The sequence below is a fragment of the Arthrobacter oryzae genome (assembly GCF_031454875.1).
In the GTDB taxonomy this organism is placed as follows: Bacteria; Actinomycetota; Actinomycetes; order Actinomycetales; family Micrococcaceae; genus Arthrobacter; species Arthrobacter oryzae_D.
This window is the reverse complement of record NZ_JAVDRQ010000018.1, coordinates 1-55,862: the sequence shown is the minus strand read 5'-3', so window position 1 is coordinate 55,862 and position 55,862 is coordinate 1. Positions and strand designations below refer to the sequence as shown.

General features: G+C 62.2%; 60 protein-coding genes (1 of these 60 running past the window's edge). 35 read left to right on the top strand and 25 right to left on the bottom strand.

Features of this window, described 5'->3' with window-relative positions; translation table 11 throughout:
* From J2805_RS23100 to J2805_RS23080, 5 genes are all read right to left on the bottom strand, one after another.
* Positions 1-175, bottom strand: the beginning of a protein-coding gene (locus tag J2805_RS23100; protein WP_309980368.1) for a D-2-hydroxyacid dehydrogenase. 806 nt of this gene lie to the left of the window's left edge; only the first 175 of its 981 coding nucleotides appear in the window; it begins with the start codon at positions 173-175; its stop codon lies off the left edge, out of view.
* A complete protein-coding gene (locus tag J2805_RS23095) occupies positions 172-1,281 on the bottom strand; it encodes a tartrate dehydrogenase (RefSeq protein WP_309980367.1) in 1,110 nt (369 codons plus the stop codon). The genes J2805_RS23100 and J2805_RS23095 overlap by 4 nt, the downstream gene beginning before the upstream one ends.
* Complete coding sequence (locus tag J2805_RS23090) at positions 1,278-2,702, bottom strand: aldehyde dehydrogenase family protein (protein ID WP_309980366.1); 1,425 nt, start codon at positions 2,700-2,702, stop codon at positions 1,278-1,280. The genes J2805_RS23095 and J2805_RS23090 overlap by 4 nt, the downstream gene beginning before the upstream one ends.
* A 143-nt stretch (positions 2,703-2,845) precedes the next feature.
* A complete protein-coding gene (locus tag J2805_RS23085; RefSeq protein WP_309980365.1) occupies positions 2,846-4,123 on the bottom strand; it encodes an NAD(P)/FAD-dependent oxidoreductase in 1,278 nt (425 codons plus the stop codon).
* A 27-nt stretch (positions 4,124-4,150) separates the two neighbouring features.
* On the bottom strand, positions 4,151-4,822 hold the full coding sequence (locus tag J2805_RS23080) for a haloacid dehalogenase type II (protein ID WP_309980364.1): 672 nt from the start codon (positions 4,820-4,822) through the stop codon (positions 4,151-4,153).
* 406 nt (positions 4,823-5,228) lie between these two features.
* Here J2805_RS23080 and J2805_RS23075 point away from each other — a divergent pair, with 406 nt between their 5' ends.
* The 13 genes from J2805_RS23075 to J2805_RS23015 all read left to right on the top strand — a co-directional run bounded on the left by J2805_RS23075 (position 5,229) and on the right by J2805_RS23015 (position 18,034).
* Positions 5,229-6,149 carry an ABC transporter substrate-binding protein gene (locus J2805_RS23075; RefSeq protein ID WP_309980363.1) on the top strand — a complete coding sequence of 307 codons (921 nt, stop codon included), beginning with the start codon at positions 5,229-5,231 and terminating at the stop codon, positions 6,147-6,149.
* 46 nt (positions 6,150-6,195) lie between these two features.
* Positions 6,196-7,098 (top strand): amino acid ABC transporter permease, encoded by a 903-nt coding sequence (locus J2805_RS23070; RefSeq protein ID WP_309980362.1) that lies wholly within the window; start codon positions 6,196-6,198, stop codon positions 7,096-7,098.
* Entirely contained in the window at positions 7,095-7,862 is a 768-nt protein-coding gene (locus J2805_RS23065; RefSeq protein WP_309980361.1) for an amino acid ABC transporter ATP-binding protein, read from the top strand. Before J2805_RS23070 ends, J2805_RS23065 begins: the two co-directional genes overlap by 4 nt.
* Before the next feature lie 2 nt (positions 7,863-7,864).
* Positions 7,865-8,998, top strand: coding sequence for an FAD-dependent oxidoreductase (locus J2805_RS23060; protein ID WP_309980360.1), 1,134 nt, complete (start codon positions 7,865-7,867; stop codon positions 8,996-8,998).
* Positions 8,999-9,076: 78 nt separating this feature from the next.
* Positions 9,077-10,330, top strand: a complete 1,254-nt coding sequence (locus J2805_RS23055) for an aspartate aminotransferase family protein (RefSeq protein WP_309980359.1) — start codon at positions 9,077-9,079, stop codon at positions 10,328-10,330.
* A gap of 28 nt (positions 10,331-10,358) precedes the next feature.
* Positions 10,359-11,813, top strand: a complete 1,455-nt coding sequence (locus J2805_RS23050) for an NAD-dependent succinate-semialdehyde dehydrogenase (protein ID WP_309980358.1) — start codon at positions 10,359-10,361, stop codon at positions 11,811-11,813.
* 37 nt (positions 11,814-11,850) lie between these two features.
* Positions 11,851-12,543: a GntR family transcriptional regulator gene (locus tag J2805_RS23045; RefSeq protein WP_309980357.1), complete on the top strand. Its 693-nt coding sequence runs from the start codon at positions 11,851-11,853 to the stop codon at positions 12,541-12,543.
* 275 nt (positions 12,544-12,818) lie between these two features.
* Complete coding sequence (locus J2805_RS23040; protein ID WP_309980356.1) at positions 12,819-13,700, top strand: ABC transporter substrate-binding protein; 882 nt, start codon at positions 12,819-12,821, stop codon at positions 13,698-13,700.
* Positions 13,701-13,834: 134 nt separating this feature from the next.
* A complete protein-coding gene (locus J2805_RS23035; protein ID WP_309980355.1) occupies positions 13,835-14,641 on the top strand; it encodes an amino acid ABC transporter permease in 807 nt (268 codons plus the stop codon).
* A 67-nt stretch (positions 14,642-14,708) separates the two neighbouring features.
* Positions 14,709-15,383, top strand: a complete 675-nt coding sequence (locus J2805_RS23030; protein WP_309980354.1) for a GntR family transcriptional regulator — start codon at positions 14,709-14,711, stop codon at positions 15,381-15,383.
* Between the two features lie 311 nt (positions 15,384-15,694).
* Positions 15,695-15,892: a hypothetical protein gene (locus J2805_RS23025; protein ID WP_309980353.1), complete on the top strand. Its 198-nt coding sequence runs from the start codon at positions 15,695-15,697 to the stop codon at positions 15,890-15,892.
* Positions 15,889-17,139, top strand: coding sequence for a PLP-dependent aminotransferase family protein (locus J2805_RS23020; protein WP_396134468.1), 1,251 nt, complete (start codon positions 15,889-15,891; stop codon positions 17,137-17,139). Before J2805_RS23025 ends, J2805_RS23020 begins: the two co-directional genes overlap by 4 nt.
* A 202-nt stretch (positions 17,140-17,341) precedes the next feature.
* Positions 17,342-18,034, top strand: coding sequence for a GntR family transcriptional regulator (locus J2805_RS23015; protein WP_309980352.1), 693 nt, complete (start codon positions 17,342-17,344; stop codon positions 18,032-18,034).
* Positions 18,035-18,176: 142 nt separating this feature from the next.
* On the opposite strand, the gene J2805_RS23010 is transcribed toward J2805_RS23015, so the two are convergent.
* The gene (locus J2805_RS23010; protein ID WP_309980351.1) at positions 18,177-18,299 is read right to left on the bottom strand and encodes a hypothetical protein; all 123 of its coding nucleotides are present in this window, start codon (positions 18,297-18,299) and stop codon (positions 18,177-18,179) included.
* A gap of 329 nt (positions 18,300-18,628) precedes the next feature.
* Between J2805_RS23010 and J2805_RS23005 the strand changes: the two genes are divergently transcribed.
* Positions 18,629-18,907 carry a DUF3040 domain-containing protein gene (locus J2805_RS23005; RefSeq protein WP_309980350.1) on the top strand — a complete coding sequence of 93 codons (279 nt, stop codon included), beginning with the start codon at positions 18,629-18,631 and terminating at the stop codon, positions 18,905-18,907.
* 24 nt (positions 18,908-18,931) lie between these two features.
* Here the strand turns inward: J2805_RS23005 and J2805_RS23000 are convergent, their stop codons facing one another.
* From J2805_RS23000 to J2805_RS22990, 3 genes are all read right to left on the bottom strand, one after another.
* Positions 18,932-19,144 carry a hypothetical protein gene (locus J2805_RS23000; protein ID WP_309980349.1) on the bottom strand — a complete coding sequence of 71 codons (213 nt, stop codon included), beginning with the start codon at positions 19,142-19,144 and terminating at the stop codon, positions 18,932-18,934.
* A 21-nt stretch (positions 19,145-19,165) separates the two neighbouring features.
* Positions 19,166-19,639 carry an SRPBCC family protein gene (locus J2805_RS22995; protein WP_309980348.1) on the bottom strand — a complete coding sequence of 158 codons (474 nt, stop codon included), beginning with the start codon at positions 19,637-19,639 and terminating at the stop codon, positions 19,166-19,168.
* A gap of 623 nt (positions 19,640-20,262) precedes the next feature.
* Positions 20,263-21,297 (bottom strand): NAD(P)-dependent alcohol dehydrogenase, encoded by a 1,035-nt coding sequence (locus tag J2805_RS22990; RefSeq protein WP_309980347.1) that lies wholly within the window; start codon positions 21,295-21,297, stop codon positions 20,263-20,265.
* Between the two features lie 105 nt (positions 21,298-21,402).
* Between J2805_RS22990 and J2805_RS22985 the strand changes: the two genes are divergently transcribed.
* The 4 genes from J2805_RS22985 (at position 21,403) to J2805_RS22970 (ending at position 25,208) form a co-directional block, all read left to right on the top strand.
* Positions 21,403-22,083: a TetR/AcrR family transcriptional regulator gene (locus tag J2805_RS22985; RefSeq protein ID WP_309980346.1), complete on the top strand. Its 681-nt coding sequence runs from the start codon at positions 21,403-21,405 to the stop codon at positions 22,081-22,083.
* A gap of 200 nt (positions 22,084-22,283) precedes the next feature.
* The gene (locus tag J2805_RS22980; RefSeq protein WP_309980345.1) at positions 22,284-23,282 is read left to right on the top strand and encodes an NADP-dependent oxidoreductase; all 999 of its coding nucleotides are present in this window, start codon (positions 22,284-22,286) and stop codon (positions 23,280-23,282) included.
* Positions 23,283-23,330: 48 nt separating this feature from the next.
* The gene (locus J2805_RS22975; protein WP_309980344.1) at positions 23,331-24,194 is read left to right on the top strand and encodes an alpha/beta fold hydrolase; all 864 of its coding nucleotides are present in this window, start codon (positions 23,331-23,333) and stop codon (positions 24,192-24,194) included.
* 210 nt (positions 24,195-24,404) lie between these two features.
* On the top strand, positions 24,405-25,208 hold the full coding sequence (locus J2805_RS22970; protein ID WP_309980343.1) for an aminoglycoside 6-adenylyltransferase: 804 nt from the start codon (positions 24,405-24,407) through the stop codon (positions 25,206-25,208).
* Between the two features lie 91 nt (positions 25,209-25,299).
* On the opposite strand, the gene J2805_RS22965 is transcribed toward J2805_RS22970, so the two are convergent.
* Positions 25,300-25,452, bottom strand: coding sequence for an IS3 family transposase (locus tag J2805_RS22965; RefSeq protein WP_309980342.1), 153 nt, complete (start codon positions 25,450-25,452; stop codon positions 25,300-25,302).
* Positions 25,453-25,878: 426 nt separating this feature from the next.
* Entirely contained in the window at positions 25,879-26,592 is a 714-nt protein-coding gene (locus J2805_RS22960; protein WP_309980341.1) for an SDR family oxidoreductase, read from the bottom strand.
* A 173-nt stretch (positions 26,593-26,765) separates the two neighbouring features.
* Between J2805_RS22960 and J2805_RS22955 the strand changes: the two genes are divergently transcribed.
* Positions 26,766-27,386: a TetR/AcrR family transcriptional regulator gene (locus J2805_RS22955; protein ID WP_309980340.1), complete on the top strand. Its 621-nt coding sequence runs from the start codon at positions 26,766-26,768 to the stop codon at positions 27,384-27,386.
* A gap of 105 nt (positions 27,387-27,491) precedes the next feature.
* Here the strand turns inward: J2805_RS22955 and ppsA are convergent, their stop codons facing one another.
* Entirely contained in the window at positions 27,492-29,909 is a 2,418-nt protein-coding gene (gene ppsA / locus J2805_RS22950) for a phosphoenolpyruvate synthase (protein WP_309980339.1), read from the bottom strand.
* Positions 29,910-30,060: 151 nt separating this feature from the next.
* Entirely contained in the window at positions 30,061-30,879 is an 819-nt protein-coding gene (locus J2805_RS22945; RefSeq protein ID WP_309980338.1) for a pyruvate, water dikinase regulatory protein, read from the bottom strand.
* Positions 30,880-31,029: 150 nt separating this feature from the next.
* On the opposite strand from J2805_RS22945, the gene J2805_RS22940 reads away from it, so the two are divergent.
* The 3 genes from J2805_RS22940 (at position 31,030) to J2805_RS22930 (ending at position 33,605) form a co-directional block, all read left to right on the top strand.
* Positions 31,030-32,283 (top strand): cation:proton antiporter, encoded by a 1,254-nt coding sequence (locus J2805_RS22940; protein WP_309980337.1) that lies wholly within the window; start codon positions 31,030-31,032, stop codon positions 32,281-32,283.
* A gap of 97 nt (positions 32,284-32,380) precedes the next feature.
* Positions 32,381-32,860: a GNAT family N-acetyltransferase gene (locus tag J2805_RS22935; protein WP_309980336.1), complete on the top strand. Its 480-nt coding sequence runs from the start codon at positions 32,381-32,383 to the stop codon at positions 32,858-32,860.
* Positions 32,861-32,990: 130 nt separating this feature from the next.
* A complete protein-coding gene (locus J2805_RS22930) occupies positions 32,991-33,605 on the top strand; it encodes a carbonic anhydrase (RefSeq protein ID WP_309980335.1) in 615 nt (204 codons plus the stop codon).
* 47 nt (positions 33,606-33,652) lie between these two features.
* On the opposite strand, the gene J2805_RS22925 is transcribed toward J2805_RS22930, so the two are convergent.
* Positions 33,653-34,237 (bottom strand): helix-turn-helix domain-containing protein, encoded by a 585-nt coding sequence (locus J2805_RS22925; protein ID WP_309980334.1) that lies wholly within the window; start codon positions 34,235-34,237, stop codon positions 33,653-33,655.
* Between the two features lie 122 nt (positions 34,238-34,359).
* Between J2805_RS22925 and J2805_RS22920 the strand changes: the two genes are divergently transcribed.
* The 3 genes from J2805_RS22920 (at position 34,360) to J2805_RS22910 (ending at position 37,135) form a co-directional block, all read left to right on the top strand.
* Positions 34,360-35,421, top strand: coding sequence for an NAD(P)/FAD-dependent oxidoreductase (locus J2805_RS22920; RefSeq protein WP_309980333.1), 1,062 nt, complete (start codon positions 34,360-34,362; stop codon positions 35,419-35,421).
* Between the two features lie 5 nt (positions 35,422-35,426).
* Entirely contained in the window at positions 35,427-36,260 is an 834-nt protein-coding gene (locus J2805_RS22915) for a class I SAM-dependent methyltransferase (RefSeq protein WP_309980332.1), read from the top strand.
* A gap of 62 nt (positions 36,261-36,322) precedes the next feature.
* The gene (locus J2805_RS22910; protein WP_309980331.1) at positions 36,323-37,135 is read left to right on the top strand and encodes an MBL fold metallo-hydrolase; all 813 of its coding nucleotides are present in this window, start codon (positions 36,323-36,325) and stop codon (positions 37,133-37,135) included.
* A 215-nt stretch (positions 37,136-37,350) separates the two neighbouring features.
* Here the strand turns inward: J2805_RS22910 and J2805_RS22905 are convergent, their stop codons facing one another.
* Positions 37,351-37,830 (bottom strand): hypothetical protein, encoded by a 480-nt coding sequence (locus J2805_RS22905; protein WP_309980330.1) that lies wholly within the window; start codon positions 37,828-37,830, stop codon positions 37,351-37,353.
* 450 nt (positions 37,831-38,280) lie between these two features.
* On the opposite strand from J2805_RS22905, the gene J2805_RS22900 reads away from it, so the two are divergent.
* Complete coding sequence (locus tag J2805_RS22900) at positions 38,281-38,532, top strand: hypothetical protein (protein WP_309980329.1); 252 nt, start codon at positions 38,281-38,283, stop codon at positions 38,530-38,532.
* A gap of 10 nt (positions 38,533-38,542) precedes the next feature.
* Here J2805_RS22900 and J2805_RS22895 read toward each other — a convergent pair whose 3' ends face one another.
* Complete coding sequence (locus tag J2805_RS22895; protein ID WP_309980328.1) at positions 38,543-39,268, bottom strand: AfsR/SARP family transcriptional regulator; 726 nt, start codon at positions 39,266-39,268, stop codon at positions 38,543-38,545.
* A 333-nt stretch (positions 39,269-39,601) separates the two neighbouring features.
* Between J2805_RS22895 and J2805_RS22890 the strand changes: the two genes are divergently transcribed.
* The 4 genes from J2805_RS22890 to J2805_RS22875 all read left to right on the top strand — a co-directional run bounded on the left by J2805_RS22890 (position 39,602) and on the right by J2805_RS22875 (position 43,181).
* Positions 39,602-40,828, top strand: coding sequence for a S8 family peptidase (locus J2805_RS22890; protein WP_309980327.1), 1,227 nt, complete (start codon positions 39,602-39,604; stop codon positions 40,826-40,828).
* Positions 40,829-41,014: 186 nt separating this feature from the next.
* The gene (locus tag J2805_RS22885) at positions 41,015-41,149 is read left to right on the top strand and encodes a hypothetical protein (protein WP_309980326.1); all 135 of its coding nucleotides are present in this window, start codon (positions 41,015-41,017) and stop codon (positions 41,147-41,149) included.
* Between the two features lie 64 nt (positions 41,150-41,213).
* On the top strand, positions 41,214-41,525 hold the full coding sequence (locus tag J2805_RS22880) for a hypothetical protein (RefSeq protein WP_309980325.1): 312 nt from the start codon (positions 41,214-41,216) through the stop codon (positions 41,523-41,525).
* Positions 41,526-41,780: 255 nt separating this feature from the next.
* Positions 41,781-43,181, top strand: a complete 1,401-nt coding sequence (locus tag J2805_RS22875) for an MFS transporter (protein ID WP_309980324.1) — start codon at positions 41,781-41,783, stop codon at positions 43,179-43,181.
* A gap of 26 nt (positions 43,182-43,207) precedes the next feature.
* Here the strand turns inward: J2805_RS22875 and J2805_RS22870 are convergent, their stop codons facing one another.
* From J2805_RS22870 to J2805_RS22860, 3 genes are all read right to left on the bottom strand, one after another.
* Entirely contained in the window at positions 43,208-43,624 is a 417-nt protein-coding gene (locus tag J2805_RS22870) for a hypothetical protein (RefSeq protein WP_309980323.1), read from the bottom strand.
* Between the two features lie 109 nt (positions 43,625-43,733).
* Positions 43,734-44,108 (bottom strand): response regulator transcription factor, encoded by a 375-nt coding sequence (locus J2805_RS22865; RefSeq protein WP_309980322.1) that lies wholly within the window; start codon positions 44,106-44,108, stop codon positions 43,734-43,736.
* A gap of 503 nt (positions 44,109-44,611) precedes the next feature.
* The gene (locus J2805_RS22860) at positions 44,612-45,448 is read right to left on the bottom strand and encodes an alpha/beta fold hydrolase (RefSeq protein WP_309980321.1); all 837 of its coding nucleotides are present in this window, start codon (positions 45,446-45,448) and stop codon (positions 44,612-44,614) included.
* Between the two features lie 665 nt (positions 45,449-46,113).
* Here J2805_RS22860 and J2805_RS22855 point away from each other — a divergent pair.
* Positions 46,114-46,932, top strand: a complete 819-nt coding sequence (locus J2805_RS22855; RefSeq protein WP_309980320.1) for a hypothetical protein — start codon at positions 46,114-46,116, stop codon at positions 46,930-46,932.
* 107 nt (positions 46,933-47,039) lie between these two features.
* Positions 47,040-47,426 carry a VOC family protein gene (locus J2805_RS22850; RefSeq protein WP_309980319.1) on the top strand — a complete coding sequence of 129 codons (387 nt, stop codon included), beginning with the start codon at positions 47,040-47,042 and terminating at the stop codon, positions 47,424-47,426.
* A 109-nt stretch (positions 47,427-47,535) separates the two neighbouring features.
* On the opposite strand, the gene otnC is transcribed toward J2805_RS22850, so the two are convergent.
* The 6 genes from otnC to J2805_RS22820 form a co-directional block, all read right to left on the bottom strand.
* Positions 47,536-48,165 (bottom strand): 3-oxo-tetronate 4-phosphate decarboxylase, encoded by a 630-nt coding sequence (otnC, locus tag J2805_RS22845; protein WP_309980318.1) that lies wholly within the window; start codon positions 48,163-48,165, stop codon positions 47,536-47,538.
* The gene (otnK, locus tag J2805_RS22840; RefSeq protein WP_309980317.1) at positions 48,162-49,448 is read right to left on the bottom strand and encodes a 3-oxo-tetronate kinase; all 1,287 of its coding nucleotides are present in this window, start codon (positions 49,446-49,448) and stop codon (positions 48,162-48,164) included. Before otnK ends, otnC begins: the two co-directional genes overlap by 4 nt.
* 30 nt (positions 49,449-49,478) lie before the next feature.
* The gene (locus J2805_RS22835) at positions 49,479-50,147 is read right to left on the bottom strand and encodes an aspartate/glutamate racemase family protein (RefSeq protein ID WP_309980316.1); all 669 of its coding nucleotides are present in this window, start codon (positions 50,145-50,147) and stop codon (positions 49,479-49,481) included.
* Positions 50,148-50,372: 225 nt separating this feature from the next.
* Positions 50,373-50,717, bottom strand: coding sequence for a cupin domain-containing protein (locus J2805_RS22830; protein ID WP_309980315.1), 345 nt, complete (start codon positions 50,715-50,717; stop codon positions 50,373-50,375).
* 666 nt (positions 50,718-51,383) lie between these two features.
* Positions 51,384-51,731 (bottom strand): cupin domain-containing protein, encoded by a 348-nt coding sequence (locus J2805_RS22825; protein WP_309980314.1) that lies wholly within the window; start codon positions 51,729-51,731, stop codon positions 51,384-51,386.
* A gap of 182 nt (positions 51,732-51,913) precedes the next feature.
* Positions 51,914-52,816 carry a LysR substrate-binding domain-containing protein gene (locus J2805_RS22820; protein WP_309980313.1) on the bottom strand — a complete coding sequence of 301 codons (903 nt, stop codon included), beginning with the start codon at positions 52,814-52,816 and terminating at the stop codon, positions 51,914-51,916.
* 168 nt (positions 52,817-52,984) lie between these two features.
* Between J2805_RS22820 and solA the strand changes: the two genes are divergently transcribed.
* From solA to J2805_RS22805, 3 genes are all read left to right on the top strand, one after another.
* Positions 52,985-54,169, top strand: coding sequence for an N-methyl-L-tryptophan oxidase (gene solA / locus J2805_RS22815; RefSeq protein WP_309980312.1), 1,185 nt, complete (start codon positions 52,985-52,987; stop codon positions 54,167-54,169).
* A 60-nt stretch (positions 54,170-54,229) separates the two neighbouring features.
* Positions 54,230-54,904 (top strand): haloacid dehalogenase type II, encoded by a 675-nt coding sequence (locus J2805_RS22810; protein WP_309980311.1) that lies wholly within the window; start codon positions 54,230-54,232, stop codon positions 54,902-54,904.
* A gap of 620 nt (positions 54,905-55,524) precedes the next feature.
* Positions 55,525-55,862 (top strand): transporter substrate-binding domain-containing protein (locus J2805_RS22805; RefSeq protein WP_309980310.1); only part of this gene is annotated, 338 nt, incomplete at its 3' end.

Sequence of the window (55,862 nt, the reverse complement as noted above, 5' to 3'; positions counted from 1 at the left end):
CCGGTGAGAAGGAGTGCCACTGGTAGAGCACGTCGGCGCCGTCCATGGCCGTCGCCAGACCGTCCGCCTTGGTCAGCCTGACCTCGGCGAGCTCCTCGACCTCTGCCAGGCGCGGCGGCAGCGCCTCCCGGTACAGGGCGGCAACGACGGGCCGCTTGCGTTCGGAGACTGTCATGCCGACGCCGGTGCCGCCGCCAGCTTGCCTGCCACGCCGGCGCCAACCGCATCAAGGACGTCGATCGCGGCGAGGACCGCGGCGGTGAACTCCGACGTTGACGACGGGCCACCGACGTCGCGGGTGCCCAGGCCCTCCCGGAGGACGCACTCGAACGCCAACTGGAGGTGCTCGGCAGCCTCCGGGTGGCCCAGGTGCTCCAGCATCATCGCGCCGGACCACATCTGGCCCACCGGGTTTGCCAGGCCCTTGCCCGCGATATCCGGCGCAGATCCGTGCACCGGCTCGAAGAGGGACGGGAAGTCACCTTCGGGATTCAGGTTGGCGCTGGGGGCAACGCCGATGGAACCGGTGACGGAGCTGCCCAGGTCCGAAAGTATGTCTCCGAACAGGTTGGAGGCAACGATGACATCGAAAGTCCAGGGCTTCAGGACCAGGTGCGCAGCCAACGCGTCCACCAGCTCGCTGGTGAGCGTCACATCAGGGTAAAGCCGCGTTGTTTCCTCGACCACTTCGTCCCAGAACGGCATGGTGTGGATGATGCCGTTGCTCTTGGTGGCCGAGGTCAGGCGGCCCTTGCGGGACGACGCGAGGGATGCCGCAAAGTGGGCCGCGCGTGAGACTCCCAGTCGGGTGAAGACTGTTTCCTGAACGGCGGTTTCGTGAGGCAGCCCGCGGTACATCCGTCCGCCCACCTCCGAGTATTCCCCTTCGTTGTTTTCACGCACGATGAGGATATCGATCGGTTCCTTGGACGCCAGGGGCGACTTCACGCCGTCGAGCGTCTTCACCGGACGGAGGTTGATGTACTGCTGGAATTCCCGGCGGATCGGGATCAGGAGCCCCCAAAGAGATTCGGCATCGGGGACGTCCGGAGAGCCCACGGCGCCGAGGAAAATGGCGTCGTGCTTGGCGAGCTGTTCCAGCCCGTCAGCCGGCATCATCCGGCCGTGCCGGCCGTAGTAGTCCGATCCCCAGTCAAAGTCGGTGAACTCCAGGTTCAGGGAATGGAGCTGGGCGATCCGTTCAAGGCATTCGAGGGCTGCGGGGACAACTTCCTTGCCGATGCCGTCGCCTGCGATCACCGCGATTTTATGGATGGTCATGATGCGTTCCATTCTGAGGTGCCCGTCAGCTGCTGCCAGCGGGTTGCTGGCCCGGCCAGTTTGATGATGGTGCTTTTGGGTTCGGTCATCTCGCGGACGGCGTGCTTGACACCTTCGCGCCCCACGCCGGACTTCTTGAACCCGCCAAAGGGCATCGAGTCGATCCGGACATCGCTGGTCTCGTTGATCACCACGGCGCCCACGTGCAGCTTGTCGGCTATGGCCAAGGCGAGGTCGATGGATTCAGTGAAGACACCGGCCTGGAGCCCGAACTCGGAGTCGTTGGCTGCGCGAATTGCGTCCTGGATTTCAATGAAGGGCAGGATGCTGACGACCGGCCCGAAGACTTCCTCCCGGATCACCCGGCAGTCCGAGGGCACATCGCTTAGCACCGTGGGTTCGTAGTAGGCGTTAGCGCGTTTGCCGCCTGCGTGGACTGTGGCTCCGGCAACCTTCGCCTCCTCCACCCACTCCTCGACCCGCCGGGCCTCAGCTTCGGAAATCAGCGGCCCGACGTCGGTGTTCCGGTCGAGCTTGGACCCGGTCCTGAGAGCTTTGGTGCCGGCGGTGACGTGTTCGAGGACCTGGTCGAAGAGCGAGATGTGAACGTACACGCGCTGCACGGACAGGCAGTTCTGGCCCGCAACACCGAACGCTCCGGCCACAATCGCTTCAGCTGCCTGGACGGCGTCAGCGTCCGGGCAGACAATCGTGGCATTGTTGCCGCCAAGTTCGGAGATGATCTTCTTGGCACCTGCCGCGGCGGCAATGCGGTCCGCGGTCTGCGGACCGCCGGTGAAGGAGATCAGATCCACCTGCGGATCCGTCACCAGCGCTTCGGAAACGCCCGGACCGGACACGATCGCCGCAATACGTCCCGACGGAACACCCGCCTCGACCAGCAGCTGGACCAGTGCCAGCCCGGACAGCGGGGTCCGGCCGGAAGGCTTAAGCACGACGCCGTTGCCTCCGATGAGGGCCGGACCCAGCTTGTGTGCCACGAGGTTCAGGGGATCATTGAATGGTGTGATGGCCGCGACGATCCCCACCGGCTTACGGCTGTACCAGCCGATCTTGTTTCCGCCGGCCATGCTGTCATCAAAGCCCAGCGTCTCGCCCGTGAGCTCGCTGGAAGCGGCGGCAGAAAGCCTCAGGGTTTCCCTGCAACGCCGCACCTCACGCTCCGCCTCGACGATCGTCTTGCTGCTTTCTGCCGCAATGATCTTTGAGAACCGCCCAGACTCTTCGCCCAGAAGTTGAACAGCTTTCTCCAGGGCTTCCCGTCGTGAACGGAGCGGCCATTCATCGACCTCGAGGTGGCGATGAATGTGCGCGATCGCGCGCCGCACGTCATGCGGTGTGGAGGTGCAGACCCGGCCAAGCAGGATGCCATCTTCAGGATCCCGTATTTCCAGGGTCATGTCAGTGGTTTGCCACTGGCCTTCAAAAAAGGCGCCGCCGGGAAGGTTGGCCACGTTTGCCCGGCCGTAACCCGTTTCTTCAGCTGTTTTCGGGCGCGCTTGATCCGCAGTCGTTGATGAAAGCATATGAACCCTTGTCCTGCCTATTTGACCCGGTCGATGATTTTTGCCGCTGCGCCGATGAAGGGCAGGAACCAGGGCGGACCGAAGTGGCCCGGGACCGGCGGATTCTTCAGGTCTTCCCAGACATTGGCGCTCTTGTCGCCGGCCATGTAGTGGGCCATCCGCTTGCCCATGTGCGCGGCCATCTGGACACCGTGTCCGCTGTAGCAGAGGGAGTAGAAGAGGCCATCATGCTGGCCCGCGTGGACCATCTGGTCCATCGAAAGGTCCACCAGCCCGCCCCAGATGTAGTCCACCTTGGCGTTGGAGAGGTACGGGAAGAGCTCGAGCATGGCCTTGCGCAGGATCTCGGCGCTCTTGACGTCCGAGTCCGGGCTGGACAGGGCAAAACGGGCCCTGCCGCCGAACAGCAGACGGTTGTCCGGCGTGATCCGGAAGTAGTAGGTCAGCATCTTGCTGTCCGAGGCCTGGCGGCGGTTGGGCAGGATCCGGTTGACCACGTCTTCGGGCAGCGGGTCAGTGACAATAATGAAACTTCCCACCGGGATGACCCTGCGCTGCAGCCACGGGGTGACGTTGCCGGTGTAGCCGCTGGTGGCGACCAGGACCTGCTTGGCCCTGGTGATGCCGCGGGTGGTGTGCACATCGTGCACCGTACCCGAAACCTTCTTCAGCTCGGTCACCGCAGCGTTCTCGCAGATATCGGCTCCGGCGGCAACAGCCACTCCGGCCAGGCCGTGGACGAACTTGCCCACGTGCAGCCCTGCTCCGAGAGGGTCAACCATTGCGCCCTGGTAGAAGTCCGTGCCGATTTCACTGTGGATCTCGGACTTGGGGATCACGGTGACATGGTGGTTGGCCAGTTTGGCCAGCTTCTCCTGCGACTTCAGGAAGCCCTCGTAGTGGGACTTGTGGAACGCCAGCGAGAGCTTCCCAAAACGGTTGTAGTCGCAGTCGATGCCATTCTCATGCACCAGTTTCTCGATGGTGTCGATGGCGTCGTTGTATTCCTGGAACATCTCCACCGCACGGGTGGCGCCGTAGCGCTTGACCGCGGTGCTGAAGCTGATGGCCAACCCGGTCGTCGCCATTCCCCCGTTACGGCCCGATGCGCCCCACCCCACGGTGTGGCGTTCGAAAACGGCAACGCTCGCGCCTTGCTTGGCAAATTCCAGGGCCGCTGACAGCCCGGTAAATCCGGCGCCGATGATGGCGACGTCGACGTTCTCCGGTACCGGTGTCTGCCGGTAGTCTCCGGATGCTTCGGCTGTATCCAGCCAGTAAGGAATGAGTTTCACGGTTTGACCTTTCGCCTCGACGTCGGTTTAGAGACCGAGGTGCTTGTTGATCTCGTCCAGGGACTTGGCAATGTTGAGGTCGTAGCCCGGGCCAATGGGGTCATAGCCACGGTCCAGCAGCCAGAGGTTGCGGAAGCCCATGTCGTGCATCGGGTGCACGTCGTAGCGGGTGTGCGAGGAGATGTGCAGGAAGTCCTCGGGCTTGGCGTTCAGGGTATCGAGCATGTACTCGAAGGCCTGGTAGCGGGGCTTGTAGGCCTGGGCCTGCTCAGCGGTAAGCACGGCGTGCCACTCTGCACCGAGCTTGGGAATGCTGATGTCCAGGAAGCTGTCGTCGGCGTTGGACAGGGCCACCAGCTTGTAGTTGTCGCCCATGAGCTTCAGCGGAGCCGGCACATCCTCGTGGGCAACCCAGCCGCGTACCGCGTCAGCGAACGCTGCACCGGCACCTTCGGTCGGCCCAATGCCCCACCGCTTGCACACCCGGTCAAAGGAATCCTGAAGGATAGCCTCGTAAGGCTTGTAGTCGCCAAGGACCTCGTCGAACCGGTACCCGCGGAACTGCTTCTTGAACGCAGGCCACTGCTCCTCAGAGATGCGGCCATCAAGCAGGCGACGCGTGGTGGGATCAATGTCGAAGTTGATCAGTGTGCCGTAGACATCAAAAGAGATGTACTTCGGCCGGGTGGAGTCTGCCATGATTCGTCCGTTTCTTGAAGTTGTGTCGAAGGCTCGGATACCGAGTCTCGTTGTGGTTCAAAGGCATCTGCAGAGCCGGTTGGATTCTTCCCCGTGGCAGGGGACTCTGCTGCCCGATACATCGACTCTAGAGCCGTAAATTGTAAATTGTCAACAGTTTGGGGACTTCCCCTCCCGGCATCATTCACCCATCATTTTTCTTTTCGTCAATTGTTGACAATCTGCTTCCGAGGGGGTTGCATTGGCTTAGATGCGGAGGAGATCCGGATCACAACCCGGCATGAAGCACAACACACAAATGCCAGGCCCCGGCCTCGAAGCAAGGGGATGCCGACCGGGCGTTCCTGCCAAATATGCACTCGTTTTGGCGGTCCAGTTCAGCCAAAACCACCCGAAGGGAAGCACCATGAAGACCATCAACAAGGTTCAGACCGCAGCCGCAGGCTTGGCAGTTCTCTTGGCGTTGAGCGCCTGCGGGGGCGCGGCGAGCAGCACGCCGGGATCTGAGTCAAAGACCAACAACACCACCGATATCTCGGAGGGCGTCCAGGCTGATCCGGCTGCTGTTGCACTGTTGCCGCAGTCCTTCAAGGACAAGGGCGAGCTCACGGTCGCGATGGACCTGCACTACCCGCCGACGACCTTCCTTGCGGAGGACAACCAGACCCCGATCGGGCTCAACCCGGACGTCGCCCGCCTCATTGCGAAGAAGCTGGACCTGAAGCTGAAGTTCGTGGACACGAAGTTCGACACGATCGTCCCGGGCCTGGACGGTGGCCGGTTCGACTTCACCGCCACGACCATGTCCAAGACCGAAGAGCGACTCAAGGTCCTGGACATGATCGACTACTTCAAGGCCGGCAACTCCGTGGCCGCGGTCGCCGGGAACCCGCAGAACCTCACCGTCGAGACCCTGTGCGGGAAGAACATCGCCGTCACCCAGGGCTCGACCGGCCAGCTCAAGCGCCTCCCGACCCTTAGCGAGCAGACCTGCACCTCCAAGGGACAGCCGGCCATCAACGGCGTCACGCTGCCCAACATCCAGGACGCCCTCACCCAGCTGCACTCCAAGCGGATCGACGGCATCCTCTACGACACAACCGCTCTCGGCTGGGCAGAGAAGCAGCAGCCGGGCTCCTTCACCATCCTGGGCCGGGTCGACGTCGGCTCGAGCGATTTGACCGCCGTCGGCCTGAAGAAGGGCTCGCCGCTGACACCCGCGTTCCAGAAAGCGCTCCAGTCCGTCCTGGAAACCCCGGAATACAAGAAGTCCCTTGAGACCTGGGGCCTCGACTCCGGGGCCATCACCGACGCCAAGCTGAACTAGGAGGCGCTCCATGGTCACAGCTACTAGCAAAGAAAGTAAAGCAACGATGGGTAGCATTGATGCAGCCCTCAAGCCGCGGCTTCGGCTTCGGACTCCCAAAGAGTACGCGGGATGGGTCCTCAGCATTCTCGTCGGAATCGGGATCCTCACCTCCGTTTTGACCAACCCCAACTTCAAATGGGGTGTGGTTGCCCAGTACTTCACACATGAATCCATCCTCCGTGGGCTGATGCTCACGATCTTCCTCACCGTTGCGAGCATGACCCTGGGAACGCTGCTGGGACTCGGCCTGGCAATCATGCGCTCCTCGCACGTGAAGCCGGTTTCCATCGCCGCAAATATCTACATCACCCTGTTCCGCGGCACCCCTGTCCTGGTCCAGCTGATCTTCTGGTTCAACATCTCCGCCCTCTACCCGAACCTGAGCATCGGGATCCCGTTCACGAACATCGGCACCGCGATCGACATGAACGCCCTGATGGCACCGATCACCGCGGCCCTGGTCGGGCTGACCCTGAACGAGGCCGCCTACATGGCCGAGATCATCCGCGGCGGGTTCTCCTCGGTCGGCAAGGGCCAGATCGAGGCCGCAGACTCCCTCGGGATGAGCTCCGGCACCAGGATGCGCAAGGTCATCATCCCCCAGGCGATGCCCTCGATCATCCCCGCGACCGGCAACCAGGTCATCGGCATGTTCAAAGGCACCTCCCTGGTCAGCGTCCTCGGTGTGGCCGAACTGCTCCAAAGCGCCCAGCTGATCTACGCCCGCACCTACGAGACCATCCCGCTGCTGCTCGTGGCCTGCCTCTGGTACCTGGTGATGACCCTGCTGCTGAGCTACCCGCAATCCAAGCTCGAACAGAAATACTCCCGCACCAGCTCACGGCTTCCCCGGAAAGCGAAAAAAGTTGTTGTGCTGACAGAACCGGAAGAAGGTAACCTCCGATGAGCAACGACGGCACGATCCTGGCCCAGAAAATCCGCAAGTCCTTCGGACCCAAAACAGTCCTCAAAGACATCAACCTCGAGATCGCCAGCGGCGAGATCTGCTGCATCATCGGACCGTCCGGCTCCGGCAAATCCACCATCCTGCGCTGCATCAACGGCCTGGAAACCGTGGACTCCGGAGTCCTGAAAGTCAACGGCGAAGACTTCGGCTACTACGAAACCGACACCGCCTACCACGCCCTGCCGCCCAAAAAACTCGCCCAGCAGCGCACCCGGGTCGGCATGGTCTTCCAGTCCTTCAACCTCTTCCCGAACATGACAGCACAGGAAAACATCATGTCCGGACCCGTCCTGGTCAAAGGCCAGGACAAAAAACAAGCCATGAAGCAGGCCCACGAACTGCTCGCCAGCGTCGGCCTGGCCGGGTTCGGGGACTACTACCCCGCCCAGCTCTCCGGCGGCCAGCAGCAACGCGTCGCGATCGCCCGGTCCCTGGCCATGGACCCCGAGATCATGCTCTTCGACGAACCAACCTCCGCCCTGGACCCCGAAAAAGTCGGTGAAGTCCTCGCCGTCATGAAACAGCTCGCCAAAAAAGGCATGACCATGGTCGTCGTCACCCACGAAATGGGCTTCGCCCGCGAAGTGGCCGACTCCCTGATCTTCATGGACGACGGCTACGTCATCGAACGCGGCGACGCCCGCGAAGTCCTCACCAACCCCAAAGAAGCCCGCACCCAGGCATTCCTCGAACAGGTCCTCTAACCATGGACGGAAAACTCGCCGTCATCGGCCTCGGCAGCATCGGATCCATGGCCCTCTGGCAGGCCTCCCACCTGACCGGTTCCGTCACCGGATTCGAAGCCCACGCACCCGCTCATGCCCGCAGTGCCGTGGGCGGGGACACCCGGCTTTTCCGCATGCTTTACCGTGGAGTGCCTGACTTCTATCCCATCCTGGAGCGTTCACGGGATCTCTGGGCCGAGCTCGAAGCCGAGACGGGCCAGAGCATCCTGACCCGCTGCGGCGGACTGTCGATCGGAACCAAAGACGGCCCCTACATTCCGGCCCTGCTGGAAACCACCCGGCTCAACGGCGCGGACCACGAAATCCTCAGCCGCGAAGAGATGGCCGAACGCTACCCGCAGCACAACCTCCGCCCCGACGACATCGCCGTCTACGACCCCCACGCCGGCGCCCTGCGCACCGACCGTGCGGTCACGGCGGCAGTCGCCGCAGCCCAGGCTAACGGCGCAACCATCCACACCAACACCCCGATCGACAGCATCACCGAAACCGCCGACGGCGTCCTCATCACCTCCGGGGAGAAGACCTGGACCTTCGAGAACGTCATCGTCGCCTCCGGCGGCTGGTCCCAGCGGCTGATGCCCGACTACCTCAGGGCAGCAACGCAGACCAAACGGGTCTTCCTGACCTGGTTCGTCGCCCGGGATGCAGCAGAGTTCTCGCCGGAGAAGTTTCCCGTCTTCATCCGAATCTCCGGGGACCGCTCCATGTACGGCGCACCGGCCGTCGACGGCGTGACGGTTAAGGCAACGCTTGACGGACGGGGAAGACCAACACCTCAGGCGGACTCAGTCCCCCGGGACCTGACATCCGCGGAAATCTCGGAAACCATGGAGACGGTCACCGAATTCTTCCCAGGGCTGTTCCCAAACATCGTCCGCTCGGATGCCTTCCCGGACCTCTTCACCTCGGATGGGAAACCCCTGCTCGGCCACGTGAACGAAGGAAGCAAAATCTACTTCGCCACGGGCTTCTCCGGCCAGGGCTTCAAAATGGCCACGGGCTACGGCGAAATCGCCGCACACGAAGCCTTGGGCAAACGTAACTTCGACGGCCTCGATTTTGCGCGACCCCGCCGCTTCAAGTCGAACTAACAGAAGCAGTCACATTTCCGATTCGCTCAACATCGCCTATTGTTGACAATCTACACTCTCTAAGAAAGTATGAAGCCCATGGCAACTCTCAGCCCCCTCCTCAAGCAGGCCACTCCGGTCGTCGTTGACCACGCCCTCGGCAGCTGGATCCACGCGACCGACGGCAAAAAGTACCTTGATTTCACCACCGGAATCGGTGTAACCAGCACAGGTCACTGCCACCCCGACGTCGTAGCGGCAGCACGCGAGCAGGTGGGCAAGATTGTCCATGCCCAGTACACCACTGTGATGCACAAGCCCCTGCTTGAGCTCACCGAGAAACTGGGAGAGTTCCTGCCCTCGGGGCTGGACAGCGTCTTCTACGCCACGTCCGGCTCCGAGGCAGTGGAGGCTTCGGTCCGCCTGGCCCGCATGGCCACCGGCCGGCCCAACATCATCTCCTTCCATGGCGGCTTCCACGGCCGGACCGTGGGCGCCGCATCGCTCACCACCGCCGGCACGAAGTTCCGCTCAGGCTTCTCCCCCCTCATGGGCGGGGTGCACATCGCCCCCTTCCCGCACACCTACCGGTACGGCTGGGATGAGGAAACCGCCGTCGCCTTCGCCCTGAAGGAACTGGACCACCTCCTCCTCACCATCAGCAGCCCAAGCGACACGGCCGGTTTCATCATCGAACCCGTCCTGGGCGACGGCGGGTATATTCCCACTCCCCCGGCCTTCCTGCAGGGCCTGCGGGAACGCGCTGACCGGCACGGCATCGTGCTGATCCTGGACGAGGTCCAGGCCGGCGTCGGCCGGACCGGCAAGTTCTGGGGTCACGACTGGGCAGGGATCACCCCTGATGTGGTGATCACTGCCAAGGGCCTGGCCAGCGGCTTCCCCATCTCTGCCATCGCCGCCTCCACCGAACTGATGGGCAAGGCATGGGCCGGTTCACAGGGCGGTACCTACGGCGGAAACGCCGTCGCAGCCGCTGCCGGCGTCGCGACCCTGGGCGTCATCGAAGGCGAGAACCTGGTCGAAAACGCCCTGCTCCGCGGCGATGAGCTGCGCGCAGGGCTGGACAAGCTCAAAACAGAATTCAGCGGCATCGGCAACGTCCGCGGCCGCGGCCTCATGCAGGGCGTCGAATTCACCACTGAGGACAACACCCCGGACGCCGGAACCGCATTGGCTGTCCAGCAGGCAGCGATCAAGGAAGAACTGCTCCTCCTCACCTGCGGCCCGCACGGCAACGTCATCCGCGTCATCCCGGCGCTCAACGTCAGCAGCGACGAGATCCAGGCCGGCCTGACCAGGCTCACCCAGGCGCTGAAGACAGCCACCTCCTAGTCTTTCCTACGATCCCTGAAAGCGTGACATGAGCTCTTCATTTGACCCAAGTACCCTCCACACTGACCTGTTCATCGACGGCGTCTGGCAGGAGGCTGCCAGCGGCGCTACTTTCCCGGTGGAAAATCCGGCCACCCATGAGATCATCGCCCAGGTGGCCGATGGCGGCCCCGAGGAAGCCCGCGCAGCCATCGAGGCCGCCGGTCGCGCCCAAGCAGCGTGGGGCAAGTCCACACCCCGCGAACGTGCCGACATCCTGCGACGCGCCTTTGACCTGGTCATTGCCAACACCGACCGGCTCGCCGCGATCATGACCGCCGAGATGGGCAAGCCCCTGGCCGAAGCAAAGGGTGAGGTGGCCTACGGCGCCGAAATGCTCCGCTGGTTCTCCGAAGAAGCCGTCCGCATCGGTGGAGACCACGCCACCTCCGTTGATGGCAACACCCGGATCATGATCACCAAGGAACCGATCGGTCCGTGCGTGCTGGTCACCCCGTGGAACTTCCCGCTGGCCATGGGCGCCCGCAAGATCGCCCCCGCCGTCGCCGCAGGCTGCACCATGGTCTTCAAGCCCGCGGAGCTGACACCGCTGACGTCCCTCGCCCTGGTGCAGATCTTCCGGGAGGCAGGCCTTCCTGACGGCGTCCTGAACGTCGTCACCACCGCCAACGCCGCCAGCGTCGTTGGAACCTGGACCAGCAGCGGCATTGCCCGGAAGATCAGCTTCACCGGCTCTACCGGGGTGGGCAAGATCCTGCTGCGCCAGGCGGCCGACAACGTCATGCGCTCCTCGATGGAACTGGGCGGAAACGCCCCCTTCATCGTTCTGGCCGACGCGGATATCGAAAAGGCAGTCGACGGGGCCATGAAGGCCAAAATGCGCAATATGGGCGAAGCCTGCACCGCGGCCAACCGCTTCTTCGTGCACCGCTCCGTCGTCGGGGAATTCAGCGAGAAGTTCGCCAAGAAGATCTCCGAACTGCGGGTAGGCAACGGCGCCCTGGAAGGAACCGAAGTCGGCCCCCTGATCGAACAGAAGGGCCTGGACAAGGTCGAAAGCCTCGTGGCCGACGCGGTGTCCAAGGGTGCACGGATCCTGACCGGCGGAAGCCGTCCCGAGGGTCCGGGCTACTTCTACACCCCCACTGTCCTGACGGACGTGCCCCTGGACGCGGACCTGATGAGCACCGAGATCTTCGGACCGGTCGCGGCCATCACCGCCTTCGACAGCGAGGACGAGGTGCTTCGCCTCGCCAATGACACCGAGTGGGGCCTGGTCGGATACGTCTTCACCGAAAGCATGGAGAAAGCTCTCCGCTTTTCCGCCGAACTGGAAGTGGGCATGGTCGGCCTGAACACCGGCCTTGTTTCCAATCCTGCAGCACCGTTCGGCGGCATCAAGCAGTCCGGCCTGGGACGCGAAGGCGGCAAGATCGGCATCGAAGAATTCCTTGAGACCAAGTACACCGCAATAGCGGTCTAGAGCGTGCAGTAAGCGAAGATGAAATGAGGGGATGTCAATGGCGGCACCAGAAGGACTCTTTGTCCTGGAGGGAAGGCCCACGGCGCAGCTGATCGCCGATCAGCTGCGGGAACAGATTGTCCAGGGAGCCTTCCGTCCGGGGCAGCAGATCAATGAGTCCGCGGTGGCCGGCCAGTTTCGTACGTCCAGGGGTCCCCTTCGGGAAGCACTGCAGCGCCTGTGCCAGGAGGGTCTCCTGGTCAGCCACCGCAACCGCGGAGTCTTTGTCACGGAACTTTCGACTGCCGACGTCAAGGAAATCTACGCCGTCCGTGAAGCCGTGGAGCTGGCCGCGTCCACGACCCTGATGGATGCCGGGCAGGATCTTATCCGTGACACCTGCCGGGTGCTAAAGGACATCATCCGGGATATGGCGAAGCACGTTGCCGTGTCGGACTGGCAGGCCATCGCACGGTTGGACATGCAATTCCACACCTCCTTCGTCGCCGGCACTGGGAATACGCGCCTCATCCGGATTTACGAGACACTCGCCGCAGAAACAAGGATGTGCATTCTCAGCCTGGAAGTTGCCTACCCCCGCCTGGACGTGCTCGTCCAGGAACACCAGAACCTGCTGGACCTGCTCGAGGCAGAAGACAGAAAGGGACTGCAGCAGGCAGTCAAACGCCACCTTCAAAAGGCTGTTGAGGATCTCACCGTTACGAGGCAGGACAACGGCATCTCCGCCTAGGCGTTTCCTGCAGGATCCAGAGTGAAGAGATGGCCAGGTCCCGTTGACCCGGCCATCTCTTTTCTTATGCCCTGATCACGGCGTGTGCGGAAAGGCCCACAGAAACACCGAAAAAACTTCTGTAAATTGTCGATGATCTGCGATCTGAGGTGGTTCCATTATTAGGTAAGAACATTAGGGCGGTGCGCCCAGGAGTCGGCTCCGGCACCGCCTCCGCCTAGGGAACACCGATGAAGACTGGAAGCAAAGCCCGGCGTGCACTTGCAGGAGTAGCCGTGCTGCTGGTACTCGGCGCATGCGGCGCCGGCAGTAGCGGTGATCCGGCACGGGAGGGCTCGAAGACATCAAATACGGCTGACATCTCGGAAGGCGTCCAGCCGGACGGGGCCGCGGTCAAGCTCTTGCCTCAGTCCTATAAGGACAGGGGGGAAATGACGGTGGCCATGGACCTGCATTACCCACCTACCACTTTCCTCGCCGATGACAACAGCACGCCGATCGGCCTCAACCCGGATATGGCACGGCTCATTGCCAAGAAGCTTGGACTGAAGCTGAGGTTCGAGAACACGGCTTTCGACACCATCATTCCCGGTCTTGACGGTGGCCGCTATGACTTCACTGCCACTACCATGGCCCCCAGCCCTGAGCGGCTGAAGGTGCTGGATATGATCGATTACTTCAATGGAGGGATTTCTGTTGCCGTGAGCGCAGGCAATCCCTTGAAGATCAGCAACGATGAAATGTGCGGCAGGAGCATTGCGGTCACGAAGGGGTCGAATGCCCAGCTCAAGCATCTGCCGAACGTCTCTGAATGGACCTGCGTCTCCAAAGGCAAGCCAGCCATCAACGGCGTCACGCTTCCCAATATCCAGGAGGCGCTCACGCAGTTGTCCTCCAAGAGGGTCGACGGCGTGTTCTATGACACTGTTTCGCTCGTCTGGGCAGACCAGCAGCAGCCGAACACTTTCACGATTCTGACTCCGCAGGTGGACACGCGCTCGGATCACATCGTTGCCATCGGCCTGAAGAAGGGCTCGCCGCTGACGCCGGCGCTCCAGAAGGCCGTCCAGTCCGTTCTTGACAGCCCCGAATACAGGAAGTCGCTCGCCAACTGGGGCCTTGAGGCCGGCGCCATCACCGAAGCAAAGCTCAACTAGGGGACGCCGTGCTGAATTTCAGTGGCAACAGACGTGAACACACCGTGAGCGGGATGGACCCAGCCCTCAAACCGAGGCTACGGCGCCGAAGTACGTTTGAATACGTCGCCTGGGTGGTATGTTGCCTGCTGGCCGTGGGCATTCTTATTTCCGTATCAACAAACCCCAACTTCAAGTGGCATGTGGTCGCCAGGTACTTCACCCACGAAACAATTCTCCGGGGCCTGATGCTGACCATCTTCCTCACGGTTGCGAGCATGTTCTTCGGAACGATTCTGGGCCTGGTGCTGGCGATCATGCGGTCCTCGAGCATCAAACCGATTGCGGCAGCAGCGGGCGTCTACATCACGCTGTTCCGCGGGACACCCGTTCTGGTGCAGCTCATTTTCTGGTTCAATATCGCCGCGCTGTACCCGAACCTCACCATCGGAATTCCGTTCACTGACATCAGCACAGCGGTGGACATCAATGCCCTGATGGCGCCCATCACGGCAGCCCTGATCGGTCTGACCCTCAACGAGGCCGCCTACATGGCCGAGATCATCCGCGGAGGCTTCTCCGCCGTGGGCAAGGGCCAGATAGAGGCCGCCGACTCGCTGGGAATGAGCGGGGCGATGAAGATGCGCAAGGTCATCATCCCCCAGGCCATGCCCTCCATCATTCCGGCCACCGGCAACCAGGTGATCGGCATGTTCAAGGAAACCTCCCTGGTCAGCGTGCTTGGCGTCGCGGAACTGCTCCAAAGCGCCCAGCTCATCTACGCCCGTACCTACGAGACCATCCCGTTGCTGATCGTCGCCAGCCTCTGGTACCTCGTGATGACACTCCTCCTGAGCTACCCGCAATCCCAGCTCGAGAAAAAATACTCGCGTGCATCCTCCAGGCTTCCCCGGAAAGCGAAACCGGTTCGGTTGACAGACCCGGAAGGCATTGCCCGATGAGAAGTACACGAGTCCTTTACTGTCTAGATAATGCGTAATTCGACCGAGAGTGAGACGAGGGAAATCAATGGCGGCAAGTGAAGGACTGTTTGTCCTGGAGGGACGGCCCACGGCGCAGCTGATTGCCGACCAGCTGCGGGAACAGATCATCCAAGGGACCTTCCGTCCGGGACAGCAGATCAACGAATCCGCCCTCGCCGGTCAGCTGCGTACGTCCAGGGGCCCGCTCCGGGAAGCATTGCAGCGCTTAAGCCAGGAGGGGATCCTGGTCAGCCATCGCAACCGCGGAGTGTTCGTCCTGGAGCTTTCCGCCGACGACATCAGGGAGATCTACGCCGTCCGTGAGGCGGTGGAATCAGCCGCCGCAAACATCCTGATGGATGCCGGGACAGAGAAGATCAACGACACCTGCGACGTGCTGAAGGGAATCATCAAAGACATGGCGAAGCAGGTTGCCGTGTCAGACTGGCAGGCCATTGCACGACTGGATATGCAGTTCCACTCCTCCTTCGTTGCCGGCACAGGAAATTCCCGCCTTATCCGGATCTACCAGACCCTGGCAGCCGAATCGAGAATGTGCATACTCAACCTTGAAGTTTCCTACCCCCGGCCGGATGTTCTGATCCAGGAGCATCAGAACCTCCTGGATCTGCTGGAAGCAGGCGACCGCAAGGGACTCCTGCACGCCATCAAACAGCACCTGCGGCAGGCCGTCGAGGATCTCACGGCCACAATGGCATGACAAAGCCAGCGCTGACCTGACTGCCGCGGTCCGGCGCGAACCAGCTTTCCCGGCACCTGCTGTCCAGGGCCTCCTGCTCGCTCGGCCTAGCAATTGTCAACAATCGACGATAGGCTGTGAAGGGGATTTTGCAGGTCATTGTGGACCGGGAAGGCAGGCAACATGCGACAACGCTGTCGTGTATCCATATGGACGTCGCTGCGGCGCGGAGACGTCATCACTCTTTGCCGGCAAGGCGTCGAATCCACTGAGGACATGGGGGTGCCCCGGAGCGAGAGCCCTGACGGAACATCGAACCTGGGGGCGGTGCAATGCTGAGCCTGATCGTACTGATCGCAGCTGGGCTCGTGACCAGCTCCAGCGCAGTCCTGCGTCTGCCGTGGCCCGCAACACGCGACTGCCGCCGGAGAAGGTTCGAAGACAACGTCCCGTTGCAGATCTGCGCCGGAATCCTGGCACTGGGTTCGGTCCTCCTTGCTGTTCATGTCCAGCTAGGCACGTTCCAGTGACTGAAGCAACGCCCATTGAATCCACCGATGCGATCGGGAACAGCCCGGCGTCGCCGCAGAGCCTCCCGTGGGCAGCCCGCACCAGGGGCCTCGTTGGTTCCATCATCGATTCAAGCACCTCTCTGCTGCAGCGGCAGACGCACGATATTGTCAGCTTCGCCATGGGGAGCCCGGCTGCAGAGGCGGTTCCCTTTGATGCTTTCCGCCAGATCTACGATTCCGTTCTCGCCGATGCCGGGGCCGCAGCTTACGCCTACGGCGCAACCGAAGGCGAAGTCGCGCTCCGCGACGAACTCCTTGCATACCTGGAATCGACTCCCGAGCGCACGTCGGCCGAACGGCTGCTCATCACGAGTGGAGGAATGCAGGGGTTGGACCTCGCGGGCAAGGTGTTTATTGACCCGGGCGACCTTGTAATCGTCGAGGCGCCGACCTACACCAACGGAAGCGCCACGCTCCTGACCTATGGTGCGGACATCATGGAAGCACCAACGGACGACGACGGCCTGATGGTTGAGGCATTGCCGGAATTGGTACAAAAAGCCGGGCGCCTGCCCAAGGCCATCTATGTCATTCCGAACTTTCAGAACCCTACCGGGACGGCAATGTCCCTGGAGCGCCGGCTGCTTCTGCTCGCCCTGGCCAAGGAATGGGGAAGCATCATTATCGATGACGACCCCTATGGCATGTTGCGTTTCGATGGCGGGCACATCCCGGGATTTCGCGAACTGGGCGGCGGGGATCCGCTCGTCTTTTCCGTCCGCACTTTTTCCAAGATCCTCGCTCCCGGGCTGCGCGTCGGCTGGGTCGACGCCGATCCCTCCATCGTGGCGAAACTCATTGATGCAAAACAGACGATGGACACCTGCACGAACGTTCCCAATCAACTTCTGTCGGCCGAGTTCCTCCGCCGCGGCAACCTTGAGCCGCACTTGGTGCGGCTCCGCAGCGAGTATCACACGCGGATGAGCGCGATGCAGACGTCGCTGGAGGCCCATTTCAGCGGACGGGCGACATGGACGAATCCAGAAGGCGGATTCTTCCTGTGGCTCACATTTGGTGAACACGTCGACACGTCGAAACTCTTTGACCTGGGTCTACAGAAGGGTGTGGCGTTCATCCCCGGACGCGCGTTTTCCGTGACTGGACAGTTCGGCAACGCCCTACGGCTGTGCTTTGCCTCGCAAACCCCTGAGCGGACGGAGCTGGGCATCTCTCGGCTCGCGGAAGCGCTCGACGCTCTCTGACTGCCCGACGGCGTGCAGAACGTGGTGCCGGCGGAAAGTTCTTCAAAATGATGTCAGAATTGCTGGAGGACAAGGGAGCATTGTCCGGCACTTGAGGGTCACGCTATTGCACTCCCCCACCGTTCCAACGGACGCGGCCATGGACTCCACATTGATGCCGGTCCAAAGATTCATTGCAGAAGCACGAAATGAGGGGATGTCAATGGCTGCACCGGAGGAAATGTTCGTACTGGAAGGCAGGCCCACGGCGCAGCTGATCGCTGACCAACTCCGGGAGCTCATCGTTCAAGGGGTTTTCCGCCCCGGGCAGCAGGTGAACGAATCTGCTTTGGCGAGCCAGCTCAACACGTCCAGGGGTCCCCTCCGGGAAGCTCTGCAGCGGCTGTGCCAGGAGGGCATCCTGGTGAGCAAGCGCAACCGCGGCGTTTTCGTGCTTGAGCTCTCACCGGAAGATGTCAAGGAGATCTACGCGGTGCGCGAGGCAGTGGAACTGGCTGCCGCCCATATTCTTCTGAATGCAGGCCAAGAGCAGGTTGCCGATACGTGCCGGGAGCTCAAGGGGATCATCAAGGACATGGCGAAGCAGGTTGCCGCGTCAGACTGGCAGGCGATCGCCAGGCTCGACATGCAATTTCACACCGCTTTCGTATCAGGCACTGAAAACACCCGCCTGATCCGGATATACGAGACACTCGCCGCCGAATCCAGAATGTGCATCCTCAGCCTTGAGGTCGCATACCCCCGCATTGATGCGTTGGTGCAGGAGCACCGGAACATCCTTGACCTCCTTGAAGCCGGCAATCGGAGCGGACTTCAGCAGGCCATCGAGCGCCATATGCAGAAAGCCGTCGAGGACCTCACTCCAACACCGGAGGCCACCGGAATCACGTCCTAGGAAATTCCCGATCGTTACGACAGGTGCCCCCGGCACAGCCCATGCTGTGCCGGGGGCGTTGTCACTTTCCTGCGGGGTCAACCCTAGCAATTGTCAACAATCGACGATAGACTGACATCGGAAATATTCGGATGGCCGCCCACTAGTCATTGATGCCAGCGCGGCAGGTCGTGAGGAGATCGGGCCGCATGAGAATGGTCTGGAATGACAGCTTTGACGGCACGACTGCCGTGTCGGGCAGCATGCGAAGCCGCAGGGTTTCCATTTGGAAATCTTTGGAGCCAGGAGATGCAGTCGCGTTAAGCCACGGAGGTTTTGTTTACCACAGGGGTACGGTGGACGATCGGACGGCTGATGGTCAAATGATCTGGGTGGTAGACCACATCGGGGACCGGCGACTGTTCCACATCGACGATGACTACGACCTTTCCGAGGCCGACCGTACCTGAGGCGACACCGTGGGCGCAGGACCTCCAACTCTTCGATAAGACCGGTCCAAGGCCGCCAGGACCTGCTTTGCTCCAGAAGGACATAAGGGCCCGGACCACCGTTGTCCCCCGGTAGTAGCATTGAAAATGTGGGCGAGGAGGTGCCGTGTCCCTCTCGGAGGAAGAACGCAAACGCTTGGCCGCGCTGGAGCAGGAACTTGCCAGGAACGATCCTGAGCTGGCGCAGGAACTGGAAACCGGAAAGGTCCGCTTCCGGCCCGCAGTCTCTTCGATTGCCGCCGGTCTGACCGCGTTAGTCGGAATGCTGCTGGTACTTGTCGGGATCTCGAGCCAACTGATCATTGTTGGTGTCCTCGGCTTCATAATCATGGGTGCAGCAGCCTATTGGCTGCTCAGTAAACGGCCCCCGCGACGCCCGGCCTAATCGGCAAACTCTTCCAACTACTCATCAGCGGCTCGGCTCTTCGTCAGTGCCCGGTACCGTATCAGTTACCGGGTCGACGGGTTCGTGGGCTTCGGCAGAGTCGGTCTCTTTTGCGAACGACTCGTTCTCCCGCCCTTCTTCGGCACGTGCAGGCCCGTCGCCGGTGGCAACCCCGGTTACCCTCTTCGGTTTGTCATCCGAGTTTGAACGGTGCGTGGTGCGGCGACGGCCGGTCATGCATTCTCCTTCCCGAGGTTTCTAGAGCTGTCCGGTCGGGCCGCTGTCCTCGACTTCGCCACGCCAGCCGCCGGTTTCGGTTCCCCGGGACTCGATGAAGTCCTTGAATTTACGCAGATCGGCTTTGACCTGCATCTCGTCGATCTTCAGGGCCGCACCGGCTTTCTCGGTGAAGGTTTCCGCTGCCCATTCGAAATGGACCCGGACTCTGGTGTGAGTGGCGTCCAGCGGCGTGAACCTGATGATCCCGGCGTGCGACTTCCCGTCGGTGCTACGCCAGGCGATCCGATCGTCCGGCTCCTGGTCGACGATCTCCGTGTCGAATTCGCGCTCCACGCCGGCGATCCTGGTGACCCAGTGGTTGGTGGTGTCGGTCAGCTGGGTCACGGACTCCACCCCGGACATGAACTCGGGAAAAGACTCAAACTGGGTCCACTGGTTATAGGCCGTGCGTACCGGAACGGCGACATCAACGGTTTCTTCAACCTTTTCCATTTTTTCCTCCTGTTGTTAGTGCGGACCATGGATAGCGGAGAGCGGTTGGCGATGTTGCGCCAAACTTCTGTCAGCCCGGAACTCGGCATCGTGCGGTTATTCGGGTGCGTCCATTTGAAATCCGCAACTGCAGCGCAACACTCGGGTGCAGAGATAAACCTCCAAGGCTCCGTTTGGAACTGGGTGTATCTGCTCCGTGGTCAGGGGTGCGTCGAGACTGCGCAGGCCGGAGTCGGCGGCGTGCATCGGTTCGCCGCAGTGGACGTACACACCGCCAAGTTGCAGCACCTCCAAGGCGCGCTGAGGCCTGCGTCGGTGCAGTGCGGTCGCGACCCTCGGGACTTTGGAATGGCCGAGGTAAAGCGGACGGCCTCCATCCTGGCTTTGGATGCCGGCGGGGAGGTAGGAACCGGAGATGGTCGACATTTGACTATGTCCTTTTGAAAGGGAGGCTTCTGCCCTCTTCTGGAACCGTGCTCCCGAGCTTCAGGCTAGACCTCGATCCGTTGCGGGGCAAGCATCCGGCCTGCCCACAGACCCTGGAGGCAGGCACGTACACCCGGCAGCTGAGGTCACCACTGCCGGCTGCCTTGGTACCTGGGCAGTTTTAGCTGAGAGCAGGCCTAGATTGTGATCGCGATTTTGCCGCGGGTTTTGCCGGCGTCGAAGTAGCGCATTGCATCTGGAACCTGTTCCAAAGGGTAGGTCCGGTCGATGGCCGGAACCAGGGTTCCCGCTTCCAGGAGTCCGGCGAGGTGCCCGAGGTCCGCTGCGCCCTCGGTGCCAAAGACCATGGTCAGCCGTTGAGGGATGAACGGGGACAGTGCCAGGGCTCGGAGCTGCCGGTCCATGCTGCCCGTCCAGGACCCGCCTTCCTCGCCGCCGGTAATCACAGCCGTGCCGGTGCTGGTGAGCGCCCGGCGGAGACGGGACAGGGTGGGGTTCCCGGCGATGTCCAGGATCAGGTCGTAGTGTTCGGTGCCGTCGGCGAAGTCCTGCGTGGTGTAGTCAATGACGTGGTCGGCGCCGAGGGAGCGCACCAGATCCATCTTGGCGGTACTGCAGACGCCGGTAACCACGGCACCGGCTGCCTTGGCGAGCTGCACTGCATAGCTTCCGACTCCGCCCGAGGCGCCAAGGATCAGCACTTTCTGTCCCCGCACGGAATTGCCTGCGGCGCGGAGTGCCTGCAGGGCGGTGCAACCGGACACCGGAACCACCGAGGCCTGCACGAAACTGACATTGGCCGGCTTGCGGGCGAGCTGGCTTTCGCGAGCCGCCGCGTATTCAGCAAAGGGCCCTTTCCCGACGCCGAAAACATGGTCCCCTATCGAAAACCTGGTCACTGCCGCTCCGACTGCTACGACTGTGCCGGCCAGGTCAAGCCCCGGGACAGGGTTCTTAGGGGTGCGGATACCATAGGCCAGCCGCAGCGCGTACGGCAGGCCCGTGGTGACGTGCCAGGTCCCCCGGTCCAGTCCTGCCGCGTGAACCCGGACAAGCACCTCCTTGTCTGCGATTTTCGGCGTGGGAATATGCGCTAGGTGCAGGACATCGGCCGAGCCGTAGGCCTCGTGCACGATGGCCCGCATCGTGACTTCCGCCACGGTGGGGCCGTCCGAACGAGGAGTTTTCCTGGCTTGCTGACCAGAGGTCATGGCCGTTCCTTTCAAACATTTGAGTGATGATTCCAGTGATTCGTACACCGTACTAAAAAGAGTATCGTACGATGTACTGAACCGCTATGGCCCAAGGAGGTTTAAGTGTCGAGCACTACGCCGCCGGCGCCCCGGAAGCGACTTTCACTGAGTCGGGAAAAGGTGCTCGAGTGCGCCCTGGATCTCGCTGATGAGTCAGGAATTGCCGCTTTGACCATCCGCTCGCTCGCGCAAAGCATGGGAACCAAACCCATGTCGCTCTACTACTACGTGGCGAACAAGGACGAGATCCTGGATGGCATCGTGGACCTGGTGTTCAGCGACATCGAGCTGCCCTCTCCCGCCGGCGACTGGCGGGACGAAATGCATCGGAGGGCGCATGCGATGCGAGCCGCGCTCAAGCGCCATCCGTGGGCGGTCGGACTGCTGGAATCGCGCACGTCGCCCGGCGCAGCAACCCTGCGCCACCACGACGCGACGCTGGGCACGCTGAGGGCTGCCGGCTTTTCGGTTCCGATGACTGCCCACGCCTATGCCCTGCTCGATAGCTACATCTATGGATTCGCCCTCCAGGAAGCCGCCCTTCCGTTTGAGGGCCGGGACACCGCCGCCGAGATCACCGCCCCGATCATGGAGCGCTTTTCCGGCGGCGAATACCCGTACATGGTGGAGATCGCCGTCGAACACGTCCTCAAACCCGGTTATGACTTCGGGGATGAATTCGACTTCGGACTAAACCTCATTCTTGACGGCCTCAGCCGATCGATTCCGCGGAGCAACGCCTAGGTATACCGGCAGTTCCCCCAGGCTCCGGCGCAATTAGCAGCCGCAGGACCGGCGGATATGCCCCCCGCGTCACCAAGGCCGGCTAACCACGCGTTCTAATCAGTCGGATCCACTAAGGTCTCTCTTGACAATATTTCTGAGTGGACTCAGAATTGAGTGAGTTCAGCTTTTGGATCACCCCACGTCACAGAAGGAGCGCCATGAGGGCTTTCGTCGTCACCAAGTACAAGGAACCGCTGGCGGAGGCGGACGTTGCCGAGCCGGTGGTCGGTGACAGTGATGTGCTCGTGCAGGTCCAGGCGGCGGGACTCAACCCGTTGGACGAGAAGATCCGCCTGGGCGAGTTCAAGCAGATCCTGCCTTACAGGCTTCAGCTGATCCTCGGCAATGACGTCGCCGGCACAGTCATCGGTGTCGGGGCGAAAGTTCGCGGGTTCAAGCCCGGCGACGAGGTCTACGCCCGCCCCGACAAGGACCGCATCGGCACGTTCGCGGAGCGCATCGCCGTGGCCGAGGCCGACCTCGCGCTGAAGCCCTCATCGGCCAGCATGGAGGAGGCCGGCTCGCTGCCGCTGGTGGCCCTCACGGCCTGGCAGGCCCTCGTTGAGCAGGGCAACGTGCAGCCGGGGCAGAAAGTTCTTATTCACGCCGGGGCAGGCGGGGTCGGGTCGATCGCAATACAACTCGCCAAGCACCTCGGCGCCACGGTCGCAACCACCGCGAGCGCCTCCAATGCCGACTTCGTGCGCGACCTCGGAGCGGATACGGTCATCAACTACCGTACGCAGGACTTCGAGGAGCTCCTCAGTGGGTACGACCTGGTGCTCGACAGCCTCGGCGGGGAGAACCTTGAGAAGTCACTGCGCGTCCTGAAGCCCGGCGGGAAGGCGATCGGGATTTCCGGTCCGCCCGACCCGGCGTTTGCGCGCAAAGCCGGCCTCAGCCCTGTGCTCCGCCTGGCCGTCGCGGGGCTCAGCAGCAGGATCCGCAAACAGGCCAAGAAGCTCGGCGTCACTTACGAGTTCCTCTTTATGCGCGCCAGCGGCGACCAGTTGCGCCAGATCACCGGCCTGGTGGACGACGGCGTGCTGCGCCCGGTCGTGGGAAAGGTCTTTGACTTCGACCAGACCCCGCAGGCGCTGCAGTCCCTGTCCGACGGCGGCATCCGCGGCAAGGCCGTCGTCACCCTTACACGCTGACCAGCCGTCGGCAATGCGTCGCCAAGCCAACCAGGGAGAACAACCAGCATGAGCAACACCGCCCCGACCGAATCCGTCGTCACCTCGTACGCGAAAGCACCGACCCGCACCCTCGCCGCCGGTGACGTCACCTATGCCTACCGGGAACTTGGCCCCAAGGGCGGCATCCCCGTCGTGTTCTTCGTGCACCTTGCTGCGACCCTGGACAACTGGGACCCTCGCATCATCGACGCCATCGCGAAAAACCGCCATGTCATCACCTTCGACCAGCGCGGCGTCGGCGCCTCCACCGGCAACGTTCCCGGCAGCATCGAGGAAATGGCCGACGACGCCTACACGTTCATCAAGGCCCTCGGGTTCGACAAGGTCGACGTCTTCTCCTTCTCGCTCGGAGGCATGATCGCCCAGGACCTGGCTCTGGAACATCCTGACCTGGTCCGCAAGATCGTGCTGACCGGGACCGGGCCGCGTGGCGGCAATGACATCGACAAGGTTGTCGGCACAACCTACCGGGACATCCTCCGCGCTGTACTGACGCGGTCTGACCCGAAAGAGTTCCTCTTCTTCAACCGCAACGCCACCGGCAAGCCTGCCGCGAAGGCGTTCATCAGGCGACTCCAGGAGCGCACGGCTGACCGCGACAAACCGATCAGCACCAGTGCTTTCCAGAAGCAGCTGAAGGCAATCCAGAAGTTCGGCCGCTCCGCACCCTCGGACCTTTCGAAGCTCACCCAACCCACGCTCATCGCTAACGGCGATAACGACCGCATGGTGCCATCGATCCTCTCTGAGGACCTTCATCGGCGCATCAAGGGATCCGAGCTGATCATCTACCCCGACTCCGGCCACGGCGGGATCTTCCAGTTCCACGCAAGCTTCTCCCCCGCCGCCGTCGCCTTCCTAGGGCACTAACTAATAAAGTAGGCCGGAGCGCCATGAACTGGTCCCCGGAAGTTGGACTCGTAATTATGCGAGAACTCCAACTTAGAGGGCGAGTGATCGGCTCGTCCCAGAATGCCCCCTCCACTTGGAATGGGGCCTTCTCTGTGTGGAAGCTCGCTGACGATGCTCCTATAGCCGTCAGATTGAAGATGGCTTTTGGACTGATGAAACAATCTGCGTATGGATTCCACGCTTGAGGATGTGCCGCCGCGGCTGAGGCCCACACTGCGAATGCTATTGAAGAAGTGTCTCGACGATGAACGCATACGGGCGGTCTGGCTCGAGGGCTCGCTGGCGCAGGGATCGGCAGATGACTGGAGCGACATCGACATTCACCTAGCAGTGATACAACCGGAGAACTTCGCTGCGATCGAATGGCTCGCCTCGCAGGTGCATCTCGTCCTCGGGGATGCAATCCCTGGACTGTCGGGCTCCTTCATTTGCCTCACTTCCGATTGGATACAGATCGATCTGAATGTTCACTCCTCGGAAAGTGACTTCACGTCCGGGGTCTCGCGCCGCACGCTCCTTGCCCGCGGTGCTCCAATTCAGGACATAGCAACCACCCACTCTCCTCGCGGCCAGGCGTTCTTTCCCGCCCAAGATATCCAAATCTTCTTGTACTTCCTCGGCAAGACGATCGCATCGGTTCACCGCGGTGATCTCATTGCACTTTCGCGGGCTACTTCGATGATGCGCGACCGTCTCTTGGTCAATTTGCTACTAGCTGAGAACGGGATTCAAAGTGGGACGATCAGTAAGCGGATAGGGCAGCATTTGAGCGACGAACAGATGCAATGCCTGCAGGGAGTTCCTGCGTTTGGGCTCAGCGAACTCAGCATTCGAGAAGCGCAGCAGAAGCTGGCAGGCGCCTATTTGGCCCGCGCGCGCAAGCTCGCAGAAAAGTGTGGCGCTACTTGGCCGTTGGAGCTCGAAGAGGCCACCAAACACCTATGGCATCGTGAATTACGAATGTCTTGGTGAACCCGGATTCTCCGGGATCCGGGTTGACCGTCTTCCTGCAAGAACGCCCGCGACACCCTGAGAGGTAGCCAGACGAAGAATATCTGTGGGCCTAGGCCGCGAGGGCATGAGCACGGTATTGCACGGGGCTCAGCACGGTCTTCTTGGCCACCGTCCATCCTTGCTTGAGCAGTTCGATATGGAGCCGGCGGTGCCCGTACCGGCCGTGGTTCTTCTCGAAAATCCCTGTGACAGCGGCCTTCAAGGACGCGCCCGAGGATCCGGGGCTTGGCGGCGGGACTGGTGGTCGAAGAACGTCGACCGGGGCAGCCCCGCGACGTCCAGGAAAACTTCCAACCGATGCTCGGCCTTGAGAACCATGACAGCGCGGACCTTTAGCGCTGTTCCCCGTCCCTCAAGGCCTGTACTTTTCCCAGGCAGGCCACCTCTGCACGCAGGCGTTCGTTCTCGCCGCGCAGCTGCTGCAGCTCCGGTTGCGGTTGCGCGGGAGCCTGTGGTTTTGCCCTGGGTCGGCCTTTCGGTTTCGGGCGCAGACCCTCCTCGCCGTGAGCCGGTACTGGCTCGCCAACCGATCTCAAACAGCGCCACCGCGGCCTCGGGTGCCTCCGATAGCCGTCCGATAGCAATGGCGCCACCACACTTACGCGTGCTGGCGCCACGGCACACCCGCCTACGAGCGCGTGCCCACCAACTGCGGGTAAACCGCCTCGAGGGGTGCGCTAAGCCCGGCCTTGAGCTGGGCGGATGTTTCGTCCGCGAGGACCTCGTACGCTCCGGCCTCGGCCGCGTCGAGCACGGTTCGGACCAACACCGCCGGGTCGAGCTTCGGGTCGGTGGCGTGTGCGGCCATCGCGGTGTCGACGTACGCCACGTGGACGCCGACGACGTGAACTCCGGCCGGGGCGAGTTCCAGGCGGAGCGAGTTGGTTGCGGACCAGAGGGCAGCTTTGGTCGCACTGTAAATACCGGCGACGGCGTACCAGCTCAGGGCCGAGTGGATGTCGATGATCATCGCTTCGTCCTTGGCCGACAGGACGGGAGCGAACGCGCGGGCCACGAAGAGCGGGCCGAGGAAGTTCGTCTCGACGTTCCTGCGGATCTCCTCATCCGTGTGGGTGAGGATCCCGGGGCTGGAGACCGACGCGCCGGCGTTGTTGATCAGCACGGTCACGTCCGGTGCTGCCTCCACAGCCGACCTGATGGAAGCGGCGTCGGTGACGTCCAGGGTGAGTGGAACAATGCGTTCGTCGGTCCAGGTGCGGGGCTTGCGGGCGGTGGCATAAACCTTCGCGGCTCCCCTGGCGAGGGCTTCGTGCACAAAGTGCGTGCCGATCCCTCCGTTGGCTCCGGTGACAAGGACGACTGCTCCGTCGAGTGAGGGCATGGTGGTTCTTCTTTCTGCTTTGCGTCGATGGTTTGCGGCGCCACTACCGGACTAGGGCGGACGCTGGTGCTCCACCGCAGCGTGGGAGAATGAGCGAAGATAATTCAATCCACCACAGTAATGACTACACTCATAACTGAGTGCAGTCAGAATCTATTCCCCGGAGGTCCATCATGTCTCTCGCCTCCCAGCCGGTCGGACGGCGCGAGCGGAACAAGCAGCAAAAGCTCGACCGCATCACTGCCGCTGCCAGCGAACTCTTGGCCGAACACGGCATCGAGGATGTCACGACCCAGCAGATCGCCGACAAGGCGGACATCGGCACCGGGACGTTGTTTCTCTACGCGAAGACCAAAGGCGAACTTCTCCTGCTCGTGCAGAACGTCCACTATGCCGAAGCGCTCCAGCAGGGGCGGGCTGATGCTGCAACCATTCGGGGAACCCTCGATGCTGTCCTCGCGGTTGTGCGGCCCATCGTGGAATGCAACCGGGTCCAGGTCGACAACGGACGCACCTACCTGCGGGAAATGGTCTTCGGTGATCCTGAGGAGCCACGCCACAGCGAAGCCCTGTCCATCGTCGCACAAACTGAGGAAGCCATCGCTGACATCCTTTGCAGGGACAACCTTTACGGTGCGGACGATGCCACTACGACGGCCCGCATCGTCACCGCCATTATGTTCCTCAGCATGGCGGCGAGCGTGAACGCCGCATTGGGCATCGACGAGATTGTTCAGGACATCCGGACCCAGCTCAGCGTGCTGCTGGCGAAGGTCCCCATTCCCGGGGACTAGAGGTACATGACGGTCCGACGGCAGTCATTTCCGCGGCGTTGGACCGCTAAGACAGGAGTGCCTGCCCGGGGTAACCCCGGGCAGGCACTCTGGTCTAACCGAAAATCAGTTCGCCCCTGCGCCGACTCCCGCACCGACCTCGGCGCCGCCTGCCGCGCCGGCGAGTCGGAGCCAGGTATCCACCACGGTATCGGGGTTCAGGGAAACGGAATCGATGCCTTCCCCGACCAGCCACTCGGCGAAGTCCTCGTGGTCGCTGGGCCCCTGGCCACAGATGCCCACGTACTTGCCGCGCGCCTTGCAGGCCTTGATGGCCATGCTCAGAAGCTTCTTGACGGCGGGGTCGCGTTCATCGAAACCGCCCGAGACAACCGCGGAATCCCGGTCCAGGCCCAGGGCCAGCTGGGTCATGTCATTGGAGCCGATGGAGAATCCGTCGAAGTGGTCCAGGAAGTTGTCGGCGAGCAGAGCGTTGGAGGGAATCTCGCACATCATGATCACCTCGAGGCCGTTCTCACCGCGAACCAGGCCGTTCTCCGCCAGCAGGTCGATGACGCCGCGGGCCTCATCCAGGGTCCGCACGAACGGAATCATCAGCTTGACGTTGGTCAGCCCCATTTCGTTGCGGACAAAGGACAGGGCCTCGCACTCGAGGTCGAAGCAGTCCCTGAAGGTCGGGTCCAGGTACCGTGAGGCGCCGCGGAATCCGAGCATCGGGTTTTCTTCGTGCGGCTCGTAGGCGGGTCCGCCGATCAGGTTGGCGTATTCGTTGGACTTGAAGTCGGACATGCGCACAATCACGGGCTCCGGCGCGAAGGCCGCCGCGATGGTTGCCACGCCTTCGGCCAGGCGCTTGATGTAGTAATCGCGAGGGCTGCTGTACGCGGCGATGCGGTCCCGGATTTCGGCGGCCACGTCGGCCGGCTGGTCGTCGAGGTTCAGCAACGCCTTGGGGTGGATGCCGATCTGGCGGTTGATGATAAATTCCAGCCGCGCCAGGCCGACGCCGTGGTTGGGCAGCTGCGCAAACGTGAACGCCTGTTCCGGGGTACCGACATTCATCATGACCTTGACCGGCGCCTCGGGCAGCTGGGTGATCTCGGTTTCCTCGACGCTGAAATCCAGGAGACCCTCATAAATAGTGCCGGTCTCGCCGTCTGCGCAGGAGACAGTCACTTCGAGTCCGTCGGAAAGTGCATCCGTGGCATTCCCGGTGCCGACGACGGCGGGAATCCCCAGTTCCCGGGCAATGATGGCCGCATGGCAGGTCCGTCCGCCACGGTTGGTCACGATAGCGGAGGCACGCTTCATGATCGGTTCCCAGTCCGGATCAGTCATGTCGGCCACGAGGACGTCGCCGGTCTTGAACGCAGCCATTTGGTCGATGGCGGTGAGGATGCGGACACTGCCGGCACCGATGCGCTGGCCGATGGCGCGTCCCTCGACGAGCACCCGGCCAGCCCCATTGAGACGGAAACGGCTCAGGCTGCCGGCGGCACGGCGGGACTGCACGGTCTCCGGGCGGGCCTGCAGGATGTACAGGCCGCCGTCGATCCCGTCCTTGCCCCATTCGATGTCCATCGGGCGGCCATAGTGGTTCTCGATGGCAACGGCGTGCCTGGCGAGCTGCTCGACGTCGTCGTCGCTGAGGCTGAAGCGGTTCCGCAGCGAAGGCTCAACCGGTACGAAGTCGATGGTGTGCCCGACTTCGCGGCTGCTCGTGTACGTCATCTGGAGCGCCTTCTCCCCCAGTCCCCGCTTGAGGATGGCCGGGCGGCCCGCCTGCAGGGCGGGCTTGTAGACGTAGAATTCGTCCGGGTTAACTGCGCCCTGGACGACGGCCTCGCCCAGGCCGTAGGAGGACGTGACGAACACGGCGTCCTGGAACCCGGATTCGGTGTCCATGGTGAACATCACGCCGGAGGCCCCGACGTCGGAACGCACCATCCGCTGGACGCCGGCGGAGAGCGCCACCTCGGCGTGCTCAAACTTGTGGTGCACCCGGTAGGCGATGGCCCGGTCGTTGTAGAGGGACGCGAAGACGTCCTTGATTGCGAGCAGGATGTTCTCGATGCCGCGGACGTTCAGGAATGTCTCCTGCTGCCCGGCGAAGGAGGCATCGGGCAGGTCTTCCGCTGTAGCGCTGGAGCGGACGGCCCAGGAGAGGTCCTCGGAGCTCCCGTGCTTTTCCACCAGTTGGTGGTAGGAGTTCCGGATTTGGGCTTCGAAGTCGGGCAGGAAAGGCGTCTCACGCATGAGGGCCCGGATTTCCTGGCCGGCGGCGGCGAGTGCCGTCACGTCGTCGGTGTCCAGGCCCACCAGGCGGTCGGCAATCTTCTGGTCCAGGCCGGATTCTGCAAGGAAGGTGCGGTAAGCGTCCGCTGTCGTAGCGAAGCCGTCGGGGACCTGGACGCCGGCTGAGGTCAGATTTTGCACCATCTCGCCGAGGGAGGCGTTCTTTCCGCCCACTCGGTCCAAATCTTTGAGTCCGAGTTCTGAGAACCACAGGATGTCTGTCGTCATAGTTGCTGCTCCTTTGCAGATGATGGCATGCAGATGTGCCGCCCCGCTCGCGGCGATAGCCGGTCGGTGGGCGCGAATCCTGTCCACACTGACAGGTCTCGGGCGCTGTTTCCACATGATCTGCGCCACACTCACTTTGTGAAAATTTTCCCTAATGCTTCAGATTCATGCGCTGCAGAATGGTTGCAGCCATTTCCTCCACGGACACCGTGGCTGAATTCAGGTACGGAATCCGGTGGGAAACGTACAGCTGCTCGGCACTGCGCAACTCGAAGCCGCATTGGCGCAGCGACGCATAAGGTGAGCCACGGCGCCGTTCGGTCCGGATCTGGCTCAGGCGCAGCGGGTTGGAGGAGAGGCCGAAACACTTCTCAACGAAAGGCCTCAGGGGCTTGGGCAGGCCCTCCCGCGCGAAGTCCTCGTCCACCAAGGGGAAGTTCGCGGCAAAAATCCCGTGCTGCAGCGCCAGATACATGGTGGTGGGCGTTTTGCCGCAGCGGGAGGGAGCAACCAGGATGACCTGCGCCTTTTCCAGCGCGCGCAGGCTCTGGCCGTCGTCGTGTTCCATGGCGTACTCAACCGCGGCCATCCGGGATTGATACCGCTCCGCGTTTCCGAGGCCATGCGCCCTGCCCGGTTCGCCGCTGGCCGGCGAGCCGAGCGCCCGCTCCAGCTGTCCCACATGCGTCCCGATGAGATCCACGATGATCCCCTGGCACGTCCCCAGGGTCTGGCGGATGTCGCTGCTGACAGCGGTGGAAAAGACAATCGGCCGCAAGCCGGTGGCGGCCAGCTCATCTATCGTGCCAACCACCGCCCTGGCCTGTTCCACGGTGGTGATGAAGGGAACCGTGATGCGGTCAAAGTTATTGGCGGGGAACTGCGTCAACAAGGTGTTGCCGAGCGTTTCCGCCGTGATGCCTGTGCTGTCCGAGAGGAAGTAGACAGGCCGAAGATCGTCATTGGTCATGACCGCATTCTCTACCAAACACGGTCCGGTAGCCCAACTGCCGGGCCACATGGCATCTGGGCGGGTGTCTGTTATGGCGCCACAACTGCGGCGGCGGTAGCTTTGGATTACTTTTCCTTCGAAGCAGCCGAGCTACCGGAGGTACCGCCGATGCATGGCTTGTCCACGTCATTAGTCCTGATCGCGTTGCTGGCCATCGCAGCGCCCCTTGCAGCCCGTTTCCTTGATCGGGTGATCAAGGTGCCGATCGTGGTCTTCGAAATTGTCCTCGGGATCCTGCTCGGTCCCAGCCTGTTGGGATGGATTCAATCTGCCGAGTTCACGGATACGCTGGCCGATTTCGGGCTGGCCATGCTGTTCTTCGTAGCCGGCAACGAGATTGATTTCGCCGTGATCCGCGGCCGACCCCTCAATAGGGCGTCAGCCGGGTGGCTCATCTCATTGGCGGCAGGCTTTGGTGCCGGCCTTGTCCTCGCTCCCACTCTGGAGGCTGCAGTAATCATCGGCGTCGCCTTGTGCTCCACAGCTCTGGGCGCGCTGCTGCCTATCCTTCGGGACGCCGGCGAATCGAAGTCCCCGATGGGTATCGCAGTCACCGCACTGGGTGCGGCCGGGGAGTTTGGTCCTCTGGTTGCAATCTCGCTGTTCTTTAGTGGCAGGGAGCTGGGACCGGCAACAGCAGTTCTTCTCGGGTTTGTCCTCCTGACCGGTCTGGCGATATTTCTGGCCTCCCGGGCGCGGCACACACTGCTGCACTCCCAGGTCACCAGGACGCTCCACACCAGCGGCCAGTTCGCCGTCCGGTCGATAATGTTCATCCTCACCGTGCTCGTGGTGCTCAGCATGGTGCTGGGGCTCGACATGCTCCTGGGCGCATTCGCGGCTGGAGTCCTCTGGAAGGTTGCCATCGCACGTGCACCCGAAAAGGACCGGAAAGTCATCGAGGCGAAAATCGACGCCATCGCCTTCGGATTCCTGGTGCCGATCTTCTTTATCGACACCGGCATAGATTTCGACCTCCGCGCGCTGACGGCCAGCCCGGCGGCCCTCGCGCTGGTCCCACTGTTCTTGCTCCTCCTGCTCGTCATCCGCGGCCTGCCGTCATTGCTCGCCGCTCCCCGCAACTCCACCACTGCAGACAAACTGGCCATCATTCTGTTTGGAGCAACAGGATTGCCGATTATCGTCGCCGTGACATCGATTGGCCGGGAGGAGGGACTCATCTCAGGTGGAATCTCATCTGCCCTCGTCGGAGCAGGAATGCTTTCGGTCCTCCTGTTTCCGCTGCTCGCACTCCACCAGCACCAACGCAGGCCATCGGCACGCCGCCAACGCGGCGCCAGGAAATCCGCTAAGCGGAGCGAACCGGACCAGGCCGACGTCGCTGGTGATGCACCAAAGTAGACGTCGGAGGATCCGATGCAATGGATCGTGGAGTGCTTGCTTGTGCCTATGGAGCATCCGGCTGGACGCCGGCCCACTTGGCGAGCATGATGAAGCCGTGACGCCTGATGATTCGGGAACCGATGAGAGGCCGCGTCGTGCAACGACGGACGATGCCGGTGTGGTTGCCCAGCTGCTTCATGATTTCAACACCGAGTTCTCGACCCCGACACCTGGCCCTGACGAGCTAAGGTTACGGCTGAGGAAGCTTTTGGCGGGCGACGACGTCGTGGTGCTGCTTGTTGGGGAGCCGGCGAACGGTCTTGCGGTGCTGAGCTTCAGGCCCAATGTCTGGTACGAAGGGCCGGTCGCGATCCTCGACGAGCTCTACGTCCGTCCAGACCTGCGTGGGCATCGTCTAGGCAGCGCACTCCTGCGGGCCGCATGCGACCTGGTACGGGATCGTGGCGGCACGCTGATGGAAATCAACGTCGATGGCGAGGACACAGAGGCACGCCGTTTCTATGAAGCACGCGGGTTCAGCAACACCGAACCAGACGGCACCGACCCGATGCTGTACTACTACCAGGAGCTATGACAGCGGAGCGGTAAATAGCATCGAACAGAGGTCGTCCTGGTGGCCTTTCGGCCCGTGACTTTCTCGCGTTCTCCGGCCGCTGAGGCGGTACCTCCCTTTGCGGGTCGGCCCTCCCCCATAAAGTACGTAGGTGAGCAACAGAATCAGCACGTACGAGGCATGGCAGCGACTGCTTGACGGCAACGAGCGTTTCGTCACGGGTGATTCCCTGCACCCGAACCAGAACGCCTCCCGTCGCAGCGAGCTGGTGAACACCCAAAATCCGTTCGCGGTCATCTTTGGCTGTGCGGATTCCCGTCTCGCCGCGGAGATCATCTTCGATGTCGGCCTCGGCGACGTCTTCGTCGTCCGCACAGCCGGGCACGTGATCGACGACGCCGTTCTCGGCTCGCTCGAGTACGCGGTCGCGGTACTCCACGTCCCGCTGATCGTTGTCCTCGGGCACGACGATTGCGGCGCCGTCACGGCCGCGAAAGAGGCCGTGGAAACAGGAGAGGCGCCCGAGGGCCACATCCGCGACCTAGTTGAACGGATCACACCGTCGGTGCTGAGGTCGATGCGTGAGGACAAGACGGACGTCAACGACATGGTCGTCGAACACGTCAAGCAGACCGTGCGCCGGCTACTGGACAGCTCACGGATGATTTTCGAGGCGGTGGACAATTATTCCACCGCAGTCGTCGGCCTCACATACCGGCTCGAAGAGGGCCGGGCGCAGCTCGTCTCCACAGCCGGCGTCCTCTGAAGCTGACGGGCACAAATCTCTCCGCCCATTTCAGACACGTTCTGCGGCTAGGAGGGCTTGGGCCGGGCGCGCACGTGCATCCGCTCGCCCTGCTGCCCAAACAGGCTAATGAACTCGACGGGCCTGCCGTCAGCGCTGGCGAACCAGTGCGGCGTGTGGGTGTCGAATTCCGCGGCTTCACCGGGGCGAAGTTCAAAGTCCTTGTCACCCAGCACCAAACGCAGCCGTCCGTTGAGGATGTAGAGCCATTCGTAGCCTTCGTGAACGCGGGGGTCGGGCTCGGCTCCGCGGGCATCACCGGCGAGCACCATCTTAAAGGCCTGTAACCCGCCTGCGCGGCGCGTGAGAGGAACAGCCGTCATGCCGCCATGGGTGATGGGCCGGAGATGAATTCTGGGATCCCCGGTGGGCGGGGCGCCCACCAGGTCATCAAGGGGAACACCGTACAACCTCGCGAGGGGCAGCAGGATTTCGAGGTTTGGCCTGCGCTGGCCGGATTCGAGGCGGGAAAGGGTGCTGACCGAGACTCCTGATGCGGAGGACACCTCTCCGAGAGTGAGGTTCCGTTCCGCACGGAGTGTCCGAAGCCGGGGGCCGACCGCTCCGAGAACATCGTCAAGGTCAGTTGTCATCCGCCCAGTTTGCCATAACGGCAATTTTGTTTGCCAATCATGGATCGTGCGATGGACGCTGGTGTTACCGCCCAGGAACTCTGGACGGCGAACGACCGGGACTCAACGAAGGACACATCAGTATGGATACCACACGCTATGACGCCGTAATTGTGGGCGGCGGTGCGGCAGGACTCAGCGCAGCCACGACGCTGGGCCGGGCGCTGCGCTCGGTACTGGTCATCGATTCCGGAACCCCGCGCAACGCGGCCGCAGCGGGTGTACACGGTTTTCTGTCGAGGGACGGTATGGCCCCGCGGGAACTCCTGTCCGTAGGCCGCCGCGAAGTTCTCTCCTACGGAGGAACGGTGATTGACGGCGAGGCCGTTTCGGCACGGCAAACCCCCGAAGGATTCGAGGTGTTAATCGCAGATGGCCGCCGGTTCTTCGGCAGGCGCCTCCTGGTCACCACCGGACTAACAGACGAGCTGCCTCCCATCGCCGGGCTACGGGAGCAATGGGGAAAGGGCGTCGTGCACTGCCCCTACTGCCACGGCTGGGAAATCCGCGGGCAACGGATTGGAGTGCTTGGCACAGGCCCGCTGTCCGTCCATCAGGCCCTGTTGTTCAGGCAATGGTCCCGTAATGTCACCCTGTTCCTTAACGACGCGGTGGAACCCACCGACGAGGAGTGGGAAAAGCTCGCCGCGCGGTCCGTAACGGTCGTTGACGGCGCCGTGTCCGCCGTTGACGCTGTCGACGGTGTCCTGACAGGGCTCACGCTTCGCCAGGGTTCCGCGTTCGAAGTACAGGCGCTGGCTGTCGGAACACGGATGGAGGCCAGATCCGCGCTTCTGGAATCACTCGGGCTGCGTCCTCAGCTGCACCCATCGGGCGCCGGACGGTTCATCGAGACCGACGATATGGGTGCGACAGACGTCCACGGCGTGTATGCGGCGGGCAATGTCTCCAACCTAATGGCGCAAGTGATCGTTGCGGCCGCCGAGGGTGTCGTGACCGGCGCAAGGATCAACGCCGACCTCATCGAAGAGGAAACCCGGTGGGCCGTTGAGGGGCACTTCGGACCGTTCTCGGCCGCCTCGGAGGCCGCCGTCGCTAAAGTCGTCCTGGATCACCGAAGCCATGGCTTTGATGACGGGCACAAAGCCGCCGACCTGGGCCCTGCGGCCACAGTAGAAAGCTGACCGGCATGGATCACCAGCAAGATTTGACGCGGGACCATGGCCACCGGGCACACCAGCGCTCCGGCAGTTACGACCAGCACCGCATCCTCAACCTCGACGCCGAGGTTTTCGGCGACAACCTCGCGTCCGTCCTGGACTTTACCGGTACAACAGCTGTTCGCAGCGTCGTTGACCTCGGTGCCGGCACCGGCGCAGGTAGCCGGCTGTTGCGCAGGCGGTACCCTGACGCCGCGGTGACGTGCGTCGACAACGACCCGCAGATGCTCGAGCTGCTGCGCAAGCAGGGCTTCGCCGTGGTCGAGGCTGATCTCGACGACGGCTTCCCTTTGCTTGCCGGGCCCTCGCTCACGGCGGAAACGGTGGCCGAGGCGCCGGTTGACTTGGTTTGGGCAGCGTCCTCGCTACACCACGTCGCCCACCCCGCCCGGCTCCTATCCGGGATCCGCCGGGCACTTGCGCCGGATGGGGTCCTGGTCGTCGTCGAGCTTGCGGCTCTGCCCCGCTTCCTGGGCAATCCGCGCGAAGCGCTGCTGGAGCGGCGCTGCAACGCCGCTGCAGCCGCCGAGGGATGGAATGACCACCCCAACTGGGCACCGATCATCGAGGCCGCGGGGTTCGGCGTCACCCAGTCCGAGGTGACGACCATGGCACCCGTGACCCCGGCCGCACGGGAGTACGCCCAGCAGTGGTTCGCGCGCTTCTTGCACCTGGCGGCGCTGACCGCGGACGACCGCGACGCTGTGAAAAACCTGCTGGATCAGTTCTCCGACGACATCGAGCTGGAACCCCGCGCCACCCGGACCATCTGGGTTGCCACCCCGGCTGGAAAGTCTTCCTAGCAGACTTTCATGTGCCATAGTCTGGGCAGGCCAGCCTGCGGCCAAAGGGAAGGGAACCCCCCATGCTGATCTGCGCCACCTGCGCCGTCGAACGCGACGAACCTGTCCCGGGGCTATGCCCGATCTGCACCGATGAGCGGCAGTATGTGCCCGAGGACGGACAAAAGTGGCTCACCCTGGACGGTCTGGCGCAGGAGAGCCAGCAGACAGTGTTCAAGCAGAACGAGCCTGGACTTATCGGGATCAAGACGGAGCCAAAAGTCGGGATCGGCCAGACCGCCCAGCTTGTTGTGACACGCGAGGGGTCGCTGCTGTGGGATCCGGTCGGATATGTCGATGACAGTGCTGTGAAGGCAGTGCTCGAGCGTGGTCCGGTCGTGGCGATCGCCGCCAGCCATCCACACATGTTTGGTGTGCAGGTCGAATGGTCGCATCGGCTCGGAGGCGTTCCTGTATTTGTAGCGGACGCAGACCGGCAATGGCTAGGGCGTCATGATCCGACCATCAAGTATTGGTCCGGCAGTCACACTCTCGCCGAGGGGTTGGCACTACACCAGACCGGCGGGCACTTCCCGGGCAGCGCGGTAGTGCATTGGGCTGCAGGAGCGGCCGGTCGAGGAGTTCTACTGACCGGTGACAGCGTGTATCCGAATCCAGACCGCCGTTCCATCTCCTTCATGCGCAGCTATCCGAATCATTTACCTCTTTCGGGCGCGGTGGCGTTGCGAATCGCCGCGCAGCTGGGAAAGCTCAAGTTCGACCGAATCTACGGCAACTTCAACAACGTCATCGCGTCCGGGGCCAAGGCTGTTCTGCACGATTCGGCGCAACGGCACGCTGCTTGGGCGCGAGGAGACTTCGATCATTTGACCTGAACCGTCGGGATAAGTTGTTTTTGGACAAGCGGCGGCTGATTGGTCCAGCCACCCCTTGCATGACAGTTGCCGGAAACCGACGTTCGAGGAGGACGCAAAAATACCGTGCGGAGAATCCGGATAACACCGATGGTGGTGTACCCCAGATGGAAGCGATGGATGCCAAGTCAAAAATCCTTCTAATGCGCCATTTCGGTCAAGGGACGCAGGATCCGTCACACCCCTGAGGTTTTCGTGGCCTCGGCATCATCCACGAACGCCACTTGAGTCGTGTACTGCTGATAGAGCTGGACGGCATCTTCCAAGGGCAGGCGTCCGAAGTTCAACGCCGTTTGCAGCCCCTCGAGTTGCGCATTGCACGCCTCAGCTGCGCTGACCTTAGCGGCTACTGAATGCGAGTTAGCCAAGTTCGTCGCTACAGCAGCCACCACGGACATTAGCATCGCTGCAAGACAGAGCGCCTGCCAAACAATGGAGCTTTGTTCCAACGTAAGCGCTCCCTGAATCCCCGTAGCGAACTTGGTCCCGCCAAAAGCGGGGCCTGCGGTGAAGCCCGCAGCCAGCGCGCTACCGACAACGCTCGTCGTGGCCAGCCGGTTCCGACGAGGCCGTTCCTGTCGCAGGAACAGCTTGATCGCCGACTGCCGCTGCTCAATATTCTCGGAAAGTCTCTGACGAGCCTCTTGATCCTTCACGGCCTTCTCCCCGACCCGGTGTCTATGGTGCGGACCACCCGCGCGGAGAGGGTGATCCCTGAATACCCACGGGTGGCACCGAATTCCTAATGCTTGCGGCATCACCTGTTGAGCACCATCGGAAACAGCGTCTGAGACCTCACCCATTCGAGCACTTGTGGCGTTATTACCGCGTTACCGCGGGCGCGACCCTACGGAGACGACCACAGCATTACCTCGAATTCGATAACCTTCCTGCCGGCGATCTTGACCAAACCTTTAGCAAACGCAAGCCGATTCCTGATTCACGTGCAGAAGGATGAGGCAAGCGGGCCCGCCGGTTGTCGGGGGCAGCAAATGGCGGAAGGTCCGGACTCGCTTTCGGCTGACAGCCGAGGCGGGCACGCGCAGTGTACAGTCCGCGACCGACCACGCCCGTGCGTGATCGCTGATTAGAGAAGGGTGAAGGCCATGACCAGCGATGATCGTCCGTCGGGTATCCCGGATGACGATGAGTCGGACCAGGCGATGCCTTTCATGGGCACGCTTGTCATCCGCACATGGCAAGAGCCTGACCAGGTGCCCGCTTTTCGCGCCAGGGTTACGTATAACCAAGCGCCTAGCGGTGAACCGAGCATTTTCTCAACAGCTGATCCGGACAAGGTCGTCAGCGTAGTGCGCCAGTGGCTGTCCGCCCAACTAGGACCTCCTGGCGAGGCCTAGGGGGCTTCCCTCATTCGTTTGCGGCTGGCTGTGACCAAATGTCCGCAACAAGGCGCCGAATAGCCTCCGAAGGCATAAGCCCCATGTCCTCCTTCAGCTTTGCTCGATATTTTTCGAAGGCCCGAAGCGCGGCAGCATAATTGCCCTGCTGCTTCTCAGCCCGAATCAGCAGTGCGACGGCACTTTCATAGAGTGGCTCAATTTCCAGTGCCGCCTCGGAGGCCTCCACAGCTGACTCAGAGTCAAAGCGCGTTAGCGACTGCCGAGCAATGGTCTGAAATGCGTGAAGCCGGTCCTGCCGCAACCTGCTCTGTTCGAAGAGCACCCAGTCCTCATACCAGCCCGGCAGCAACTCTGCGGTCCGCAACTGCTGCAGACACGAGGCCACGTTTCCGTTCAATCCAAATTGGCTCAACTCACGCATCTGGGCACGGACTCTGTGCAGGTCCACGTCAACGCCATCACTCAGCGACAGCACCGCACCACCGTTTACGAGGAGGCCAGGGACTTGCCGCGAAACCAGATGCATACTGACGCGAAGGCTCTCAAGTGCCTTGGACTCGGGACACTCCGGCCACAACAGACCGACCAGGTAACTTCGGAGCCGAGGGCCGTTGATGGCTAGCGCAGTGATGAGCCGCTGTTGCCGTGCTGCGACATGCACGACGTCAGTGCCGAGACGAAGCTGCCAAGATTGAAGCAGGCTCAACTGAAAACCATAGCCGTCATTGCCCATGGGTACCCCCAAATCCAGCGTGGGTCTGAAGAGCTGGAACAGATCTAGAAACGACTTTCCGCAGTCGGGCGCGGGATGTCAATGACCGACGCCAGCCGCAGATTCACCGAAGGCAGATATGAGTGATATCCAGCATCCATAGGATTCAGGAGCAACATCTGTTACGCGAAGGGCGGGAAGAGAGAGTTCGCTCCAGAGGTCGGCTCTCTCGCTCCATTTCCCACGGGAAATTTCCGCAGGACCAGTAACGCGCCGATAACGGCTAGCCGCTATGGTGCCGGTCAGCGGACGGGCACACCAGTTCGAGAAATTCAAGCGGCCAAGGAGCCCAAGATGCCCAAACTACTCAGGCAGAAAATGATCGTTCTACGCGCCCCTGCCCTGCACGCCACCCGCGACCCCTTCGACGGACCGGCGGCCCGAGGGCTCAACACCGCTGCCCAGAACTTGGCGGAACGGGCAGCGGGAATGACAGTGGAGAGGACCGAAAACCCCTCAAGTTATATCATCAACGCCCTGCAAAATGATCCCACGGTCCTTGGCTTCGCCCCTGCGATGCCGATGAAACTCATCGAACCTCTGGCAGCACCTGCTGCACCGTCCGCTGCCGTGACATGGGGCGTCAAAGCCGTGGGCGCAGATGCCTCTCCCTACACGGGCTCCGGGGTGACCGTCTCGGTCCTGGACACCGGCATCGACGCCGACCATCCGGCCTTCGCCGGCGTTAACCTTGTCACGAAGGACTTCACGGGCGCCGGCAGCGCCGAGGACGACAACGGCCACGGCACGCACTGTGCGGGAACGATCTTCGGCCGCGACCTCGCGGGCCAGAGGATCGGCGTCGCCCGCGGCATCGAGAAAGCCCTGATCGGCAAGGTCCTCGGCGGCCCGAACGGCGGCAGCAGCGACATTCTTGCCACGGCGATGCTGTGGGCTGCCGACAACGGTGCCCATGTCATCTCCATGTCCTTGGGGATGGACTTTCCCGGCTGGGTGGATGAGCTGGTCCAGGTGAACGGTCTGTCCATCCCCGCTGCCACCTCGATCGCCCTCGAAGGCTACCGCGCGAACATCCGGCTTTTCGAACAGCTGGCAAACCTTCTCAACGCCCGTGCCTCCGTCGCTCAGACCACAGTTGTCATCGCGGCCGCCGGCAACGAAAGCAGACGTACCGGCAATCCCGCCTACGAGATTAACGTTGCCCCGCCAGCCGCGGCATACGGGATCACGTCAGTGGCAGCCTTGGCCGACGGCGGCGGCGGACTCAGCGTGGCGCCGTTTTCCAATACGATGGCGACCGTGGCCGGTCCCGGAGTCGGGGTTTTCAGCGCTTGGCTCAACGGCGGCACCAACACCATCAGCGGGACAAGCATGGCCACACCACACGTGGCCGGCGTGACTGCCCTGTGGGCGGAACGGCTTCTTGCGCAGGGGCCGCTGAGTCCGGTACTCCTGCAGGCCAAAGTGATCGCTTCCGGAACGTTCAGCCCGCTCAAGGCCGGCACCGACCCGTGGGATGTAGGCGCTGGCCTTGTCCAGGCACCCACGACCACCAGCTAGCTTCACCGGAAGGGGGCTGTCTTCTCTTGGTACGGCCAAGAAACCGTGCTGGCACGGAAGCGCGCAACCTCTGCCCCCACGGACCATAGGAGTGAGTGAACGGTGCAGGGCATACGGTCTGCCGGGAGCGGGTCCCTACACCAAACCGGCCAACGAAACCACACGCATCCACACCAGGAGAACCCCATGTTCAAAGACACCCTGCGGCAAAGGACAGGCCGGTCCGCCACAGCCGCCCTCATAGCCGTGATCCTTGCTTCCTTCGCCTTCGTATTCATTGGCAGCACGCTGACGGCGGCACCTGCCCACGGCCCTGTGTAGCGGTTCCAGCCAGGCTAATGGAAGTTGGAAGAACATCGACCCGAACACCAACTCAGTCACTAGAGTGGAGCTCGACTGGGGCTGCGCGGACCAGGCATTATGCGATACGAGTGGCCACTGCGTCTATCCCGCGGGATCCATCCGGGTGTTCGGAAAATGCCACCCGACCGACTGCGATTGGGGTGCCAAACGGACCTACGCCGAGAACGGCGGATGGGAGAGTGCCACCTACAAGTACAGCTGGGCGGCCAAGAGCGTGTGGGTCAAGACCTACCAGTACAACGGCCGCACTTACCTGCGGGTCTGGGTCCACACCGATTTCACCCCAGCCGATGGCCGGCAGGACTACACCACCGACGTTTGGATGCTGAAGTAGACCTGGGACATAGAGGTGCCGAGGGTGGCTGTTGGATACCGGCAGCCACCCTCGCGTTCCGCCCTTCTGCGAGGGCGGAACGCGAGCGATGATTAGAAATCCGACGTCCACGTTGACGTAATGCGGATCACCCCATATGATTAATGAATCGATTCAACGGAAAGGGCTTTCCCGCCACTTCCACCATCATGCTCCGGAGCACACCGCAAAATGGAATTCCGGTTCCTTGCCAATGACGACAAAGGATCTTATCGAATGAGCACTACCCCCGGGGATTTCCGCGCAGACCTCGAAGCCAGCATCGGCCGGAGGGACCCCAAGAAAGCCGCGATGAGCGGTTGGATCGGAAGCGCACTTGAGTACTACGATTTCGCGTTGTACTCGTTGGCTGCGACGCTCATCTTCCCCGCCATCTTCTTCCCGTCCGAGAACCCGACCGTCGCTATCATCGCCTCGCTAGCGACCTATGCCGTGGGTTACCTCTCCCGTCCGGTAGGTGCTGTCGTCCTGGGCGCGTATGGAGACAGGCGCGGGCGCAAGCACGTGCTCGTCTTCGCGATGCTGCTAATGGGCTTCGCGACCTTCGCCGTCGGACTCCTGCCCACGTACGGACAGGTCGGCATCCTCGCGCCCGTCCTTCTGGTGGTCCTCCGCCTGATCCAGGGATTCGCGGTAGCAGGCGAGCTCGGCGGTGCCAGCGCAATGATCGTTGAGCACTCCCCTGATGCCAAGCGCGGCTTCTTCGCGAGCTTCAGTCTTCAGGGAACGCAGGTAGGCTCCATCTTGGCCACCGCCGTACTGCTTCCGCTGGCCGCTTTTCTTCCCGATGAACAGTTCGAGACCTGGGGCTGGCGCATACCGTTCCTGCTTAGCGCCTTCGTGATCCTGGCTGGCTACCTCATCCGTCGTCGGGTACAGGAGCCGCCGGCGTACCTGGCGCAGTCCGATAGCGGGAAGGCGAAGCCGCGGTTCCCGCTGGTTGACCTCCTGCGCACCCGCCCTTGGGTCTTTGTCCGCTGTGTCATCATGACTTTCACTAACGTGATCGGCATGGCGACCCTCATCTTTGGCGTGTCCTACGCGACCCAAGAGGGCTACGGCATCGGATTCTCCAGCAGCGAGTTCCTCTGGGTAACCCTCGTGGCTAACGTAGCTGCCGTAGTTACAATCCCGCTCTTCGGCGCGCTGTCCGACAGGATTGGCCGGCGGGGGCTCATGGTGGCCGGCGGCATCGGTGGCGGCCTGTTGGCGGGGGGATACTTGTGGGCCATCGACCAGAGGAGCCTGCCGCTGGTCTTTGTGTGCATCGTGATCGTGCAGGGAATCTTCTTCCAGATGTGGAACGCGACGTTCGCCACGTTCTTCCAGGAGCAGTTCCCCATGCGGATCCGAGTGACGGGGTTCGCGGTGTCGCAGAACGTCGGCCTTATGATCGCGTCGTTCTTCCCGAGCATTTTCACGGCGGTCGCTCCCCCCGGGTCATCGAACGTTCCTTTGGTCATCGGGCTCACCACGTTCGGCATTTGCCTCGTCTCGGCGCTGGCTACCCTGCTGTCCCCCGGCACTAAGGGCAAGTCACTCGAGGACCTCGAAGCTCACAAAGCCGACCGGCAACCACTTCGGAGCGAGCGGTTACCGTCCGGATCCGCGAAGTAGGAGGCGAAGCTCTACCGAGAAACCAATCAGCCGAAGGCTTCCTTCGCGTGGGCCCGGATGGCGCCGATCACCGGAGCCGACCCTTGAACGCGGTAAACATCGATCGGCCGGGAGCCCAGCTGCGCGTTAGGGCTGCACATCCAATCCATGGCCTGAGCCGGCGTGAACGCACAGTGGAGATGCCCTACTAGGGCGTCAAGATCCGCAAGCTGAAGGCGGCCGTGGGCATTCGGGGCATCCTGGCCCGATGCCCAACGGTCCAGAAGTTCGACTTTGATGCCCAGCAAAGGCGCCGCAGCATCCGCGCCCATCGAGTTTATGAGCCGTTCGGCTATTGCCTTGGGGCTATAGCCGGGGGCGTCCCGCAACTCCGCGAGGCTGGCAAAAACCGCGGTGGCAGACAATGCCGGTTCTTCCGCACTCATATCCTGAAGCTGTCCCATGATTCAGTCTTGTTTATTGGCACCCCGTTGGAGTAGGGCCACAGGACCTCCTGAGCAAAGAAGGTGAGCACTGGCGGTCGCGCGCCGCATGGATCGGACTGGCACCAAGCTACGTGGAGCTTCGTGCCGGGCAGAGCCTGCTGACGGCGTCCCTGAGTTCGCCGGGATGAAAGGGCTTGATGAGGTAGGCGGAAGCGCCGGTGGCCATGCCGTTGAACTGGTCGGCGGCGGAGGCGCGTGCGGTGATCATCAGCAGCGGTGCCGGGCTGAGTTCCCGGAGGTCTTTGGTGATCTGCAGCCCGTCCAGGTCCGGCAACCCCAGGTCCAGGGTGATGAGTGCCGGCTTGAGGGCCCTCAGTTGGTGGAGGGCGGCAGAAGCCGTCCGCACGGACCGAACGTCAAACCCTTCGCGCGTCAGGATGAGGCTGATCAGACCGGCAATGTCCTGGTCATCTTCAATGACAAGGCAGATTCCCCTCGACATGGCGCCCCCGGCTCGTGATTGGCTCCCAGTCTAGCGGCGGCAGCCACCGTCCGTGCGCCTATTCCGCTCCTGTCTGCAGAACCATCGGTGACGTCTCCCGGGACGAGGTCGCGACGCCGTTGCACCGGAGCGGTGGAACACGTAGCGGAGTGAGCCTATGGCGGAACAAACGGGTAGCGCATACTCACGCCAGCGGTTGGAGTGCCAGCCTACATTGGTTCTGAGGCTCGTTTCCTTTGGAAGCAAACTCTCGACGGTAGGCGCGCCAGTGCCCGGGCCCGCGGCAACTCCGGGTGCTGGCGCCACTTCCTGGAATGCACACCTCAGCCGCCGCCTAGTGAGTGCTGCGGTTCGTGCTCAGTTCCACCTCAAGGGCGGCGTTTACCGGCATGCCACTTGCTCTCCGGACCAAAGCGCAAAGCCGATCAACCCAAGCCGTGCGAAAGGCCCGGCCTAATATCGCTGCAAGATCGGGAAGGGGGCCGCAGCTGCGTCCGCGCACCTCACCGATCCGCCCAGCCGGTTGGCGCGGGTGCATCGAGGAACGTGATGACGACCTCGCGCACGAGGTCGGTCCGCGCGAGCCCGAAGAAGTGCGTCGTGCCCGGGAACACAGCGAGCTGCGACGCGGGCACGCCCTCGAAATCGCCGTTCACGTCTCCCCCGCGCAGTTGGAGGAACTTCACTGCGTGGTCAAGCTTGACCATGTCACAGTCGCCGACCGTGAAGAGCGTCGGGGCGGCGATTCCGCGGATCTCGTCGTCGCTCCATCCGGTTTCACCCGCGCCGTAGCGTGAGAGCTTGTCGAGCAGGCCCTGCAGGTGCTCGCGATCGGGATGTGGCGACACGGCCAAATAGCGTTCCTCCATCGGAGTTCCCGCGATCATGTCCACCGTCATCTCCGCGACCGCTTCCGCGTTGCCGCCACGATCACCCTCTGGCCGGAACGACACCGACGAAACGATGAGCTTGCGCACGAGTTCCGGGTGGTGGATCGCGAGGTCCAGCGCGACCGCACCGCCGACGCTAAAACCGAACACGTCGACGTTCTCAACACCGAGGTGCTCAAGAAGCCCGAAGACATCGGATGCCAAATCGGAAGTGCCCAGCGGCCGATCGATGTCGTTGGTGCGTCCGTGCCCCTGGAAGTCCGTCGCGATCACACGGCGCCCGGCCGACAGACTCGGGATCAGCGCGCCGAACTGCAGCCCGATGTCGAAGAGCCCGCCGTGCAGGAGCAACAGCGGAGTGCCGCCGTCGCCGTGCAACTCGTAGTACATCTGAAGCCCGTTCACCGCTACGTATCCCGTTTCGGGTGCGGCTGACGTCCCGTCAGTCATCCACGAGCCTCCTCTGTGGCATGTGCGTGTGTCGTGCCTTCAATCCTGACACCGCACACGGTGCGCCGGCCAGTGCTTGGGAGAGGTCGCGGGCGGCGAGTCCCGAACGGTGGCGGAGACCGGCTTCCAGATCTCGATGAGACGGCTTCGCGGTGCATCTCGTCCCTACATCCGTCGGGGCCCAGGCGAACACAAGAGCGGGATGATTGCCGGCAGCGACTGGGACTGCGTTTACGAAGTTGGGTGCAACACCGATTCGAGCCCCAGGCCTTGGATCCCGCCAGCTGTCGCCCGCAGCACCCAGAGCGCAGGTGTGCCGCTCAAGGCAGGCATCACCTCTCCCCTGATGATGAACCTCGCGTCACCCGGATCCCCAGCGGCTAACCACCATCCGGTTTTTGGGCAATGGTGACCAGTGCGCAATGGTTCATCGAGAACGAGAGTCGAAGCAGCCGGGCGACGTTTCTTCATGACATTTCCTTCACTCAGGGGGCCTGGTGGTACCGGCCTCGGTTTGTTGTTCTACCGCAAGTGTAGCGATTGTCAACAATCTACGATAGCCCTGAAGCGATGATTTTTTGTACTTTTTGTTCCGACAGTGAAGCTCATGGGAGCCGTCCCCGGCACGGTGCAATCCCGCCGCGTCGCGATAAACTGGAGCGACCATGATCGGTGCCCAGCTCCGTCTTCTTCTGACCTGGTTCGTCATCGTAGCGACCTTCCTCGCGGGCTGCGCGCCCGCGGTCAAACTCGATGGGGCCGCCACCGATCGACCGGCCCAGACCTCCTCTGCCCCGCCAGCCGTACGGGACGACGTCGCCGCACCTCAGCGCACCCCATCCCCCACAGTCACATCGGTTCCCACTCCGACCCCTGTCCCCCAGCCGTTCGCCCTCAACCTCTACCAGGAGGGGGACTACGTGCCGCAGTACACCTTTGAGTGGTGTGTGGCGGCAAGCATCCAAATGATGCATAACCTCATCGACGACACGGGAACCGCTACCTGGGCCGATCCCGGCCAGCAGGGCGAGCTGTGGGAGATGGCCCGGGCCAGGTCGTCCAACTCGTTCAACGGCGCCAACCCCTTGGGCTGGGCGCAGGTGCTGAACGAGGTGGGGATGGGCCCGTACACCGTCGTTAGCATTGCCAACTATGAGGAAGCGCTGAAGACCGCTGCACGTGCCATCGCCGACACGGACCGGCCGGTCGGGCTGGTCCTGTGGCGCGGTCGCCACGTATCGGTGATGAGCGGCTTTGAGTCACTCGGCGATCCCGACCAGTTCCCGGAGTTCTCGGTCACCGGAATCCGCGTGCAAGATCCGCTCTACCCGTACGGCGGGGAGCAGTGGGGACCGTCCCCTGCGCCCAACAGCCTGCTCACGCCCGAGCAGTTGGCGACGCAATTCGTCGTCCGCGAGCCCCGACGCTGGAGCAGCAATATGCCGGCCGGCTACATGCTGGTGCTGCCAATCGCCGGGGCCTGAGTTAGGCGTCAGTATCGATCATCTGGTCATCGCCGGGGATTCGCTGGAACAGGCTGCGGGCTGGCGAGCGGCAACGTCCGGGAGACATAACACCCGAGGAGGTCACCATGACGGTCACTTTCAACCACACCATCGTCTACGCAACGGATAAGCGACGTTCGGCGGAGTTCCTGGCCAACGTGCTCGGACTCCCGAAACCCCAGGCCATGTGGTCTTTTATGACGGTGCCCCTCGAGCAAGGAGTGGCCCTTGATTTCGCCACGGCGGACAGGCCCATCTCCCCGCAGCATTACGCCTTCCTGGTCAGCGAGGAGGACTTGGACGGAATCCTCGCAAGGATCCAGGCCCAGGGCGTCCCCTACTGGGCGGACCCGGCACGGTCCCGCCCCCAGCAGATCAACCACAACGACGGCGGACGCGGCGTCTACTTCGCGGATCCTGACGGGCATTTCCTTGAGGCCATCACGCGTCCGTACGGCTCGGGTGCCGCCTGAAAATGCGGCGGTGTGACCGGCAGGCCGAAACCAGTCTGCGCGGTGCCGGAAAGCCGGTGTGCTTCAAGGCGGTTCTGGTGCGGTTCACCTTGGCGAAGCGCCCCTGCTCCTAGCTGCGGGCTGCGGAGAGTCGGGCGACCTCGGCGGGTTGGAGAGGTCGGGTCGCGTGGCCTTGGAGGAGGAAAAACAGCCGGGCTGTTTCTTCTACTTCCTCAACAGCGTCCACAGCCTGTGCGAGGGAAGGCGCGGAAACGATCGGTCCGTGGTTCGCCAGCAGCAGGGCATGGCTCCAAGCCGCGACCTTTTGGGCCGTCTCGCCCAATCCTTGGTCTCCGGGTGCGAAATAGGGCAACCGGACCAGCCGTCCGACCCTCATCACAAAGTAGGCCGTCAAGGGCGGCAGAACGTCATCATCTTCCAGGTCATCCAGGCATGAAAGGGCGGTGGCGTAGGGGGAATGCAGGTGGACCGCGGCATGGTCCTGCGGCCTCGCCCGGTACATTGCCAGATGCAGGAATGCCTCTTTGGACGGGCGGGCTCCGGACAGGTGTTCACCGGTGTCGGAGACCATGGCCAGATCGTCTGTCCTGAGTTCACCCAGGGAGGCGTTGGTGGGGGTGACCAGCATTCCGCCCCCCACCCGTGCGCTGAGGTTTCCGGATGTTCCCCTGGTCAGTCCTCTTTGGTGCAGGGACCTGGCCAGTCGGACGAGCTCGTTGCGGCTGTCGATGTCGGTCACCGGTTGTGGTCCCACGCGTCAAGGAAGAGCCCCGGTGTTCCGAGGTTTCCGGATTTGAGCAGGATGGACAGCCCGGGGTCGGTTTCCGTTTTCAGCCATGGCACGCCGGGAGAGACTTCCTTGCCCACATGGGCTGTGGTGATGCCAAGCCTGCGGACCACGGCGCCGGAGGTTTCTCCGCCGGCCACGATAAGTTGGCGGCAGCCCAGGCCGACGAGCTCTTCGGCGATCGTGGAAAGGCTGGCTTCGGTTATTTCCGCGGCCAGGGTCGGACCGAGTTCCTTCTGGGCTCGCGAGACGTCCTGCGGGGAGGCGGTGGAGTGGATCAGGATCGGGCCGTCGGGAAGGTGTTCCCGCGCGAACAGCAGGGCTTCGGTGACGACGTCGTGCCCTTCGGCGATGGCCACAGGGTCAACCAGGAAACAGGGGCGGACCTGCCGGAAAGTGTCGATCTGGACGTTCGTCATCTCCGAGCAGCTGCCGGCGACGACGGCGGCCGGGCCCGTTGGCCTCGCGGCGCTCGCCGTTTCTGCGTGGACGCGGAATCCGCGGGCAGCCGCCAGCCCACCGACCAGTCCCGATCCGCCGGTGACAAGCGGGTGATCGAGCACCGCAGACCCCAGCACTGCCAGGTGGCTGTCAGTAAGGGTATCAACGACGGCGTACTGGGTACCTTGGTCGCTCAGGGTCTGGAACTGGGATTGAACTGCGGGGGCACCGGCTTCTATGACGTTGCAGCCGATATGGCCCACGAGGTTTTTGGTTTGTTCCTGGAGCAGTCTTGGCACGTTCGAATCGCTCATCGGGGTCAGCGGGTGGTTGCGCATGGATGATTCCTGTAGCAGGTCCACGCCTGCAAACAGCACACCGTTGTACACGGTCCGCCGCAGGGCCGGGGTTCCGGGAGCAACGACTGTGATCTGGCCGGCCGGGACGAACTCTTTGCGCAGGGCGTCGGCCACCGGGCCGATGTTGCCTTCCGGGGTTGAGTCGAACGTGGAGCAGTATTTGAAGTACAGCTGCTGGACGCCTCGGGACCTAAGGGTGCGTGCCGCGGCCAGGGACTCTTCTACAGCCTCGGCGGCGGGAACGCTGCGGGTCTTCAGGGAAACGACTATGCAGTCGACATCGTGCAGCTGCATCGACGGGTCGGGGATGCCGAAGGTCTGCACAACCCGCATCCCGGCGCCCACCAGAGTGCCGGCCACGTCGGAGGCTCCGGTGAAGTCGTCTGCTATAACTCCCAGCCATGGGACATTCGCTGTCATTTCAGTGTTTGACATAGTCGGATCCTTCTCGGGTAGCGACGTTATCTATGAGTCTTTGGAAGGGAAAACAGTGCTGAGCTGGGTCATCCCGAAGTCGGGGGAAGCAAGGACGGTAGGCCCTCCCGACTTGTCCTGGGTGTGCTCAACAACCCGGGCCATGGAGGCCTGGGCGAGAACGACGACGTCGCACTCCGCTGCCAGTTCTGAGAAAGCGGCGAGCACCAACCTGTCATGCATCGCCCGGTCACCAGCGCGCAGGGCGGTGAAAGCGCCGTCGACAATTCTGGCGGTGATGGTGGGCGTGCTGTCCTGCCTCCTGGCTGAGTCTTGGACGAGCCGCGTGGTTGGCCCAAGGGTCGCAGACAGGGTCGCGAGTACGCCGATCCTGTCGCCGGACAGTACGGCGAGGTCGGCCATCGGAGTGTCGATGCGCAGGACAGGGATGGAGACGAAGTCCGCGGCGGCGGTTGCCGCTTCACCGATGGAGGAGCAGCTGACTAGCAATGTCTGGGCACCTGATTCCTCGGCGTAGCGGGCATAGTTGACCAGCCGCCGTCGAACGTGTCCTGGCGTTGTTCCGTGGGCAATGGTGTCCTGGAGCAATGACTCGTCCACGTAGTGCAGGACACGGAGGCCGGGAACCGTGTCCCTGGCCCTGGCTTCCATGTCCGTGACCAGGCCAGGCACCGTGTGCAGCATTGCGATGGTGTTCAAGGGTAAGTTCATATTTTTCAGCGTAGGACACAAGAAGATGCTGATTAGCAGCACTTAAGAGAATGCAATATTTCCAGGAACGCAAGAAGCAGGAGGTCGTCCGCGTGACGGCACAAAAATGCTCCCCGGGAGTCGAGACTGATTTCTCAGTCCAACTTCCGGGGAGCACTCCACCGTGATTAAGGACTCTTGCCCGCCAGGTTTCGCTTTATTGGGTTTCCGGGACTATTCGGCAGCGGCGGGAACATCCGCCACGACCCACATTTTGCGGACCGTTTCGTGGATGGTCCAGTGACCCTCCCAGCCGGCCGGAGTCACGAAGAGGGTACCGGGTCCGATGTCGAAGCTGGTGCCGTCCGGTTCGGTAATGGTTCCGCGGCCGCTCAGGATCTGGCAGATCTCGTCGTAGCCGGGACGGGTGCTCTTAAACTCTCCCGGAGTTACCTCCCAGATACCGGTCTTCAGGCTGTCCCTGTTCCAAAGACGGAAGGACGCTTCGGTTTGCCCGGCCTGGATCGCGGTCTCCTTGGGCTTGTGCTCCCCTGGGCTTGCGGTTGTTGCATCGCTCATGATGGTCGCCTTGACCATAGTTTCTCCTTGTTACCCGTTAATGCGTCGACCCTGTCTTGGGTTCGCTTTGTTTCAGTCAAACGAACGTACCAAACAAGAAGATGCGGGATATCGGCACTTTGGACAAGGCATTGTTTCCAAGGATGAAAGAAGCACATTTGACGAGCATGCATGGTCCCCACCGGGCCACCCAGACGCGAAACCTATAGCTGCCGTGGACCACACAGCCATCGCCCTGGCGCCGTGCACACCAGGCTGCTGGACCTGATTGATTCAGCACAGTCAGGGAAGCCCGCTCAGGCGACGGACTCAAGAACCCCCGCTTCTTTCGTTCTTGGAAACAATGCATTGTCTCAAGTGCCCTTAGTCTCGAGTTTCTTGTCTGATACCTTCGTCTAACGCAAACAATCCGAACCCGGAACCGGGACGATGCAATAGCGAGTGACAGACGAGAGGGAGCAGCAATGGCCAAGGCGACCGTGATCAGCGAAGCAATCGCAAGTCCGGGATTCGCCGCCCGTTACGTGAAAGATCACCCGCCCCGTCGGGGCGCTGGAGCCTGGTCAATATTTTGAATTGATCCTGCTGCGGTGCCGGAGAAGCGAGCGGGCCGCACCCTCTAAGAGGATGCGGCCCGAAAGTCGAGAGTGTCAGAGTCGAGACGGCTCAGTCAAAGCCGTGGCAGTAGACCTTACGGACGGTCTCGAGGACCTCCCAGCGACCCGTCCAGCCCTTGGGCTGCACGACGACGTCGCCCGCCGAGACCTCGTAGACGTTGCCGGAGCCGTTGTCAGTGACCCTCACGCGGCCGCTCACGATGTAGCAGAGCTCGGTGTCCTCGCGAGGGGTTATGTCCCAGCCGCCGGGCTGGCACTCCCAGACGCCGGTCTTGACCTCGGTGTCGAACTTCAGGATTGCCGTCTTGGGGTCGCCTGAGTCGTAGCCGGCGCGGTAACCGTTGGGCTCGAGCTCGCCCTGAACCTCAGCTGCAGGGACGTATACGTATGGACGCATGATTTTTCCTTCCAATGAATCGTGAATTGTTGACAATTCTACTCTATTGGATGAGTACGCGTCTATCGCACTCGCGTTTCGAAGCCGCCCCCAACATCGCTGCAGTCCCTCAGGCTCAGGCCGGCGTCCAGCAGTTCCGGTACGCTCGGCGTCGTCATGGTCCGGGCGCCGGCCTTGCGCGGTTAAGAACCGATCCTCGTCGCAAGGCCCTGCTGCAGATGCTCGATGGCCGCGGTGATCCGGCGTGGTGTCCTGTCCGTGGCGGGGTAGAGGGCGTAAATATCGGCGCTGGGCGTACGGACGTCCGGAAGGACCTGCTGAAGTACTCCCTGCTGGATCAGTGGGTTGACGTGCCACGTGGAGCGCATGATCAAGCCGAGCCCTTGGATGCACCAGTCGGTCACCACATCCCCGTCGTCACTGATCATGCTTCCCTTGACGTCGACGTATTCCTGCTCCTTCTCGCCAAAGCGCCACAGTGAGTAGTCGCCATTGTTTTCTCGCAGGACGATGCAGTTGTGCCGCTCCAGGTCTCTAATGGTCTGCAGCGGCGGGGCGCTGTCAAAGTAGCTGGGCGCCGCGCAAACAATCCTCCGGTTCCGTGCCAGGAGTTTTGCCTTGAGCCTTGAGTCGGACAGTCCTCCGACACGGATGGCGATGTCGAAATTCGTACTCGAGATGTTCAAAGGCAGCGGAGAAAGTTCCAGATCTATCTGGATCAACGGATGCTGCCGCACGAACTCCCCCAGCAGGGGCGCAATGTGCTTGCGGCCAATCCCCAGGCTCGAATGCACCGTAATGCGTCCCTTGAGCTCACCATGCTGCACAGACAGCGCTTCTTCGAGATCGGTTTTCTGCTGCAGGATGGTCAAGGCGCCTGTCGCATAGAGCTGCCCCTCTTCGGTGAGGGTGAGCCGACGCGTACTGCGCCGGACCAGTGGTACCCCCAGCCGCGACTCAAGGGCGGTAAGGCGTTTGCTCACTGCTGACACCGACTTTCCCCAATTCCTGGCAGCTTCAGTAAGGCTCTGGGAACGGGAAATCTGTTCAAAGAAATCCAGATCGTCGATCGATGTAAGGTCCATAACTGCTTCTTTCGTTTTTGGAAACAATGCATTCTCTCATGCCCTATTAATCTGGGTCTTCTTGTGTCGTACGCTGATCTGACTGTAGGCACAGCCGAGGTAACGCTCTCCAGAGGCGAACCGGGAATCGGGATAACGGCGTGCAATTAGCGAAGGCAAGGTATCAGCATGACTGCACTCGAAACGGACGTTGTCGTTGTCGGAGTGGGCTCTGTAGGAAGCATGGCGAGTTGGCAGCTCGCCTCCCGTGGTCAGCGGGTCATTGGAGTAGACAGGTTTTCGATCCCGGGCCCCTTCTCTGCCTACGCTGGCGAATCGCGCCTTTTTCGCAAGGTTTACGCGGAAGGCGGGCATTACACACCCCTTTTGCAAAGGTCGCAGGACCTGTGGCGTGACCTGGAAAATATCAGCGGGACGCGGCTGCTCAACACTACGGGCGCTGTCACGATCTACGACGAGCACAATCCGCGGTTGGCATCGCTCCTTGCAGCAGGGAAAGACAATGGCCTGGAGTACGAAGTTCTCCGGGGCGACGAGGCCAGGGCCAAGTACCCCGAACACGTAATCAGGGACATGGATGTCACAATCTTTGACCCTGAGGGCGGCTACCTGCATTCAGAGAAGGCCGTGACCGCCGCACTCGTGGAGGCCACCCGGCTTGGCGCTCAATTCCTGGGAAACCGGAAAGCGCACAGCGTGGAGCCGTACGGTGACCGGTACATCGTACGGACCGATCAGGAAGAGATCATCGCCTCCCGGGTGATCATCTCGCAGGGCAATGGTGCGGGAGCAGTGTGCCAGGGACTCGGTGTGCACCTGTCCGTCCTGCCGCAGATCCTGACCTGGTTCCCCGTTGTGGATCCAGCTGCATTCTGCCGGGAAGGCATGCCGGTCTTCCTCAGGAGGGCGGAGGAAAACGGAAGGTCGGACAGCGCCCAGCTCTACGGGTTCCCTAGCGCTGACGGTTGGACCGTGAAAGTCGTCGCGAGCGTCTTTCTGGACGAGGTTGAGTCCATGGAAAAGCCTCCCACTTGGGATCCGCAGCATTTGGACACCATCCGGGCATGGGTCCGGGAATTCATTCCCGGACTGATTCCGGACCCGGTGCGGGTTGCCACGTGCGCGGACGGTCATCTACCTGATACGACCGCGCTGTTCGGCACAGTGCCCGGAATGGAAGGCGTCGTCGTGGCGGCCGGCTTCTCCGGCCACGGCTTCAAGATGGCTTCTGGATTGGGGGCAATTGCCGCAGACCTCGTGCTGAACGGAACAACAGCCACCGACGTCAGTTTCATGAACCCTGCCCGGTTCATACGACCCGACACGCGACTCACGTCACTGGCTCTGAGCTAAGAGCCGTAGCAATCGTCCCAACCCCCGAAAAAAATACAAGAAACAAGGAACGGAATAATCATGGCAAGCACGAACTTCCGGCCGAAGTACATCTCTTACGATGTCTACGGCACGCTCATTAACTTCAACATCTATCCCACCACCGTTCGCCTGCTCGATGGCCGCATTTCAGAAGAGCGGTGGCCTGAGTTCAAGAAGGTTTTCCGTGCGTACCGGTTCGACGAGGTAAGTGGCGACTACAAGCCCTACGAGCAGATCCTTCAGGATGCCTTTGACCGGGCATGCAAACGGTTTGGCCTTGGGCCGACCACCGGTGCCGGCGCAGAGCTCGCTGAGGCTGTACGCAATGCTGTTGCCCACGAGGACGTGCCGGCTGCGCTGAAGCTCCAGGGCGACAACTACAAGCTGGTGGCTCTGTCCAACGCAGACGACAGCTTCCTGGATATCAGCATTCCCAAGGTCGGCGCAGAGTGGCACGCAGTGTTTACCGCCGAGCAGGCGGGGGCCTACAAGCCGCGCCTCCAGGCGTTTGAGTACATGCTGGACACCCTGAACGCCAAGCCGGAGGACTTCCTGCACGTCTCCTCGCACCCGCTGTACGACCACATCCCGATGTACAACCTGGGTTTCCGGGACCTTGTCATGCTGGACCGTGGCGCTGAACCCTTCGCCGATGGCTACAACATCACCACCGTCAAGTCCCTGGACGAGCTGAACAAGCACCTGGGTCTCTGACCCGGGCCAACAGGCCAAGACCTGTTTAGAGGAGTGAGACGGACCGGATAGATACGAGCGCTAGCTGCGCGGGCCTGAGCACGGTATTGCACCGGGCTCAGGCCCTTTAGCTTTTTAAAGACGCTTCAACGCTGTATCAGTGAACGCACTCAACGTCCCGGCCGGCACGGGAGGCCCTGGTCCGAGCGGCTCCGCGCTGGTTCCGCCCCGCTGAGGATCGAGAAGACGGGCAATCCTGCAAAGCCCAGCGTCCGAGCCTTTGACGCCGAGGAAGCCTCGCCGATTCCTGGACAGGCATCTCGTGTGCGCTGGCTCAGTCGTCAGGGCGCCGTTCAAAGCCGTCCTGCTCTTACACGAAGCAAGCGCCCGGTAGGATCCAATGTCCAAAGGGGAGACTGTTCAACAGTTGAAATTTGGACTGTTCTACTGTTGACATCAGACGGTGTTCAGGGTTCTATTGGTGTTGCAGAACGAGTCGCACATCACAACTCACGTGAAGCGTCGGAGACCACGCCTCGCCCATGGCATGAGGATGCCGAAGGGCATCACAAAGCCTGCACCTGCTTCAGGGCGCCTCTGCCGCTGAAGGCCATTTGAAGGGAAGCATTATGAAGACTTGTATGAAGATCCAGACGGCGGCTGCGGGGCTTGTTGTCCTGTTGGCTCTGAGTGGCTGTGGCGGGGCGGCTACGGGCACGTCGGGGGCGGACATTCCGAAGACGCAGAACACTCGTGATGTCTCCGAGGGTGTCCAGCCCGATGCTGCCGCGGTGGCGCTGTTGCCGGAGTCCTTTAAGGCCAAGGGTCAGCTGACGGTGGCGATGGATCTGAGTTCCCCGCCGATGACGTTCCTGGCCGAGGATAACTCCACCCCGATCGGGGTGAACCCGGACCTGGCGCGCCTGGTGGCCAAGAAGCTGGGCCTGAAGCTGAAGTTCGAGAACACGGCGTTCGACAC

Coding starts and splice junctions, on each gene's coding strand:
- J2805_RS22810 (WP_309980311.1), top strand. CDS start 54,230: ATGGCAAGCACGAACTTCCGGCCGAAGTACATCTCTTACGATGTCTAC.
- J2805_RS22915 (WP_309980332.1), top strand. CDS start 35,427: ATGGATCACCAGCAAGATTTGACGCGGGACCATGGCCACCGGGCACAC.
- J2805_RS22900 (WP_309980329.1), top strand. CDS start 38,281: ATGACCAGCGATGATCGTCCGTCGGGTATCCCGGATGACGATGAGTCG.
- J2805_RS22830 (WP_309980315.1), bottom strand. CDS start 50,717: ATGAGCGATGCAACAACCGCAAGCCCAGGGGAGCACAAGCCCAAGGAG.
- J2805_RS22855 (WP_309980320.1), top strand. CDS start 46,114: ATGATCGGTGCCCAGCTCCGTCTTCTTCTGACCTGGTTCGTCATCGTA.
- J2805_RS23045 (WP_309980357.1), top strand. CDS start 11,851: ATGGCGGCACCAGAAGGACTCTTTGTCCTGGAGGGAAGGCCCACGGCG.
- J2805_RS22925 (WP_309980334.1), bottom strand. CDS start 34,237: ATGACAACTGACCTTGACGATGTTCTCGGAGCGGTCGGCCCCCGGCTT.
- J2805_RS23070 (WP_309980362.1), top strand. CDS start 6,196: ATGGGTAGCATTGATGCAGCCCTCAAGCCGCGGCTTCGGCTTCGGACT.
- J2805_RS22825 (WP_309980314.1), bottom strand. CDS start 51,731: ATGCGTCCATACGTATACGTCCCTGCAGCTGAGGTTCAGGGCGAGCTC.
- J2805_RS23030 (WP_309980354.1), top strand. CDS start 14,709: ATGGCGGCAAGTGAAGGACTGTTTGTCCTGGAGGGACGGCCCACGGCG.
- J2805_RS23015 (WP_309980352.1), top strand. CDS start 17,342: ATGGCTGCACCGGAGGAAATGTTCGTACTGGAAGGCAGGCCCACGGCG.
- J2805_RS23090 (WP_309980366.1), bottom strand. CDS start 2,702: ATGACCCTGGAAATACGGGATCCTGAAGATGGCATCCTGCTTGGCCGG.
- J2805_RS22960 (WP_309980341.1), bottom strand. CDS start 26,592: ATGCCCTCACTCGACGGAGCAGTCGTCCTTGTCACCGGAGCCAACGGA.
- J2805_RS22955 (WP_309980340.1), top strand. CDS start 26,766: ATGTCTCTCGCCTCCCAGCCGGTCGGACGGCGCGAGCGGAACAAGCAG.
- J2805_RS23055 (WP_309980359.1), top strand. CDS start 9,077: ATGGCAACTCTCAGCCCCCTCCTCAAGCAGGCCACTCCGGTCGTCGTT.
- J2805_RS22940 (WP_309980337.1), top strand. CDS start 31,030: ATGCATGGCTTGTCCACGTCATTAGTCCTGATCGCGTTGCTGGCCATC.
- J2805_RS23010 (WP_309980351.1), bottom strand. CDS start 18,299: ATGGAAACCCTGCGGCTTCGCATGCTGCCCGACACGGCAGTCGTGCCG.
- J2805_RS22910 (WP_309980331.1), top strand. CDS start 36,323: ATGCTGATCTGCGCCACCTGCGCCGTCGAACGCGACGAACCTGTCCCG.
- J2805_RS22895 (WP_309980328.1), bottom strand. CDS start 39,268: ATGGGCAATGACGGCTATGGTTTTCAGTTGAGCCTGCTTCAATCTTGG.
- J2805_RS22850 (WP_309980319.1), top strand. CDS start 47,040: ATGACGGTCACTTTCAACCACACCATCGTCTACGCAACGGATAAGCGA.
- J2805_RS22875 (WP_309980324.1), top strand. CDS start 41,781: ATGAGCACTACCCCCGGGGATTTCCGCGCAGACCTCGAAGCCAGCATC.
- ppsA (WP_309980339.1), bottom strand. CDS start 29,909: ATGACGACAGACATCCTGTGGTTCTCAGAACTCGGACTCAAAGATTTG.
- J2805_RS23025 (WP_309980353.1), top strand. CDS start 15,695: ATGCTGAGCCTGATCGTACTGATCGCAGCTGGGCTCGTGACCAGCTCC.
- J2805_RS23050 (WP_309980358.1), top strand. CDS start 10,359: ATGAGCTCTTCATTTGACCCAAGTACCCTCCACACTGACCTGTTCATC.
- J2805_RS22970 (WP_309980343.1), top strand. CDS start 24,405: ATGGATTCCACGCTTGAGGATGTGCCGCCGCGGCTGAGGCCCACACTG.
- J2805_RS23095 (WP_309980367.1), bottom strand. CDS start 1,281: ATGACCATCCATAAAATCGCGGTGATCGCAGGCGACGGCATCGGCAAG.
- J2805_RS22990 (WP_309980347.1), bottom strand. CDS start 21,297: ATGACCTCTGGTCAGCAAGCCAGGAAAACTCCTCGTTCGGACGGCCCC.
- J2805_RS22920 (WP_309980333.1), top strand. CDS start 34,360: ATGGATACCACACGCTATGACGCCGTAATTGTGGGCGGCGGTGCGGCA.
- J2805_RS22885 (WP_309980326.1), top strand. CDS start 41,015: ATGTTCAAAGACACCCTGCGGCAAAGGACAGGCCGGTCCGCCACAGCC.
- J2805_RS22865 (WP_309980322.1), bottom strand. CDS start 44,108: ATGTCGAGGGGAATCTGCCTTGTCATTGAAGATGACCAGGACATTGCC.
- J2805_RS22820 (WP_309980313.1), bottom strand. CDS start 52,816: ATGGACCTTACATCGATCGACGATCTGGATTTCTTTGAACAGATTTCC.
- J2805_RS23065 (WP_309980361.1), top strand. CDS start 7,095: ATGAGCAACGACGGCACGATCCTGGCCCAGAAAATCCGCAAGTCCTTC.
- J2805_RS22995 (WP_309980348.1), bottom strand. CDS start 19,639: ATGGAAAAGGTTGAAGAAACCGTTGATGTCGCCGTTCCGGTACGCACG.
- otnK (WP_309980317.1), bottom strand. CDS start 49,448: ATGTCAAACACTGAAATGACAGCGAATGTCCCATGGCTGGGAGTTATA.
- J2805_RS23075 (WP_309980363.1), top strand. CDS start 5,229: ATGAAGACCATCAACAAGGTTCAGACCGCAGCCGCAGGCTTGGCAGTT.
- J2805_RS23080 (WP_309980364.1), bottom strand. CDS start 4,822: ATGGCAGACTCCACCCGGCCGAAGTACATCTCTTTTGATGTCTACGGC.
- J2805_RS22860 (WP_309980321.1), bottom strand. CDS start 45,448: ATGACTGACGGGACGTCAGCCGCACCCGAAACGGGATACGTAGCGGTG.
- J2805_RS23000 (WP_309980349.1), bottom strand. CDS start 19,144: ATGACCGGCCGTCGCCGCACCACGCACCGTTCAAACTCGGATGACAAA.
- J2805_RS22945 (WP_309980338.1), bottom strand. CDS start 30,879: ATGACCAATGACGATCTTCGGCCTGTCTACTTCCTCTCGGACAGCACA.
- J2805_RS22980 (WP_309980345.1), top strand. CDS start 22,284: ATGAGGGCTTTCGTCGTCACCAAGTACAAGGAACCGCTGGCGGAGGCG.
- J2805_RS22890 (WP_309980327.1), top strand. CDS start 39,602: ATGCCCAAACTACTCAGGCAGAAAATGATCGTTCTACGCGCCCCTGCC.
- J2805_RS22975 (WP_309980344.1), top strand. CDS start 23,331: ATGAGCAACACCGCCCCGACCGAATCCGTCGTCACCTCGTACGCGAAA.
- J2805_RS23060 (WP_309980360.1), top strand. CDS start 7,865: ATGGACGGAAAACTCGCCGTCATCGGCCTCGGCAGCATCGGATCCATG.
- J2805_RS22870 (WP_309980323.1), bottom strand. CDS start 43,624: ATGGGACAGCTTCAGGATATGAGTGCGGAAGAACCGGCATTGTCTGCC.
- solA (WP_309980312.1), top strand. CDS start 52,985: ATGACTGCACTCGAAACGGACGTTGTCGTTGTCGGAGTGGGCTCTGTA.